The 57,671-nt window shown below is 46.5% G+C and carries 48 protein-coding genes (2 of these 48 running past the window's edge); 38 read left to right on the forward strand and 10 right to left on the reverse strand.

Features of this window, described 5'->3' with window-relative positions; translation table 11 throughout:
• The 6 genes from metA to WFI24_RS10980 all read left to right on the forward strand — a co-directional run.
• On the forward strand, positions 1-643 hold the 3' portion of the coding sequence (metA, locus tag WFI24_RS10955) for a homoserine O-acetyltransferase MetA (RefSeq protein WP_036610071.1). Its footprint begins 275 nt before the window's first position; the window shows 643 of its 918 coding nt (coding positions 276-918); the start codon falls outside the window, past its left edge; the stop codon is at positions 641-643.
• Positions 644-667: 24 nt separating this feature from the next.
• Positions 668-1,855 carry a PLP-dependent transferase gene (locus WFI24_RS10960; protein WP_336760685.1) on the forward strand — a complete coding sequence of 396 codons (1,188 nt, stop codon included), beginning with the start codon at positions 668-670 and terminating at the stop codon, positions 1,853-1,855.
• Positions 1,852-3,024, forward strand: a complete 1,173-nt coding sequence (locus tag WFI24_RS10965) for a trans-sulfuration enzyme family protein (RefSeq protein ID WP_336760687.1) — start codon at positions 1,852-1,854, stop codon at positions 3,022-3,024. The genes WFI24_RS10960 and WFI24_RS10965 overlap by 4 nt, the downstream gene beginning before the upstream one ends.
• 238 nt (positions 3,025-3,262) lie before the next feature.
• Positions 3,263-4,399: a cyclic dehypoxanthinyl futalosine synthase gene (gene mqnC / locus WFI24_RS10970; RefSeq protein WP_145319787.1), complete on the forward strand. Its 1,137-nt coding sequence runs from the start codon at positions 3,263-3,265 to the stop codon at positions 4,397-4,399.
• Positions 4,400-4,633: 234 nt separating this feature from the next.
• Complete coding sequence (locus tag WFI24_RS10975) at positions 4,634-5,614, forward strand: aldo/keto reductase (protein WP_336760689.1); 981 nt, start codon at positions 4,634-4,636, stop codon at positions 5,612-5,614.
• Positions 5,611-6,624 (forward strand): zinc-binding alcohol dehydrogenase family protein, encoded by a 1,014-nt coding sequence (locus WFI24_RS10980; RefSeq protein WP_336760691.1) that lies wholly within the window; start codon positions 5,611-5,613, stop codon positions 6,622-6,624. The genes WFI24_RS10975 and WFI24_RS10980 overlap by 4 nt, the downstream gene beginning before the upstream one ends.
• 100 nt (positions 6,625-6,724) lie before the next feature.
• Here WFI24_RS10980 and WFI24_RS10985 read toward each other — a convergent pair whose 3' ends face one another.
• From WFI24_RS10985 to WFI24_RS11000, 4 genes are all read right to left on the reverse strand, one after another.
• Positions 6,725-7,630 carry a YitT family protein gene (locus tag WFI24_RS10985; protein ID WP_336760693.1) on the reverse strand — a complete coding sequence of 302 codons (906 nt, stop codon included), beginning with the start codon at positions 7,628-7,630 and terminating at the stop codon, positions 6,725-6,727.
• Between the two features lie 112 nt (positions 7,631-7,742).
• Positions 7,743-8,981, reverse strand: a complete 1,239-nt coding sequence (locus WFI24_RS10990) for a cation:proton antiporter (RefSeq protein ID WP_145319779.1) — start codon at positions 8,979-8,981, stop codon at positions 7,743-7,745.
• Between the two features lie 4 nt (positions 8,982-8,985).
• Positions 8,986-9,480, reverse strand: a complete 495-nt coding sequence (locus WFI24_RS10995; protein WP_062833468.1) for a cation:proton antiporter regulatory subunit — start codon at positions 9,478-9,480, stop codon at positions 8,986-8,988.
• 292 nt (positions 9,481-9,772) lie between these two features.
• Positions 9,773-10,177: a hypothetical protein gene (locus tag WFI24_RS11000; protein WP_336760696.1), complete on the reverse strand. Its 405-nt coding sequence runs from the start codon at positions 10,175-10,177 to the stop codon at positions 9,773-9,775.
• A gap of 171 nt (positions 10,178-10,348) precedes the next feature.
• On the opposite strand from WFI24_RS11000, the gene WFI24_RS11005 reads away from it, so the two are divergent.
• The 17 genes from WFI24_RS11005 to WFI24_RS11085 all read left to right on the forward strand — a co-directional run bounded on the left by WFI24_RS11005 (position 10,349) and on the right by WFI24_RS11085 (position 28,533).
• Positions 10,349-10,807, forward strand: coding sequence for a hypothetical protein (locus WFI24_RS11005; RefSeq protein ID WP_336760698.1), 459 nt, complete (start codon positions 10,349-10,351; stop codon positions 10,805-10,807).
• Positions 10,779-11,300, forward strand: a complete 522-nt coding sequence (locus WFI24_RS11010) for a putative sporulation protein YtxC (protein ID WP_336760700.1) — start codon at positions 10,779-10,781, stop codon at positions 11,298-11,300. Before WFI24_RS11005 ends, WFI24_RS11010 begins: the two co-directional genes overlap by 29 nt.
• A gap of 413 nt (positions 11,301-11,713) precedes the next feature.
• On the forward strand, positions 11,714-13,651 hold the full coding sequence (thrS, locus tag WFI24_RS11015; RefSeq protein WP_336760702.1) for a threonine--tRNA ligase: 1,938 nt from the start codon (positions 11,714-11,716) through the stop codon (positions 13,649-13,651).
• A 429-nt stretch (positions 13,652-14,080) separates the two neighbouring features.
• Complete coding sequence (locus tag WFI24_RS11020) at positions 14,081-14,611, forward strand: 3D domain-containing protein (protein WP_440131264.1); 531 nt, start codon at positions 14,081-14,083, stop codon at positions 14,609-14,611.
• Positions 14,612-14,722: 111 nt separating this feature from the next.
• Entirely contained in the window at positions 14,723-14,938 is a 216-nt protein-coding gene (locus WFI24_RS11025; protein WP_145319771.1) for a hypothetical protein, read from the forward strand.
• A 185-nt stretch (positions 14,939-15,123) separates the two neighbouring features.
• Complete coding sequence (gene liaF / locus WFI24_RS11030) at positions 15,124-16,152, forward strand: cell wall-active antibiotics response protein LiaF (protein ID WP_336760704.1); 1,029 nt, start codon at positions 15,124-15,126, stop codon at positions 16,150-16,152.
• Positions 16,153-16,155: 3 nt separating this feature from the next.
• Positions 16,156-17,181, forward strand: coding sequence for a sensor histidine kinase (locus tag WFI24_RS11035; RefSeq protein ID WP_336760706.1), 1,026 nt, complete (start codon positions 16,156-16,158; stop codon positions 17,179-17,181).
• A gap of 18 nt (positions 17,182-17,199) precedes the next feature.
• The gene (locus tag WFI24_RS11040; RefSeq protein ID WP_336760708.1) at positions 17,200-17,862 is read left to right on the forward strand and encodes a response regulator transcription factor; all 663 of its coding nucleotides are present in this window, start codon (positions 17,200-17,202) and stop codon (positions 17,860-17,862) included.
• Positions 17,863-18,010: 148 nt separating this feature from the next.
• Positions 18,011-19,669 (forward strand): S1C family serine protease, encoded by a 1,659-nt coding sequence (locus WFI24_RS11045; protein WP_336760709.1) that lies wholly within the window; start codon positions 18,011-18,013, stop codon positions 19,667-19,669.
• A gap of 172 nt (positions 19,670-19,841) precedes the next feature.
• A complete protein-coding gene (locus WFI24_RS11050) occupies positions 19,842-20,531 on the forward strand; it encodes a response regulator transcription factor (protein WP_145319764.1) in 690 nt (229 codons plus the stop codon).
• 1 nt (position 20,532) lies between these two features.
• A complete protein-coding gene (locus tag WFI24_RS11055; protein WP_145319762.1) occupies positions 20,533-21,993 on the forward strand; it encodes a sensor histidine kinase in 1,461 nt (486 codons plus the stop codon).
• 67 nt (positions 21,994-22,060) lie between these two features.
• Entirely contained in the window at positions 22,061-23,014 is a 954-nt protein-coding gene (locus WFI24_RS11060) for a 4-hydroxy-3-methylbut-2-enyl diphosphate reductase (RefSeq protein ID WP_336760713.1), read from the forward strand.
• A gap of 261 nt (positions 23,015-23,275) precedes the next feature.
• Positions 23,276-24,340, forward strand: a complete 1,065-nt coding sequence (gene aroF, locus WFI24_RS11065) for a 3-deoxy-7-phosphoheptulonate synthase (RefSeq protein WP_336760715.1) — start codon at positions 23,276-23,278, stop codon at positions 24,338-24,340.
• Positions 24,341-24,752: 412 nt separating this feature from the next.
• Positions 24,753-26,177, forward strand: coding sequence for a type I glutamate--ammonia ligase (gene glnA / locus WFI24_RS11070; protein WP_062833480.1), 1,425 nt, complete (start codon positions 24,753-24,755; stop codon positions 26,175-26,177).
• Positions 26,178-26,416: 239 nt separating this feature from the next.
• A complete protein-coding gene (serC, locus tag WFI24_RS11075) occupies positions 26,417-27,505 on the forward strand; it encodes a 3-phosphoserine/phosphohydroxythreonine transaminase (RefSeq protein ID WP_145319756.1) in 1,089 nt (362 codons plus the stop codon).
• A 138-nt stretch (positions 27,506-27,643) separates the two neighbouring features.
• Positions 27,644-28,111: a tRNA (uridine(34)/cytosine(34)/5-carboxymethylaminomethyluridine(34)-2'-O)-methyltransferase TrmL gene (trmL, locus tag WFI24_RS11080; protein ID WP_145319754.1), complete on the forward strand. Its 468-nt coding sequence runs from the start codon at positions 27,644-27,646 to the stop codon at positions 28,109-28,111.
• Between the two features lie 167 nt (positions 28,112-28,278).
• Positions 28,279-28,533 carry an AbrB/MazE/SpoVT family DNA-binding domain-containing protein gene (locus tag WFI24_RS11085; protein WP_036610032.1) on the forward strand — a complete coding sequence of 85 codons (255 nt, stop codon included), beginning with the start codon at positions 28,279-28,281 and terminating at the stop codon, positions 28,531-28,533.
• Positions 28,534-28,632: 99 nt separating this feature from the next.
• Here the strand turns inward: WFI24_RS11085 and WFI24_RS11090 are convergent, their stop codons facing one another.
• Positions 28,633-29,550 (reverse strand): serine hydrolase domain-containing protein, encoded by a 918-nt coding sequence (locus WFI24_RS11090; protein ID WP_336760719.1) that lies wholly within the window; start codon positions 29,548-29,550, stop codon positions 28,633-28,635.
• A 472-nt stretch (positions 29,551-30,022) separates the two neighbouring features.
• Here WFI24_RS11090 and WFI24_RS11095 point away from each other — a divergent pair, with 472 nt between their 5' ends.
• From WFI24_RS11095 to WFI24_RS11120, 6 genes are all read left to right on the forward strand, one after another.
• A complete protein-coding gene (locus WFI24_RS11095; RefSeq protein WP_336760721.1) occupies positions 30,023-30,787 on the forward strand; it encodes an alpha/beta hydrolase in 765 nt (254 codons plus the stop codon).
• Positions 30,788-30,798: 11 nt separating this feature from the next.
• On the forward strand, positions 30,799-31,758 hold the full coding sequence (locus tag WFI24_RS11100; protein ID WP_336760723.1) for an ABC transporter permease: 960 nt from the start codon (positions 30,799-30,801) through the stop codon (positions 31,756-31,758).
• Between the two features lie 18 nt (positions 31,759-31,776).
• Positions 31,777-32,679 (forward strand): carbohydrate ABC transporter permease, encoded by a 903-nt coding sequence (locus WFI24_RS11105; RefSeq protein ID WP_145319743.1) that lies wholly within the window; start codon positions 31,777-31,779, stop codon positions 32,677-32,679.
• A 52-nt stretch (positions 32,680-32,731) separates the two neighbouring features.
• Complete coding sequence (locus tag WFI24_RS11110) at positions 32,732-34,327, forward strand: ABC transporter substrate-binding protein (RefSeq protein ID WP_336760724.1); 1,596 nt, start codon at positions 32,732-32,734, stop codon at positions 34,325-34,327.
• 97 nt (positions 34,328-34,424) lie between these two features.
• Positions 34,425-36,590 (forward strand): beta-glucosidase BglX, encoded by a 2,166-nt coding sequence (gene bglX, locus WFI24_RS11115; protein WP_336760725.1) that lies wholly within the window; start codon positions 34,425-34,427, stop codon positions 36,588-36,590.
• A gap of 77 nt (positions 36,591-36,667) precedes the next feature.
• A complete protein-coding gene (locus WFI24_RS11120) occupies positions 36,668-37,684 on the forward strand; it encodes a LacI family DNA-binding transcriptional regulator (RefSeq protein WP_336760727.1) in 1,017 nt (338 codons plus the stop codon).
• Positions 37,685-37,981: 297 nt separating this feature from the next.
• Here the strand turns inward: WFI24_RS11120 and WFI24_RS11125 are convergent, their stop codons facing one another.
• Positions 37,982-39,046: a phosphodiester glycosidase family protein gene (locus WFI24_RS11125; RefSeq protein ID WP_336760729.1), complete on the reverse strand. Its 1,065-nt coding sequence runs from the start codon at positions 39,044-39,046 to the stop codon at positions 37,982-37,984.
• Entirely contained in the window at positions 39,043-39,453 is a 411-nt protein-coding gene (locus WFI24_RS11130; RefSeq protein WP_062833490.1) for a uroporphyrinogen-III C-methyltransferase, read from the reverse strand. The genes WFI24_RS11125 and WFI24_RS11130 overlap by 4 nt, the downstream gene beginning before the upstream one ends.
• Before the next feature lie 438 nt (positions 39,454-39,891).
• Between WFI24_RS11130 and WFI24_RS11135 the strand changes: the two genes are divergently transcribed.
• The 3 genes from WFI24_RS11135 (at position 39,892) to WFI24_RS11145 (ending at position 42,722) form a co-directional block, all read left to right on the forward strand.
• Positions 39,892-40,548, forward strand: coding sequence for a response regulator transcription factor (locus WFI24_RS11135; RefSeq protein ID WP_145319729.1), 657 nt, complete (start codon positions 39,892-39,894; stop codon positions 40,546-40,548).
• A gap of 134 nt (positions 40,549-40,682) precedes the next feature.
• Positions 40,683-41,906 (forward strand): aminotransferase-like domain-containing protein, encoded by a 1,224-nt coding sequence (locus WFI24_RS11140; protein WP_145319726.1) that lies wholly within the window; start codon positions 40,683-40,685, stop codon positions 41,904-41,906.
• A gap of 189 nt (positions 41,907-42,095) precedes the next feature.
• Positions 42,096-42,722, forward strand: a complete 627-nt coding sequence (locus WFI24_RS11145; protein WP_336760734.1) for an FMN-dependent NADH-azoreductase — start codon at positions 42,096-42,098, stop codon at positions 42,720-42,722.
• Between the two features lie 113 nt (positions 42,723-42,835).
• On the opposite strand, the gene WFI24_RS11150 is transcribed toward WFI24_RS11145, so the two are convergent.
• Positions 42,836-43,681, reverse strand: a complete 846-nt coding sequence (locus tag WFI24_RS11150; protein ID WP_336760736.1) for a DUF2161 domain-containing phosphodiesterase — start codon at positions 43,679-43,681, stop codon at positions 42,836-42,838.
• Positions 43,682-44,043: 362 nt separating this feature from the next.
• Here WFI24_RS11150 and WFI24_RS11155 point away from each other — a divergent pair, with 362 nt between their 5' ends.
• The 5 genes from WFI24_RS11155 (at position 44,044) to WFI24_RS11175 (ending at position 54,171) form a co-directional block, all read left to right on the forward strand.
• Complete coding sequence (locus WFI24_RS11155) at positions 44,044-45,939, forward strand: PrkA family serine protein kinase (RefSeq protein ID WP_036610009.1); 1,896 nt, start codon at positions 44,044-44,046, stop codon at positions 45,937-45,939.
• A gap of 243 nt (positions 45,940-46,182) precedes the next feature.
• The gene (locus WFI24_RS11160) at positions 46,183-47,190 is read left to right on the forward strand and encodes a globin-coupled sensor protein (protein ID WP_336760739.1); all 1,008 of its coding nucleotides are present in this window, start codon (positions 46,183-46,185) and stop codon (positions 47,188-47,190) included.
• Positions 47,191-47,319: 129 nt separating this feature from the next.
• On the forward strand, positions 47,320-48,324 hold the full coding sequence (locus WFI24_RS11165; RefSeq protein WP_145319714.1) for a LacI family DNA-binding transcriptional regulator: 1,005 nt from the start codon (positions 47,320-47,322) through the stop codon (positions 48,322-48,324).
• A gap of 270 nt (positions 48,325-48,594) precedes the next feature.
• Positions 48,595-51,420, forward strand: a complete 2,826-nt coding sequence (locus WFI24_RS11170) for an endo-1,4-beta-xylanase (protein ID WP_336760741.1) — start codon at positions 48,595-48,597, stop codon at positions 51,418-51,420.
• 267 nt (positions 51,421-51,687) lie between these two features.
• Positions 51,688-54,171 carry an EAL domain-containing protein gene (locus tag WFI24_RS11175; RefSeq protein ID WP_336760743.1) on the forward strand — a complete coding sequence of 828 codons (2,484 nt, stop codon included), beginning with the start codon at positions 51,688-51,690 and terminating at the stop codon, positions 54,169-54,171.
• An 86-nt stretch (positions 54,172-54,257) separates the two neighbouring features.
• Here WFI24_RS11175 and WFI24_RS11180 read toward each other — a convergent pair whose 3' ends face one another.
• Positions 54,258-55,694, reverse strand: coding sequence for a SpoVR family protein (locus WFI24_RS11180; protein ID WP_336760745.1), 1,437 nt, complete (start codon positions 55,692-55,694; stop codon positions 54,258-54,260).
• Positions 55,691-56,860, reverse strand: coding sequence for a sporulation protein YhbH (gene yhbH, locus WFI24_RS11185; RefSeq protein WP_074094335.1), 1,170 nt, complete (start codon positions 56,858-56,860; stop codon positions 55,691-55,693). Before yhbH ends, WFI24_RS11180 begins: the two co-directional genes overlap by 4 nt.
• Positions 56,861-57,115: 255 nt before the next feature.
• Here yhbH and WFI24_RS11190 point away from each other — a divergent pair, with 255 nt between their 5' ends.
• On the forward strand, positions 57,116-57,671 hold the 5' portion of the coding sequence (locus WFI24_RS11190; protein WP_336760748.1) for an MFS transporter. Its footprint extends 779 nt past the window's final position; 556 of the gene's 1,335 nt are visible here — the first part of the coding sequence; it begins with the start codon at positions 57,116-57,118; its stop codon lies beyond the right edge, outside the window.

Raw genomic sequence — 57,671 nt, forward strand, 5'->3', positions numbered from 1 at the left:
TGATGAGATTGAGCACCGCCGTTTCGATGGAATGATTATCACGGGTGCTCCTGTGGAGCAGATGGATTTCGAAGACGTGAACTATTGGAATGAAATCCAGGAGATCTTCGAATGGACCAAAACAAATGTGACATCAACCCTGCACATATGTTGGGCCTCCCAGGCAGGTTTATACCATCATTTTGACGTACCCAAGGTTGCACTAGATGAAAAGTGTTTTGGGGTTTTCCCACATACCATCAATAAACCCCATGTTCCGTTGCTGCGTGGATTCGATGAAGTGTTCAACGTTCCACATTCCCGTCATACGGAAGTGAGACGCGAAGATATTGAAAAGAATGAGAATTTAGAGATTTTGGCTGAATCCGAGGAAGCGGGGATCTTCCTGGTTGCTACCAAAGACGGCAAACAGATTTTTGCCACAGGACATGCCGAGTATGACCCGTTCTCATTAAAGTGGGAGTATGACCGGGATGCAGCCAAAGGTTTGGATATCGCATTGCCTAGACATTATTATCCCAATGACGACCCTTCTCGTGTGCCACCGGCTACTTGGCGCGCTCATGCCAACTTATTATTCTCTAACTGGCTCAATTACTATGTGTATCAAGAAACACCTTACGATATTGGCCCGCAAATCTAATCGAGATTACAGGAGGATGCAGCAATGGAAGACAACAACAAGTTGAAAATCGAAAGCCGCTTAGCACAAATTGGGTCCATCAATGAACCGGTAACAGGCGCCATTAACTTTCCGATCTATCAATCCACTGCGTTTCGCCACCCGAAGCTTGGACAAAGCACGGGATTTGATTATATTCGTACAACCAATCCAACCCGCAAAGTGTTGGAAGAAGCAGCCGCAGCGCTGGAATCCGGTGATGCAGGGTTTGCCTGTAGCTCAGGCATGGCAGCTCTGCAAACCATCTTTGCCATGTTTGGTCAGGGAGATCATCTAATTGTGTCGCTGGATCTGTATGGCGGAACCTATCGTCTGCTTGAACGCATCTTGTCCCGTTTCGGTGTAACCGCAAGTTATGTGGACACGAATGATCTTGCAGCATTGGAGAATGTTCGTCAGCCGAATACCAAAGCTGTATTCATCGAGACGCCGACGAATCCGCTGATGATGATTACCGATGTAGAAGCCGTCGCTTCCTGGGCGAAAACTTACAACCTGTTGACGATTGTTGACAACACGTTGCTCACTCCATTTTTCCAACGTCCGATTGAACTGGGTGCCGATATCATTATTCATAGTGCAACCAAATATCTGGGCGGACACAATGATGTACTGGCCGGATTAATCATAACCAAGGGTGAGGCATTATCCGCGGAAATGGCTTTCCTGCATAATTCGATTGGAGCCGTATTGTCTCCAAGTGACTCTTATCAGTTGATGAAAGGCATGAAAACGCTAGCTCTTCGCATGGAGCGTCATCAGCACAATGCACTTACCATTGCCAAATACTTGCTTGAGCATCCAGCGGTGGTTGAAGTGTACCATCCAGGCCTATCCGATCATCCGGGGTATGAAATACAGAATAAACAATCCACCGGTAATACAGGTATCTTCTCTTTCAAAGTGAAGGATGCACGTTATGTTGAACCGTTGCTACGTCATATCAAACTCATTGCTTTTGCCGAAAGTCTCGGCGGAGTGGAATCACTCATGACTTACCCGGCAGTACAAACTCATGCGGATATACCGCTTGAAATTCGTGAAGCCATAGGTGTGGATGACCGCCTGCTCCGGTTCTCCGTAGGCATTGAACATGCAGATGATCTGATTGCAGATCTTGGCAATGCGCTGACAGCTGCACAACAGGAAGTTGAAGGAGGCGTGCACTCATGAGTGAGTCCAACAACAAGCCGAATTCCGAGTTGAAATTTGATACGAAATTGCTCCATTTCGGTGATGAGATTGACAAAACGACTGGGGCCTCCAGTGTACCGATCTATCAAGCATCCACATTCCATCATTTTGATATCTTCAATCCGCCTCAACATGATTACAGTCGTTCGGGTAATCCGACACGTCAGGCATTGGAAGATTACATCACATTGCTGGAGGGTGGAGCACGAGGATTCGCCTATTCATCCGGGATGGCTGCGATCTCTAGCGTGTTCATGATGTTCTCCGCAGGAGATCACATGATTGTAACGGAAGACGTATATGGAGGTACGTATCGTTTGCTTACTTCCATCTTGAGCCGCATGCAGATCGAGACGACCTTTGTAGATATGACCAATATAGATGAAGTAAAAGCGGCGCTCAAGCCGAACACCAAAGCAGTTTATATGGAAACGCCGTCTAACCCGACCCTGCGAATTACGGATATTGCTGCCGTAACGGACTGGTCGAAGGAACATGACCTGATTACGATTCTGGATAACACCTTTATGACACCGTACTATCAGCGTCCAATTGAGCTTGGCGTGGATATCGTCGTACATAGTGCTACCAAGTTTCTCGGGGGTCACAGTGATGTGTTGGCGGGGTTAGCCGTTGCTCGCACGGAATCACTTGGCGTACAGCTGAAACAGTTGCAAAATGGACTCGGAACGGTACTCGGGGCACAAGAATCCTGGCTTTTGATGCGCGGGATGAAAACCTTGGGGGCTCGCATGGCTCACAGTGAACAAAGCACAGCCAAACTGGCCGCATGGCTGAATGAGCGTAGTGATATTGCCGCTGTCTTTTATCCTGGGCTGCAGGATCATCCCGGCCGCGAGGCACATGAACGCCAGTCAACAGGTTATGGAGCTGTCGTTTCGTTTGACGTCGGTTCAGGGGATCGGGCAAAAGCAGTGCTTAACCGGGTGAAGTTACCCATTGTGGCTGTAAGCTTGGGAGCTGTGGAGAGTATTTTGTCTTACCCAGCGATGATGTCGCATGCGGCAATGCCGGCTGAGGTTCGCCATGACCGTGGCATTACAGATGGATTGCTTCGTTTCTCGGTAGGTCTGGAAGATATCGATGATCTGATTGCCGACTTGGAACAAGCACTTCAGGAATCCTAGAAAAGTGGTACCGGAATACGTCTATGCACTTGTTTAATATCAAATTAATTGGATTTTATATGTAAACATTTTTACTTATTTTTAAAGCACCTGTTCATAAGGTGCTTTTTTTCACATGTAACCTGTGTTACGATATGTGGAGTACAGAAATACGATGTTGCCACCAGAACTTGCTTCTCTTGAACAAGTTGGGACGGATCGTTATATAATTTCTCTTCATGAGGGAGGCTTTTTTACGATGAGTACGGTAGACCGTATCTTAGATAAAGCCCTTCGGGGCGAACGTTTAGACTTGGAAGACACGATTGAGCTATTTGAATCGAATGAAGTGGACAAAATCGGGGCAGCTGCTAATGTCATTATGAAACGCATGCACCCTGAACCATACAGAACATTCGTAATTGGGCGTAACGTCAACTACACGAACGTGTGTGATGTGTACTGCCGTTTTTGTGCTTTCTACCGCAGACCTGGTTCTGAGGAAGGATACGTACTTCCAGACGAGGTCATTTTCCAGAAAATTCAGGAAACAGAAGATGTGAATGGTACCGAGATTCTGATGCAAGGCGGAACGAATCCGAATTTGCCTTTCAGCTATTACACAGACCTGTTGAAAGCCATCAAGGAACGTTTCCCGAACATCACGATGCACTCTTTCTCACCTGCCGAGATTATGAAAATGGTTGAAGTATCCGATGGGCTTACATTGGAAGAGGTTGTTCGTGCTATTCATGAAGCTGGACTGGATTCCTTACCTGGCGGCGGTGCTGAAATTCTGGATGACCGCACACGTCGGAAGATCAGCCGTTTGAAAGGTTCATGGCGGGATTGGATGGACGTTATGCAAACGGCACACCGCATCGGTATGAACACCACCGCAACGATGGTTATCGGACTTGGTGAATCGATGGAAGAGCGTGCACTGCACTTACTCCGTGTACGTGAAGCACAAGATGAATGTATTGCGAACAAGTATGATTCCGAAGGTTTCTTGGCGTTCATTCCGTGGACGTTCCAACCGGATAATACAAATCTCAAGCTGGAGCGTCAGACGCCAGAAGAGTACTTGAAGACTGTAGCCATCAGCCGACTGGTGCTGGATAATATCAAGAACATTCAATCCTCTTGGGTAACGATGGGTCCCGAGATCGGTAAGAAGTCGCTTGAATTTGGCTGTAATGACTTCGGTAGCACCATGATCGAAGAGAACGTTGTATCTGCTGCAGGTGCAACGTACAAAGTTAACATTGAATCCATTCTCCGTTTGATTCGGGAGTCCGGTTATATTCCGGCACAACGTAACACCCGATATGACATCGTGCGCATGTTCGACGAAGAGAATTCCGTGCATGAAGATTTCGTAATGCAGAACTAATCCAAATTTTTTGAATACTATTTCAATAAATCCTGATCATTTGATGAGTATTTATGAAGCAAGCCCGCTGACTACTCCGTTTGGAGAGAAGGCGGGCTTTTTGTTTTTTTCCGCGGATCGAGGTCATTAAACAGTACATGTTACGCAATTGCCGATATTTTATATTGAAATTGAACTGTTACAATGAGAAGGAACTTGTGAAGTCAGACATGCGGGAAAGGGGCAAACCAACCGATGAAGAGAAGAATTCTGGGAAAGACAGAACTGGACGTGCCTGTATTGAGCTTTGGAGCATCCTCACTCGGTTCCGTGTTTCGTGATATAGATCGGGATGAAGGTATTCGTACCGTACATGCTGCCGTTGATGGGGGGATGAATTACATAGACGTTTCGCCGTACTATGGACTGACGAAGGCAGAGACGGTGTTGGGTGAGGCCATTCGCAGTTTGCCGCGCAGTTCGTATATTTTATCCACCAAAGCTGGACGGTATGGAGAAAATGAATTTGATTTTTCACGTCAGCGGATTTTGAATAGTGTGCAAGAGAGTCTGGATCGACTGCATACGAACTATATTGATATTTTATTCCTGCATGATATTGAGTTTGTACCAGCAGAGATCATTGTAGAAGAAGCCTTTCCGACGTTACTGCGTCTGAAAGAGCAGGGAGTTATTCGTCATGCGGGGATATGCGGATTGCCCTTGCCATTGTTCGAGAAGGTTCTGCCACAGATCGATGCGGACGCCATTATCTCGTACTGTCATTACGCATTGAATGATAACTCATTGTTATCGTTGCTGCCGCTATTGGAAAAGAAAGAAATTGGCCTTGTGAATGCTTCGCCTCTCTCTATGGGCTTGTTAAGTACTCGTGGCGCTCCTGCCTGGCATCCGGCAGATGAACGGGTGAAACAACTTTGTCTGGAGGCTGCTCGCTTCTGTGCAGAACAAGGCAGTGATATTGCCAAGCTGGCCGTGCAATTCTCGACCGCAAATGAACGAATTCCAACAACACTGGTCAGCAGTGCCAACCAGCGCAATATTATCAATAATGCAGCCTGGATAGAAGAACCGTTAGATCAGAGTCTGCTGGAAGAAGTGCTACGTATTCTGGCTCCATTGCATAACGAGACGTGGTCAAGCGGACGTCCTGAATATAATACGAAGCCAACAAGCAACACGGCATCAGAAGCATCCAAGGGGGAACAACGATGAGAGCCATTGTATGTGAAGAAATAGATCAATTGAAGCTCCAGGACTTGCCTCAACCGGAACGAGCAGAAGGAGAGGCGTTGGTTGCCATTCGGCGGATTGGTATCTGTGGAACGGATCTTCATGCGTACAAAGGCAACCAGCCATTCTTTACCTATCCCCGCGTTCTCGGTCATGAACTGGCGGGTATTATTGAAGAGATCGGTCCGAACGCTGCCGGGTTACAGCCTGGGGATCAGGTAAGCATTATTCCGTATCTGCACTGCGGTCACTGTGTTGCTTGTCGCGGCGGAAAAAGTAATTGCTGTGTGTCCATGCAAGTCATGGGTGTGCACGTAGACGGAGGAATGAGAGAGAGAGTCAGTGTACCTGTCTCACATCTGCTCTCAGCAGGAGGCTTGACGTTGGATGAGACGGCAATGGTAGAACCATTAAGTATTGGTGCCCATGCCGTCAGGAGAGCAGGAATCAAGCCTGGTGAGCATGTGGTTGTGATAGGAGCAGGTCCCATTGGACTTGGTGTGATGGCATTCGCCAAACAGGCAGGGGCGCGTGTTATTGCCGTTGATCGTAATCTGGACAGGCTGGAGCTCAGCCGGACTTGGGCTGGAGCGGATGACATGGTTCAGGCGAATGAACGTACTGTGCAGCAAGTGGCAGAAATCACGGGAGGTGACTATGCTACGGCTGTCTTCGATGCAACGGGTAACGTGAATTCCATGAATGAAGCCATTCAGTATGTGGCACATAGTGGTCAACTCATTTTTGTAGGACTGGTGAAGGCCGATATTACCTTTCATGATCCTGAGTTTCACAAGCGCGAGATGAGCATATTGGGCAGCCGAAACGCAACCCGTGAAGATTTTGAACAAGTACTCTCAACCTTGCGTCAAAAGAAAATTAGCATGGATGGGTACATCACACACCGAGTGGAATTTGATGAGTTACCTACTGCAATAGATCAGTGGCTATTGCCAGATTCACATGTAGTGAAAGCCATTGTTGAATTATAATATCAAGTAATTCTGATAACAGAAAAAACACTCTCTGACCTTGTTGGACAAAACTGTTCATCCATAGGGTAAGAGAGCGTTTTTTTGTTTTTTTTAATTATTATTTTTCCGGATTCGTCACAATGCCCGCATGTGGATCAATGTGACGAACAATGGATTTTAGCCAGATCATTTCCAAGACGTGTACTTCATAATAAAGTGCACCGGGGATCTGTTTAATCCATCCTTCAGCCATAGCAAGTTGTGTTGAGTCAGAAGCTGCTCCCAGTGTTCCAGGTTCACGGCGCAGCCGTTTGCGTACAGCTTTTTCAACTTGAGAGCTTTGTGTGGTCAAAATGCATATTTTGCGTTTGGAAGAGAAACCCCTGAACGCAATGTACACCATTTCATAAGCAATAAGGTAGGCGATTACGGAATACATCGCTTGGTCCCAGCCAAAGACAACACCAGCAGCTGTCAGTATCAACAAGTTAAAAAGCATGATTATTTTTTCGATAAGCATCCGTTTTCCGCTAAATACACGTTCGGGTGGGCGGGAAGACGGATCACCGATTTCCAGCGTATCCAGTGTCCCACCATACCGCACGACGAGCCCAATTCCGAGTCCAAGACACAAACCACCAAACATGGCGGCAGCCAGCGGATGCTCTACAAGTGGCGGCATGGGATGAAGCACAATGGCACCGATCGAAAAGACAACCAGACCCAGAACAGTTACGAGTACAAATTTCTTCTGCACAATCTTGTAGGACAGAAATATAAACGGAACATTGAATAAAAATAAGAACAATCCAATCCTCATTTCGGTCCAGTGGGCGAATAGTGAGGAAATGCCTGTAATGCCTCCAATAATGATCTTATTGGGGTGTAAAAACAATTCAAGTCCCACGGAGGCCAGAATTCCGCCCGCGATTACGAGCAACAGGTTCAACCAGCGGCGGGAAGACGATATTCTGGTCTTGGCGGTGTTTGGCACCGGATTAGCCGATATCAGAGGTGCTTTCATAGGTCATCCTCCTTAGTGCGGCTTTCGAGCCATTCTCCCTGGGTTAGTCACAGAAAGATCGGCGTAGAGCCGTGAAATACGATAGTATGTCTGTCTGCACAGACATAAGGAATTATCCTTCTTTCTGCAGAACCTTCGGTTCTTCTTTCTTTTTCCGATTATCTTTGAATTTGAATATCTTATCTAAAATACGGAATACATGTTTGGACTCTTTGGTCAATAAAGGACCCAGAATGGCCAAAATCAGGACATACAACGCGGCAAACGGTTGAATCATTGGTAACAGTCCCCCGGCTTTACCCATATTGGCCAAGATGATGGAGAATTCACCCCGTGACACAATGGTTAATCCAATATTGGCCGATGCTTTCGGAGATAGTCCTGCACTACGCCCTGCCAGCATGCCTGCCAAAAAGTTACCAAACAATGTAATAACAACTGCAATCAGAGCCAACCATACGGCTTCGCCACCCAGGGACAACGGATCAATGGACAATCCGAAGCTGAAGAAGAAGATGGCTCCGAAGAAGTCACGAAACGGCAGAATCAAGTGCTCAATCCGCTTCGCATGTTCTGTTTCAGCAAGTACCAGTCCAACCAGCAATGCACCGATCGCTTCGGCAACATGAATGGTTTCAGAGAAACCGGCTACCAGGAACAAGGCTCCGAATACAACGAGTGAGAATAACTCATTCGATCGAATTTTAAGGGCTTTGTTTAAGAGCGGTGTTGCTTTGCGTCCAAGGATAATCACAATAAGCATGAATCCGAGGGCGATAAGTGCGGACATGATGACGCCTCCGATGGAGGACGAATCACTAAGCACAAGTCCGGACAAGATCGAGATATATACTGCGAGGAATACATCTTCGAACATAATGATACCGAGTATCATCTCTGTCTCCGGATTGGCCGTTCGTTTCAAATCGACGAGTACCTTGGCCACGATGGCACTGGAAGAGATGGTAGTTATACCTGCGATAATAAGAGCTTCTGCAACTGGGAAGCCGGAAACAAAACCGAATATTAATCCCAGCGTAAAGTTAATTCCGATGTAGATCGAGCCGCCAACTGCAATAGAGCGGCCCGATTTAATTAAACGACCTACCGAGAATTCAAGTCCAAGGTAGAAGAGAAGGAACAAGATACCGATCCGACCCATGAATTCAATAAAAGGCTGACTTTCAATAAAGCGGAAGTCCAGATGCCAGATTTTCATGGCATGAGGCCCAACGGCCATCCCGATCAGAATATAAAACGGAACGACCGAAAATCTTAGTTTTGCCGATAAAAGGCCGGCTGCCGCAATAAGCACAAGGGCCAGACCTACTTCGAATATCAGATGATCCATCTATTTACCCCCTTCCAGTCAGGAGGAGGGATTTAAACAGTTTCTGTTGATTGCGTTCGCCAACGGCTACCACCGTGGATTCTGCACTGATAACTACCTCCGGACCTGGGCTGATATGTTTTTTGTGATTTTTCTCTACAACGGCAATTACCGTTGCCCCAGAGTTTTGACGTACGTCCAATTCGCCGATGGATTTACCGATACATCCGAAGGATGCTTCGATTTTGTACCACTCGATAATCAGGTCGTCAAACGTGACTTCAATATTTTCAAGCTGCTTCGGTTTGTAGGTTAATCCACCAACAATAGCAGCAATCTGACGTGCTTCGTAGTCGTCAAGCGTAATCATCGAGATACTTTGATCTGGATCATCATACTCGAAGTGGTACATTTCCCGGCGACCGTCATCGTGAATAATAATGACAATTTTATCACCGCTGCTTGTTTCAATCTGAAATTTTTTGCCGATTCCCGGCAAGTCTGTTTCGCGTACATCCATGGATAGTGCCTCCTTATAATTAGGGGCTGGCCACAGAAGACAGGCTTATTTCCCGAAGTTGAATAATCTGCTGATCAAAGGAACATCAAATGATGCGGGTAAACAGAGCCAGCAATTCCTGACACAGCCATATTATTTGAATTTGTCGGTGTGGGTACAACAAAAATAGGTACTGTCATATACATTGGTTAATCTAACGTGTGCTAAAAGGGTTATAAGTTATGCACAAGCACACCGTCTAAAAATGCTGAGGTGTCTCCATGCAAAGCAACCTGTAAATACGTCGTAACGTCTAGTGAAGAGCGGTCACGTATTTTGGTGCCATAGGGGTGAGGGATACATACATACTGGTAAACTTGATAGGCAGCAGAAATAGTCTGCGTTTAAACAGACAATACCACGGTTTAAAGGACAGACCCGGTGTAGGGATTCGCAGCATCAATACCAATGCGAGGACAAGAAAGACAGGCTTATTATGCGTAACCGCAATCAGCTTGGACATGACTTGTGGGTATTTGCGAATGACAGGTTTCTGCTGGGATTCGGGTATTTGCAACAAAACTTCCTTGTTGGAAGTTGCATCAACAGACACCCCAACGGCAGATTCGGACTGCATTGGAATAGGGAAGCACAAGGCTTGGAATACGCACAAAATGATAATAATGGTGTAGTGGAGTATTCTAGGTTGTTGTCTCATTTTGGCTTCCCTCCTTTTCCGTGAAACATACTGTTATTAAAATAATAACACATTTTTGTCTTAACTCCAAACCTCTTCATAATATACTGAGAAATCATGACACGCTTTCCATCAATCCGCTTCGTATATCCCCATCGGCCTTGCCATATACTTTGAACAGGAAGGAAAGGAGTGATTCTAGTGGAACTGTTCGCTGTATGGACCGATGTATCGGGGCAAGAGGAAGCAGATCAATTTTATCGTTGTGTCAAGGAAAAAACCAAAGGTTTACATATAAGTAAAAGAGGCTTCCGGCTCACCTTCAAACATAATGATGGAAGAGCGACTTGGGTGTGCAGAGGGAATGAAAATCACGAAGACTTTCAGCAATGGCTTCCCCGAATCAGTGATCTTCTCTCCCTTGGACTCGCCGACTTCATTATGGATACACAAGAACGGAACATGGTGGAGAATATGATCGCCAAAGCGTGTTCTGTCATGGATGAACATGAGGTGGAGAAGGTTAATCGGATCTGCATGCCTCTACTATTAAACGGTGATCTGGATCAGCCTGGACTTCGGGAACGCCGCCGTAATACGTTGGCAAGTGGACTACGGCAGGATGGAGGACGTTCACTTTTTTCACCTTGAAGGTATTATCAATTTTCGCATACGGCCATATAAGCAGGAGCTTCAGGAACTAGTGGATTATGCGCTCGATGAGTTCTGGATGGATCGGCAGTATGAAGAGTTTATGGGACTGTTAAAATATTTTGTATTCTTTCAGGAAGCCAAAGTACCTCTGGTCCATCTTGTACACAAGGGCATGCATGAATTTCAGGTGCTTGATGCTGGACTTAATCTGTTACCCGTGCAAAAGGATGAGCAGGTTGTCGTGGAGATGCCGGGTCTGGAACTGGAAATGGATATCGAAGATATGATTGTGAGTACACTCATCTCGATCTCTCCTGAGAAAGTTATGTTGCATACGCGTACCCCCGATCTGCCGATTATCTCGACCATATGCCAGATCTTTGAAGACAAGGTCCAAATATGTCATCAATGTCCGGAATGCGAAGTGCTGCGCTCAGGATTGTTGACAGGTCTTGACGCAAGTGATCTCGGCAATTATAATAACTGTTGATCCATGAATTTTTCATGTGTACCATTGAACCAAAAGCGTTGACAAAGACAACAACCACACGCAAGATCGGTGCAGAGAGAGGAACCCAGGCTGAAATTTCCTCCGGATATCACGTATGGTTTACCCCTTTGTAGCTGCAATTTTGAAAGTGGAGTCTGATATCGCCTTTATTTGGGATTATCCGCGAGTAAGGATCTGCCGGGTCATGCCCGTTATCGCCATGCCAATGAGGGCTGTATTCCGAATAGGAATGAATCAGCTGAATTAGGGTGGAACCACGAGTATATATCACTCGTCCCTTTGCCGGGACGGGTGTTTTTTGCGTTCCTTTGCATAATGACTGGAACAGCAATAGATAATCAGTCCATGAACATCTGGACACGAAGGTTACATTTACAGGAGGAATGAGACAAATGGCAGTGAACATTAAATTACCGGATGGTTCGGTACGGGAGTACGCTGATGGTAGCAGCATTGAGGATGTAGCAGCTTCGATTAGCAGCGGATTACGCAAAAATGCCGTAGCGGGCAAGCTCGATGGCATCGTGGTGGACTTGTCCACAACACTTCATGAAGGAGCATTGGTGGAGATCGTAACTTTGGATTCACCAGAAGGACTTGAAGTGATGCGTCATAGTACAGCTCACTTGATGGCTCAAGCAGTGAAACGTTTATATGGTAATAAAGAGGTACGCCTCGGCATTGGCCCTGTCATCGAAGATGGTTTCTACTATGATATGGACCTCGAACACCCGCTCAATCCTGAAGATCTGCAAAAGATTGAGAAGGAAATGGAACGTATTGTGAACGAGAACTTGCCAATTGTACGTAAGGAAGTTAGCCGCGAGGACGCGATTAAAACGTTTGAAGAAGTAGGCGATCCTTACAAACTTGAGTTGATTCGTGACTTGCCGGAAGACAGCGTAATTACCATCTATGAGCAAGGGGAATTCTTCGACTTGTGTCGTGGTCCTCACGTACCATCGACTAGCAAAATCAAAGTATTCAAACTGATGAATGTGGCTGGTGCATACTGGCGTGGAGATAGCAAAAACAAGATGCTTCAACGTATCTATGGTACGGCTTTTGTGAAAAAAGCACAGTTGGACGAGCATCTGCACTTCCTTGAAGAAGCTCGCAAACGTGATCACCGTAAGCTCGGTAAAGAGTTGGAAATATTCACATTCTCCCAACTGGTCGGTCAAGGCCTGCCAATCTGGTTGCCTAACGGTGCAAAACTGCGCCGGACTTTGGAGCGTTATATTGTGGATCTGGAAGAAAGCCTTGGATACCAGCATGTATACACACCGGTTCTGGGTAACGTGGAATTGTATAAAACATCCGGACACTGGGAGCACTACCAGGAAGATATGTTCCCTAAAATGGTGATGGATAACGAGGAACTCGTTCTCCGTCCAATGAACTGTCCTCACCATATGATGGTGTACAAGTCCAGCATGCACAGCTACCGTGATCTGCCGATCCGGATTGCCGAGCTTGGCATGATGCACCGTTACGAAATGTCTGGGGCGTTAACAGGTCTGCACCGTGTGCGTGCAATGACTCTGAACGACTCACATATTTTTGCACGCCCGGATCAGATCAAAGAAGAGTTCGCTCGTGTTATCGAGTTGATTCAAACGGTATACAAAGATTTCGGTATCAACGAATACCGTTTCCGTCTGTCCTATCGCGATCCGAAAGATACCGAGAAATACTTCCAGAACGACGAGATGTGGGAGATGTCCCAACGCATGCTGCGTGAAGTTGTGGAAGAACTTGACCTTCCATTCTATGAAGCTGAAGGTGAAGCGGCGTTCTATGGCCCGAAACTGGATGTGCAGATCAAAACAGCACTGGGCAAAGAAGAGACATTGTCTACGGTTCAACTGGACTTCCTGTTGCCTGAGCGCTTTGAACTTGAATATGTGGGAGATGACGGACAAAAACACCGTCCAGTCGTTATTCACCGCGGGGTAATTAGTACAATGGAACGTTTCACAGCATTCTTGCTGGAGAACTTTGCAGGAGCTTTCCCACTATGGTTGTCTCCGGTACAGGCCAAGGTTATTCCGGTATCCGGAAACTTCGACGATTATGCGCGTGAAGTAGAAGCGAAGCTGAAACGTGCGGGAATCTCTGCTGAAGCCGATCTGCGAAACGAGAAGCTTGGATATAAAATTCGTGAGGCGCAGCTTGAGAAAATGCCTTATATGTTTGTCGTAGGTGAGAATGAGCGTAATGCAGAAGCGGTATCCGTGCGTAAGCGCGGAGAAGGCGATCTAGGCATGAAACCGGTTGATGAGATTATCGCTCAACTGAAAGAGGAAATTTCAACACGTTTGGTGTAATTGAACAAATGTATTATCGAATAACCAGTGCATAAGTTGCACTGATCAATCAGAAACGCCTGGATAACATGGGATTAACCTATGTTATTCAGGCGTTTTTTCGTAGTGTTTGGTGTGAAAAGTATAGATTAATTGCTTTTTGGAAAACCTTTGCAGTGAGGGGGAGGTTATACAATGAAAAAGCAATTCTCAATTCAAAAGAAAAATATACGGTGTTTACTGGTTGGCTGCGTGATGTTCGCCGGAATGATGATCAGCCTGAATCGGGCGGATGCTTATACATTTGAAGAGGAAAGTGCGGTACTGCATGTCGAGAGTCGAAACAGTGAAGCTTCGATTATTGAGACTTCAGGCAAGTCTGATCAGAAATTTTCGGAACATGTAAGCGATCAATACAGCGATGAGGCACAGCTGACGACCATGGTGTATATGGCTTTACTATGGTCACCGCAACCAATGGTCATTCCAAGGCCTGAGCTTCCCGAGAAACAATTGACTGATCCAGCTATGCCGGTGCTTGCTCCGCGTTCTGAACAAGTACTGGGTACACAAAAGGTGACAGCAACGGGATATACGGCAGGGGTCGAGTCTACAGGAAAAGGACCTAAACACCCACAATACGGAATTACGTATTCCGGTGTAAAAGTACGTCGTGATAAAGAAACGGTTTCCACGATAGCAGCTGATCCAAAATTATTCCCAATGGGCTCCATTCTGTATATTCCGGGCTACGGATACGGAATTGTTGCAGATACCGGTTCAGCGATCAAAGGCAATAAAATCGATCTGTATTTTCCGACAACGAAGCAAGTGTACAAGGAATGGGGCAAAAAGGACGTTGAGGTACAGGTAATCAGGCAAGGCGCTGGGAAATGCACAGAAAAGATGCTGAACGAGTTGGCAGATGCGATCGACGTGTACAAATCCGTACCGGACTCGTGGCTGGACAAGGCCATATAATTTCACCTGGTCACATGAATAACTGAGGTGCTCTCTTCACATAATATTGACTGGGGACGAACCCCGCGGTGCAGAAATGCAACGTAAATATGAAGAGAGAGGTGATTCGTTGTGGCTAAGAAAACTCAAGGACAAGGGTACCAAACGCCGAACGAGAAGTACAATGCAGAGTTTGGAGAAGAGAATGCAGCAGCTAAAGTGAAACAATCCGCTCAAAACAAAGTACAAGATAATTTCCAAACACCTGATGAAAAATTCAATGCCGAGTTCGGTGTAGAAAACACGGGTCAAACAAACCAAGGCCGTGCAGGGAAATTTCAGAAATAATTGAAGATAAAGATTCAGCACCCTGGAGCAAAAGCTCCGGGGTGTTTTACATATGCGGATTTTTTTACATAAATATCCTCCCATCTCAGTCTCGAGACCGAGATAACTTCCACCTGCCGCCGCTGTTCTCATTGTCTTGTCTGAGTTACACTGGATACATAATACAGACGAAGGAGACATGAGCGATGAAACGATCTACGCGTGACCGCTGGTGGGTTGGCATACCTCTTATTGCTATTGGTGCGATGATCTTGTTCAGACAATTGGGATATGACATTGATGTTGGATATATTTTCAGAACATATTGGCCGTTATTTCTGATCTGGTGGGGGGTCAAAGGTATATCCGAGATTCGTCGTAATGGGGGGTACGCCTTCATTGGACCAGTAATAGTCCTGGCTATCGGTGGTTACTTCCTAGCCCGTAACCTGGGATGGATTGATTACTCCATGGGGGAGTTCATCCGTTATTTGATTCCGATTATGCTGATTGGCGGAGGCTTGTTCGTGCTGATTGGGCCACGACGTCGTGATCGGAAACATCATGACAAGATGCAGCCGCCTCCAGCACCAGAGCAACCATATAAACCGTTGTCTCCGGAGGATCTGGAGATGCCATCGTCGTTTGACGAACAGTTCGAGAAAACATTTGGCAAACCGAAACAGGAACAGAAGAACGATGCACATGGCCCTCAGTTCACAGGATCAACAGATTCATCATCACAAGGGCAGCAGTTTAAGAAGAAATATCAATCGTATAACTCTAACGATACCGAGTATGGAAAACATTATGATGATGGCTACGGAAATGGTTATGGGGATTATGGCAGTGGCAATACAATTAACAAATCGGCGTTCATCGGTGATCTGTACATGGGGCAGGAAGTATTCTCGTTGAAACCCATGAACATCTCGGCTTTTATCGGCGATACCGTAATTGATTTGACCAAAGCACAGATTCCTTATGGTGAGACGAAGATTGTCATTTCTTCATTTATTGGGGATGTGAAAGTATTTGTACCGGAAGATATGGATCTGGGCGTGACAGTGACGACGAATTCCTTCATTGGAGACATGTCATTGTTGAACCAGAAACGCGGTGGTTTCCTGAGTAGTGCCCAGGCTGAAACTGCCCACTATCGTGAAGCAAGCAAAAAGGTACGGATTATTGTGAGTGTGTTTATCGGGGACGTCAAAGTCAATAAGGTGGGTTAACGCATGATTCGAACAATTCTCAAGGCTAACAAATGGGAACTGATGATGTATTTTGCGCTTACTGGTCTGATTACGCTGGGCGGATTCTATCTATTATATGGAGAGGTGCTGATGGGGGCTGGGCGTCAGCGGGCATGGACCTATGTTGCCGTTGTGGTGCTGGCCACCGTTATCACCGGGTACATCGCTGCTTTGCGGCTTCAGCGCAAGATCGATCTGCTGGATCTCAATATGTTGAAAGTGTCCAAGGGCAATCTGTCAGTTCGCATGCCTGAAGCGGATGATGCTTCGTTTGGTCGTGTCTATCAGGAGTTCAATGTCATGATGGATTCGATTGAAAAAAAGATGAGACTGCTTCAGCGCCTCGGTGAGCAGGAAGTCATTGAGAAGGAGCAAGCCTCGGAACGGGCGGTGCTGGAAGAACGCAAACGTATGGCAAGGGACCTCCATGACACGGTTAGCCAGCAGCTGTTCGCGATGCATATGTCTGCTTCGTCCTTGCCGCGTCTGCTGGAGATGAACCCGGAACATGGCGGTAAAGTACTGGATCAGTTGATTCAGATGTCACATATTGCACAGCGTCAGATGCGTGGTCTTATTGCCCAGCTTCGACCAGTGGAGCTGGAGGGGCGAGATCTCTCCGCGGCACTGGATAGCTGGTTTCCTGATTATTGCAGGCAGAATGGCCTTAAAGGTGTGAAAGAGCTGGAACTGGATGGCGGAATTTCGGATGCCATTGAGCACCAGCTGTTTCTTGTTATCCAGGAGGCCGTTGCCAATGTAGTGAAGCATGCAGAGGCGGGGTTGGTCAGTCTGTCCATACGGGAAAGTGAACATCAGATCAGCATGAGCATCAGCGATGATGGCCAGGGATTTTTGCAGCAAGCCGAGCGTCCAGGGTCATACGGATTATCCACGATGCGTGAACGGGCGGAGAAGCTTGGGGGGCAAGTTCAAATTATATCGAAGCCGGGAGCGGGAACGACGGTACGGGTATTCATCCCGAAATTCCCGAACGTTCCTGAGTGAACCAGAGGGGGAGACGGAATGAGTGGTAAAGTAAACGTGATGATTGTGGATGACCATGATATGGTACGCATGGGATTGAAAACGTATCTGATGCTGGAACCTACTTTTCATGTGATGGGGGAAGCGAGCCATGGGCAGGATGCTCTTGATCAGTTGCGTAAGTTAAATGATAGTGAAATGCCGGACTTGATCCTGATGGATCTGATGATGCCAATAATGAATGGTGCTGAAGCAACAAAAGCCATCATGACTGAATTTCCGAAGATGAAGATTGTGATGCTCACCAGTTTCCTGGAAGATGATCTTGTTGTTCAAGCAATTGAAGCGGGTGCGGTGAGTTATGTACTGAAGACAGTGTCGGCCGAAGAACTGATCTATGCTCTTCAAGGGGCTTACAGAGGCATGCCTGTGATGACAGGTGATGTGTCGCAGGCATTAACCCGGGGAATCAGACAACGTACAGCGAGAGAGAGTGAATCGGGTCTGACTGAACGGGAGAAGGAAGTGCTGCTGCTTATTGCAGAGGGAAAGACCAACAAAGACATTGGAGAAGAATTACATATCAGTATCAAAACCGTCAAAACACATGTGAGTAACCTGCTGATGAAATGCGAGATGGATGATCGTACACAATTGGCTATCTATGCGCATCGTCAGGGCTGGGTGAAAACGAAAGGGTAAAATGCTGTCATGACGGGGAAAATAATCTATTCTTACGTGCTTTTATCTCCTTTTTAATTGTTTTTAAGGTACGGTTAAGGTTTAAAGTACAAAATAAGGACAGTTAAAGAATATCTCTTGCGAATAAGAGATTGGGAGGTAGAGAGGCATGGACGAACGTAATTATAGATCGAACCGTCAAGACGATGAAAACGAAATCAAACAAACGGAGAATCGCAATTCTTCCGGAACGGACGAATCCTCCTATTATTATTCTTATGGACCTTTTCAGTCCGTAAATCAGGAAGATACAGCAAATCACATGGGAAGTAATAATCAGCGTGAAGAAGGCAATGTAGAGATTACAAAACCTGAACCGGTGAGACCCGTACCTACTTACTATAACAACGAATCATCCGAGCAAGCGAGAAGATCGTCCGGAGTCGGCGGAAACGGCTCAGGTAATGGTGGAGATCAAGGGAATGGCGGCAAAGGCAATTGGAATTATAATAACCGCAAGCCGCGCTCTTCCGTAAGATCACTTCTGTTTTCCTTTATTGCAGGGATGTTGGTCATTACCGTTCTCATGTACACAGCTGACAGAACGAACATGTTCACACCGGAGACAGCACTTACGAACGCGGACAGTCAAAGCTCGGGACAGGAAGCATCCACGAACACAGGCGGAGGCAACAATGTAACCGCGTCGTTACTGCCAACAGGCAAAGAAGATGTTTCTTCCGTAGTAACAAGTACAAGTCCGGCTGTCGTCAAAATCGAAACACTCGCGAAGCAGTCCTCACGTACAGGTGCTGGTCAGGGTGGATCGAATACAAGCGATCCGCTGTACCAATACTTCTTCGGTAATGGTGGCGGAACGGAAGGCAATCAAGGCCAAAGCCAGCAGCCACAAAGCAGTAATCAGCTTGTGCCTATGGGCATTGGTTCCGGGTTTATTTTTGACAAAGAAGGATATATTCTGACGAACCAGCACGTGGTTCAGGGTGCAGATGTAATTCAGGTTACGCTGGAAAACAACAGCAAGCCTTATGAAGCCAAATTACTGGGAAGCAGCTATGATCTGGATCTCGCCGTGTTGAAAATCGAGAAAAATAGTGGTGACGATGCGTTCCCTGTAGCTCCACTGGGTGATTCCAACAGTACTCAAGTCGGTGAATGGCTTGTAGCTATTGGTAATCCGGAAGGATTTGAACACACCGTTACAGCAGGTGTACTGAGTGCCAAAGAACGTACGATCAGCATTCCGGATGAAGAAACGGGCAAAACACGTGAATACAGCCACTTGCTGCAAACGGATGCCTCGATTAACCCAGGTAACTCCGGTGGTCCGTTGCTTAACCTGAACGGAGAAGTTATCGGTATGAATGTTGCGGTTAGTGCAGATGCACAAGGGATTGGTTTTGCGATCCCATCAAGTGTCATCTCTGAAGCGGTTAAATATCTCAAAGAGAACAAAGAAGTTCCCAAAGAGCCAGTACCCTTTATCGGTGCATCTCTGATGGCTCTCACACCTGAAGTTGCTAAACAAATGGGAACAGATGTGACCGAAGGTTCAGTTGTAGCCAGCACGATCTTCCAATCGCCGGCTTACCAAGCGGATCTTCGTGCATATGACATCATTACAGGTGCGAATGGTACGCCTTACGCTACAAGTCAGGATCTGATTGATTTTATCAAGAAACAGGAAATCGGCAGTGAAGTGACATTGAATGTTGTGCGTGATGGTAAGAAGTTGGATCTGAAAATCAAAATTGGAAACAAAAATGATTTTGATACTTCACAAACAACAGATACACAACAACCATAATATTGGGTTAGGATTGGCAGAACGGAAGGGTTTGAAGGCCCTTCCGTTTTTTTTGCCCAGATATAACGGGATAACAATGGAGCAAGCTTGAATCGAGACTCGTGCTTGAAGATGCAGATTGTGCTTCTGCCTGTTACAATGGGATAAAACGTTAGGATAAAGGAGAAAGACCATGCGCTCAACTATTTTGATTGTCGATGATGACGAAAAAATTGTGTCCATGCTCCGTCGGGGGCTGGCTTTTGAAGGATATGAGGTACAGACCGCTTCCAATGGAGCCGAAGGCCTCAGCAAACTGATGGATAAAGAGCCGGACATCGTTGTACTTGATGTGATGATGCCGCAGATTGACGGATTTGAGGTATGTCGCAGACTGAGAGAAGCAGGCAGCAAAGTGCCTGTGCTAATGCTGACGGCTAAGGATGAGGTGCAGAGCCGGGTGACCGGATTGGACACAGGGGCTGACGACTATCTCGTGAAGCCTTTTGCGTTGGAAGAATTATTGGCACGTGTTCGTGCATTGTTGCGGCGCAAGTCAGACATCGCGGGGACGCCGGACAATCGCCTGATGTATGAGGATATTATTCTGGACAATGACTCACGTGAAGTCTTGCGGGATGGGCAACGTCTGGAACTGACTGCCAAGGAATTCGAACTGTTGAATCTGTTTATGCAAAATCCAAGACGGGTCCTATCCCGTGATCTGATTATGGATAAAATCTGGGGTTATGATTACAGCGGTGAGTCTAACGTGCTTGAAGTGTACATTGCCATGCTCAGACAGAAGACCGAAGAATACGGCGGCAAACGTCTAATCCAGACCATCCGGGGAGCCGGCTATATTCTGAGAGGTGACTCCTGACATGTCCATCCGGTTAAGATTAACCGCATGGTATTCTGGTATCCTGGCCGCCGTGCTTATTTTTTGGGGCGTTGTCATCTATGCCTTTGTGTATTTTAACTCCTATCAGGAAGTCGAACAGCAATTGAAGGTGAAGAGTGCCCGGATAACGGAGCAGATCGGTGTAAATCCTCTTTCACAGTCGTTGGATCTGGACCCATTTACAGAGAGTCAGCTTCAGGAGGCGCAAATTTATATTCAACTCTGGGATTATCAGAGTCGTTCAGGCAGAATTTCCGGTAATATGGAGAAACTGAGGATTCAGTTTCCAGTATTGAAATCCAATGAAATTATTGAAAAGCGGGGCATATCCAAGATCTATGTGGATGGTACACCGTTTCTGGTGAATCAGCTCCCCCTTTCGCTTCAGGGAACCAATGAAGTCAGAGGAATTCTTCAGGTTGGTGCGAATGTAAGTTCACAGGAGCGCTTGCTGGAAGCGTTGCTTAATATTTTGGTTTTTGGCTGGCTGGTAGCGATGGCCCTCGCTATTACCTCAGGTCTCGTTCTGGCCCGCAAGTCGATGCGTCCGCTCGTGAATGTCATTGATGCTGCGAATCAGATTCAATCGGGAGATGACTTAAGTGTACGTATTCAATATGCGGGGCCTAAGGATGAGATCGGGCGTCTGATTGAAACGGTGAATAACATGCTTGAACGTACAGAATTGTCATTCCGCGGTTTGGAGGAGACGAATGCTGCCCAGCGCCGCTTTGTATCCGATGCATCGCATGAACTTCGTACGCCGCTGACCACCATTCGCGGGAACGTGGACTTCCTGAAGAAGTTATGGGATCAGGAGGGAACCGACCGACCGAATCTGGATGAGGAGACCGTCAAACAAATGTCGCTGGAAGCCATTGAAGATATGGCTGACGAGGGAAAACGTATGAGCAGGCTGATCAGCGACATGTTATCGCTGGCGAGAGCGGATACGGGTCAGAAAATTGAACTGAATCCGATCCCGCTGCAGATTCTCGTACAGGAAGTGGCACGCAGAGCACAATTTCTGGATCGTCAGGCAGACTGGCTTCCAGGAGATTTTTCCATCCTTAACGGCATTTATGTGAACGGTAGCAAGGACTATCTGCAACAGATGCTGTTTATTTTCATCGAAAATGCGTTTAAATACACACCTGAAGGCTCTGTGACGCTGGATGCCGTATTATACAAGGGTCAGGTGGGACTACGCATAAGCGACACCGGTATTGGGATGGATCGGGACGAAGTGCCGTTCATATTTGATCGTTTCTATCGTGCAGATGAATCCCGCGGGGCTACACCGGGCATAGGTCTGGGACTTTCGATTGCGAAGTGGATTATTGAGGAACACCATGGGTCAGTCGAGGTTGTGACTAGACGCGGAGAAGGAACGACCTTTATTATCTGGTTGCCGGTTGTCTTTGCTCCGCCTATCGAATAAAGGTATAATAGACAGGACTGCAATTACATCGGCAACGTTGCCGAGAAAGAAAGCGGGTGGCAACCAAGTGGAAGTACTGCGAATTTCGCCGCGTGGATATTGTTACGGCGTTGTGGATGCGATGGTGCTCGCGCGTCAAGCGGCACGTAATCTGGATTTACCACGGCCTATTTATATATTGGGGATGATTGTGCATAACCAACATGTGACGGATTCCTTTGAAGATGAAGGCATTATTACATTGGACGGTCCGAACCGGATGGATATTTTGAGCCAAGTGGAGAGTGGCACGATTATTTTCACAGCTCACGGTGTGTCTCCTGAAGTGCGCAAGCTGGCACGGGACAAAGGATTGACAACAGTGGATGCAACATGCCCTGATGTGACCAAGACACATGATCTCATTCGCGAAAAGACAGCAGAAGGTTATCAGATTATCTATATTGGTAAAAGGAACCATCCTGAACCAGAAGGTGCTGTTGGGGTTGCGCCAGACCTCGTTCACCTGATCGAGAAGGAAGAAGAGATCGATGGACTGAACGTTCCTTCAGGCAAAATCCTGATTACGAATCAAACAACGATGAGCCAATGGGATATCAAGCACATTATGAGTCGTCTGCTGGAGAAATTCCCGGGTGCAGAAATTCATAATGAAATATGCCTGGCTACCCAAGTTCGTCAGGAAGCTGTCGCTGAACAGGCAGGGCAGGCGGATCTGGTTATCGTTGTGGGTGATCCTCGCAGTAATAACTCCAATCGTCTGGCACAAGTGTCGGAGGAGATCGCGGGTGTTACGGCCTACCGGGTATCGGATGTGGCTGAGATTCAACAGGAGTGGTTGAAAGGTGTAAATAAGGTGGCGGTTACTTCGGGTGCTTCAACACCAACACCGATCACGAAGGAAGTTATTCTTTATCTGGAACAGTATGAACATGACAAGCCGGAGACGTGGGAAATCAAGCGTACCGTGAACATGAGCAAATTGCTGCCGCCAGTTAGAGAAAAAACACGTACTCCGTAGGGCAAAGGAAATATAAGTGTAAGTGGAAATAAGAAGAACCTTGTTACGCAGAACCGGATTCGGAGCCTGTGGAACAGGGTTCTTTTTGTACATGGATAGGGATTGTGTACCTTGACGCAACAGGGGAACTATGATATATTTACTTTAACGGATAAAAGCTTAAAAGCGAACAAGCGTTTAAGCGCGACAGAGTTTTTATATTTAATCAGACGCACGTTAAGAAAGTATTGTGCTCTCATACAAGGAAGGATGGGAATTAATATGATCGTTATTGCAGGCAAGGCTACACCGGAGGAACAGATTCAGGATATCGTGGCAGTCATCGAAAAAGAAGGGCTTCAGGTGCATATCTCTCGCGGAGAGGATCGTACTATCATTGGTTTGATTGGTAAAGTTGAACCTAAAATGCAAGAGCATCTTCGCCAAATGAAGGGCGTTGAGAATGTCGTTAAGATATCAAAATCCTACAAATTGGCAAGTCGTGACTTCCATCCGGAAGATACGGTGATCTCCATCAAAGGTGTAGATATCGGTGGAAAAGAACTTGTTGTCATGGGCGGACCTTGTGCGGTTGAATCCGCTGCACAGATTGCTGAGATTGCCGGGCTAGTGAAAGCTGCTGGTGGGCAAGTGCTGCGTGGGGGCGCATTTAAGCCACGTACGGGTCCATACAGCTTCCAGGGAACGGGTGTAGAAGGATTGATCATGATGGCGGAAGCAGGAAAGAAACATGACCTGCTGACGATTACAGAAGTCATGACGCCAGAGTATGTGGATATTTGCGCCGAGTACGCAGATATTCTGCAAGTAGGTACACGTAACATGCAGAACTTTGACCTGCTCCGCAAATTGGGTGAGTGTGGCAAACCGGTATTGTTGAAACGTGGCTTCAGTGCGACGTACGATGAATTATTGAATGCAGCTGAGTACATTCTTGCGGGTGGTAACCCGAATGTCATGTTGTGTGAGCGTGGTATTCGTACGTTTGAATCCTACACACGGAATACGCTTGATCTTTCAGCGATCCCTGTTCTGCAGTCTCTGAGCCATCTGCCAGTTATTTCGGACCCGAGCCATGGTACTGGACGTCGTGAACTGGTGGAACCAATGACGAAGGCTTCCGTTGCTGCGGGTGCCAATGGTCTGATTATTGAAATGCATACCGATCCGGATAACTCCATGACAGGAGATGGTGTGCAGTCCTTGTTCCCTGATCAATTCGCCAACCTGCTGCAGGATCTGGAGAAATTGGCACCAATCGTGGGTAAATCATTCAGCACAGCCAAACAACCGGCAGAATTTTTTCCGGCTCGTGTAGGCGTATAGTTTAAGAAATCATAGTCAAGAGTCTGGATCAATTCCGGGCATCTCCTGTGGTCGTGTTCATTGCGACGGAAGCAGGTGATGTCCGGTTTTTTGTACATTTTGCAGTTTTGAACGTATTTATTAATCAATGGTGATAAGAAATATTTATGATGTGAAGTTTTTTCCATGATTTAGGATGTAAAAGGGGCACTTTACCGCATTAAATCGGTTAAATGTATAGTAATAATGTTGTTATATGAATTTATCATATTTATAAAATGTGAGTATATCTAACATCCTCGCAAAAAATACCTTACATAAGTATTGACGATGTCATGTTTCAGATTTTATAATGACGACAGAAAAAAATTCGAATTTAGACATTTTCTTAGTGGGGTTGTTTAATGTTCGGAATATTTGGGAGGACGAATACATGTCGGTTGAAAACGTATTGAAATCAATTCAAGAGAACAACATCGAGTGGGTAGATTTTCGTTTTGTAGATTTAGCTGGTCGTGCACATCACATCTCGTTGCCAGCTTCGGCTGTTGATGCAGACACGTTCGTAAATGGAGTAGCTTTTGACGGTTCTTCTATCCAAGGTTTCCGCGGAATTGAAGAGTCCGATATGGTTATGATGCCAGATCCTGAAGCGACTTATGTCGATCCGTTCACTGCACACCCTACATTGAATGTTATGTGTGATATCTTCACTCCGGATGGCGAGCGTTATGAGCGTGACCCACGCAGCATCGCTGTTAAAGCAGAAGCTTACTTGCAAGAGAGCGGTGTAGGTACAGCGGCATTCTTCGCACCTGAATCCGAGTTCTTCATCTTCGATGATGTACGTTATGAGAGCGGAACGAACAGTTCTTCCTACTTCGTAGATTCCGAAGAAGCTTCATGGAACACGAACCGCAAAGAAGAAGGCGGTAACCTGGGCTTCAAAGTTCGCACTAAGGGCGGATATGTTCCAGTAGCGCCAGTCGATACACAACAAGATATTCGTAGCGAAATGTGTCGCCTTTTGGAAGAAGCTGGCCTGTCCATCGAGCGTCATCACCATGAAGTGGCAACAGCGGGTCAAGCCGAAATCAACTTCCGTTTTGATACACTGAAGAAAACAGCAGATAACCTGCTTGCATACAAATACATCGTGCACAACACTGCACGTCAATATGGTAAAGTAGCAACATTCATGCCAAAACCATTGTTCGGTGATAATGGTAGCGGAATGCACGTTCACCAATCCATCTTCGATGGTGATTCCCCATTGTTCTATGACAAAGCGGGATATGCTAACCTGAGTGAAATGGCTCTGCACTACATCGGAGGTATCCTGTACCATGCTCCGGCACTGATCGCTTTGACTAACCCTAGTACGAACTCGTTCAAACGTCTCGTACCTGGTTACGAAGCACCGGTAAACCTGGTTTACTCCAAAGGTAACCGTTCTGCAGCAGTACGTATTCCGGTTGCAGCTGTGACACCAAAAGGTTGTCGTATCGAGTTCCGTACACCTGACTCCACAGCTAACCCGTACCTGGCATTCTCCGCAATGCTGATGGCTGGTCTGGATGGAATCAAACGCAAAATCAACCCAACTGAGCTTGGATATGGTCCGCTCGACAAAAACATCTATGACCTGTCTGATGCAGATAAAGAAAACATCCGCAGTGTGCCAGCTTCCCTCGAAGAAGCACTTGATGCATTGGCAGCTGATAACGAGTTCTTGACTGAAGGCGGCGTATTCACAAAAGAATTCATTGAAAACTACATCAACCTCAAACGTGATGAAGCGAAAGCAGTAGCGATCCGCATTCATCCGCACGAGTACAGCCTTTACTTCGACTGCTAATCAGTCGGGGGCGGAACAGCTCTTGTTCCAACTTAAAGCCTCCGGGACACGCTCTCGGAGGCTTTTCCTTGAATTAAACAGTGTAGTGCTTTAACTTTGCAGGGTGATAAAGGAATTTGATGGCCTGAAATCAACACTTCAGTGCATATTGCCCTTGAAGCAGATAGAGAATACTGCTATCATAGCGATAATATTCACTTTGTATGTCAGAGTTACGGATGGAAAGGGCGGGGGATTTTGTGACAAAGAGAGCGTATAATTTTAATGCAGGACCTGCGGCGTTGCCACTTGAGGTACTGGAGCGTGCACAGGCGGAATTTGTAGATTTTCGTAACACAGGCATGTCGATTATGGAGATGTCTCACCGTGGAGCGGTGTACGAGTCTGTACATAATGAAGCTCAGGAGCGCTTATTGTCGCTTCTAGGCAATCCAAAAGGATATAAGGTTCTCTTTCTGCAGGGTGGTGCAAGCACACAGTTCGCGATGCTGCCAATGAACCTGCTTGGGGCAGGACAGACTGCGAGTTATGTGATGACTGGCAGCTGGGCCAAGAAGGCTCTGTCTGAGGCGAAGCTGATTGGGGAGACGCATGTAGCAGCATCTTCGGAAGCAGAGAAGTTCATGAAATTGCCGGATGTTTCGAATCTGAGTCTGCCAGAACGTACGGCTTATGTGCATTTGACTTCTAACGAAACGATTGAAGGTACGCAATTCAAGTCATTCCCGGATACTGGTTCTGTACCTCTGATTGCTGACATGTCGAGTGACATCTTCTGTAAACCATTTGATCTCAATCAATTTGGTATGATCTACGCAGGTGCGCAGAAGAACTTGGGTCCATCCGGGATTACGGTTGTCATTGCTCGTGAGGAACTGGTTAGTGAATCGCCCAAAACGATTCCAACCATGCTTCGTTACAGCACGCATGTAGATAATAACTCCCTATATAACACGCCACCTTCCTTCTCCGTATATATGGTGAATGAAGTGTTGAAATGGATTGAAGAACAGGGCGGATTAGCTGGTATTGAGCAAAAAAATACGAAAAAAGCGGAATTGCTCTATAACACGATTGATTCTTCCGGTGATTTCTACCGTGGTTGTGTCGAAGCAGAAGATCGTTCCCTGATGAATGTAACCTTCCGTCTTGCTTCTGAGGAACTGGAGAAGAAGTTCATCAAGGCATCGGAGGAAGAAGGATTCGTAGGTCTGAAAGGACATCGTAGTGTGGGTGGTCTCCGTGCCTCCATATACAATGCTGCTCCTTATGAGAGTGTTAAGGCGCTCACAGACTTCATGAACCACTTTCAAAAGACAAATGGATAAATAGTATAGGTACTGTGTCATAGACCTTAGTGTCTAATCCTGTGCCTTACCAGAGCCTTCCACATTGACGTGTGGAGGGCTTTTCTTTAAGATTAGAGAGTTGTCGTCAACATGAAATGAAAAGGAGATTGAACACATATGGCTTTACACATTGTTCTGGTTGAACCAGAAATTCCGGCAAACACAGGAAATATTTCTCGTACTTGTGCGGCAACCGGCACGCATCTGCATCTCGTGCGTCCACTTGGATTTCGAACAGATGATGCTACATTGAAACGGGCAGGGCTGGACTACTGGCATGCCGTTCATATTGAATACCACGACTCGTTCGCCGAGGTTCAGGAAAAATATTCGGAAGGTCGTTTCTTCTACGCAACTACGAAGGCGAAGAACCGATACAGTGATTTTAAATTTCAGGATGGGGATTTCCTCGTCTTTGGTAAAGAGACTAAAGGCCTGCCGCCTGAATTAATTGCTGCCAATCCCGATACATGTATGAAAATGCCAATGACTGGTGATGTCAGATCATTAAATCTGTCGAATTCGGCAGCCATTATTGTGTATGAAGCATTACGCCAGCTTAATTTTCCGGGGTTAGAGGGATAAATTAAGGTTATTCATATCAACTAGAATTCGGTAAAAAAACATTTTTCAAAAAAAAGGACAAAAAATGTTTATTTCCAGCAGGATTCGACAAAATCTTGGCGAATCTATAAACATAGTACAAATGTACCTAGAAATTTAGAGTAAGATAGGAGAGGTGTGCCGTAGCTATGAAGCCAGCTGGAGTAGTTCGCAAAGTTGACCAATTAGGTAGGATCGTATTGCCTAAATCTTTGCGTAAAAGGTATCAAATGAATGAGGGAGATCCTGTAGAGATTTTAGTACAAGGGGACCATATTATCTTGGAGAGATATCGTCCAAAATGTATTTTCTGCGGATCCATCGAGGAAGTCAACGAGTTCAAAGAGCGTTACATATGCGCACAATGTTTAGATGAAATGACTCAGCTTCCACAGCACGGGTAAGAAGTAACGCCATGGGGTTTTATGACCCCGTGGCGTTTTTTGTTTTAATATCTAGCGAATCGCATAATATCAAATTAAAAAAAAGATAAGATACGTAGACTAATGCTGGGTGTAAAGGGGTAGAACCTCATTCCATACGGCATTCAGGATGCCTTGCATATTCTCTTCCTCGCTGTTGATACATATGACTGCTTCCTTAGAGGGAATGATGATACACAATTGACCATAAGCTCCATCGGCTCGGTATGCGCCATGAGAACACATCCAGAACTGATATCCGTATCCTTCTCCCCAATCACCGCCTCCAGTCGTTTCGATCTGCCGCGACGTAGCCTGTCTGATCCAATCCGCAGGTACAAGCTGTGTGCCGTTCCAGAGGCCCTCCTGCAGCATGAACTGTCCAAATCGACTTAGTTCCTCATTGCTTATCCATAGACCAGCACAGCCGAGCGTTACACCGAGTGGAGAGGATTCCCACTCTACATCATGGATACCAAGCGGCTCAAATAACCGTGGAGTCAGGTAATCTTTCACGGTTTGGCCGGTAGCAGCCTGCAGCATGGCCGAGATCATAAAGGTATCACCACTGCTATATGTAAATTGTTCTCCAGGTACCCGGTCCAGAGGCAGAGACATGTAATATTTTGCCCAGTCCTTCTCGGTCAATGAAGCTCGTTCATCAGCCCAAAGAGGGGGAGAGTCATGGCCCGAAGACATTCGGAGAAGATCACGTAGTTTCAATTCCCGCGGCGAGGGGAGATTGTGCTGTGCAATGAGTGCGTGATTATAGGCGAAATAATCACCGAGTGTGGCATCCAGATGTAATAGACCTTCTTCAATCGCAAGACCAACGGCCATGCTGGTGAAGGATTTGCTGATGGAATGTTGCACACGACGCTGATCCCTGTCCCTGTCCCAATGGGCAAGCAGGTGCCCTTTTTGTAATATACGAATGGAGAAAACATTCAATTGTTGTTCTGTAATCGTTTGAACGAAGCCTTTGAGTTGCTCAGACATATTAACCTCCCTGATATCAGGTAAAACCTGAGTAAAATCGGTTGGTGAAACGTTTCCGTAATTTGAATGCAAAATCAGAACCCATGTTAGTATAAACCTGGTTGGGTGTCAATTAAAGTTGTAATAGTACTGACTAAAATTTCATTTTTTCGCAATAATAGTGTCTTTGGGCGCAAATTTAGACTTAAAAAAGCATTTTATCGAGAAAATAACGCGAAATTTGTAAAAAGGTTATTGACAGGATTTACTCATCGGGCTTATGATTTATTCGAAACGATTCGAAGAAATCGCTTCCACATTAAAAGTGTTGTAATGAAGTCCATGTGGATCAACGTTGGCTATGTTTTGAAACGATTCGAGAAAATCGTTTCGATAACCCATCGTAATACAAGGGAATCTACAACAGCCTGCAATCCAACGCCAGAGAAGCGAATGAGTAAAGACAGCAGGCGATGATGAGAGGGGTTACATTATGGCGCATATAACGATCGAAACTGGATCGCCAACATTATGCATGAATACGAGCATACATGTTGTGTCCAGTGACTCCGGAGAGACTTCAGGCGGTACACTATATTTGTTGCACGGGGCAGGCGATAATGCGAGTACTTGGCAGCGGTTAACCACAATTGAGATGTATGCAGCGCAATATGGCTGTACCATCATTATGCCAGAAGCGAATCGAAGCTATTACACCGATATGGAATACGGCCTGAATTACTTCCACTACATCACTCAGGAGTTACCTGAAGTATGCAAACGTCTACTCAATCTAAATCCTGATCCGGAGAAAACGTACGTTGCCGGTTTATCCATGGGTGGATATGGTGCACTGAAATGTGGGCTAACTTATCCAGAGCGTTATCGCAAAGTCGTGTCTTTATCTGGCGTTACGGATATTCAAACACGACTTCATGACCCCCATATGCCAGCGACTATGATCAAGGAAATGAAAGCGGTTTTTGGAGAACGGTTACAGGTAAAAGCCGATCAGGATATTTACGCACTGTCTGCCAAGTTGCTGGAACAGGGTATTCCTTTACCGGATATCCTCAGTTGCTGCGGCGATAGTGATCCCTTCGTGGAGATGAATCGCGATTACGCGAAATACATGCAGGGTACTGCCTTTGATTTTCGGTATGTGGAGACGCCGGGTGCTCATGAATGGAGATTTTGGGAGCACCACCTGAGAACGATGTTTGATTTTCTGTACAACGACAAGACCAAAGTAGAGTGAGGAGATGCAATGTGAAACCTGCAGCCGAAGGACCTAGCAAAAAGCTGAAGGGAAACGTGAAGGGCAATTCGCTCTGGACTGAAATCTGGAAGCACCGAATGACATACACCCTGCTTATTCCGGGGCTTGTCTGGCTAATCCTGTTTGCCTACATGCCAATGGGCGGCCTGTCTCTGGCGTTCAAAGATTACAAGGCTAATCTGGGCATCTGGGGAAGTCCATGGAGCGGATTCGAGAACTTCAAATATGTTTTCCGTGATCCAACCTTTATCGATGCGGTATGGCGTACGCTGTACATCAATATTCTAAAGCTGATTATTCAGTTCCCGTTCCCGATTATTCTGGCGTTGTTGCTGAATGAACTGCGGATGCGCAGAGGGAAAAAGTGGTTCCAAACCGTACTTACGTTCCCGCACTTCCTGTCTTGGATCATCGTATCCGGGGTTGTCATCAATGTCCTGGCATATGACGGATTGGTCAATAGCGCGCTCGGATTACTCGGATTGCCAACGATTAACTTCCTGGGTTCCGAATCCAACTTTGTACCGATGTTGCTGTTGACTGATATATGGAAATCAAGTGGATGGGGCGCGATTATCTTCTTGGCTGCCATCTCAGGTATCGATCAGGATCAGTATGAGTCGGCACAGATTGACGGGGCTTCTCGTATGCAACAGATGTTCCGTATTACCTTGCCAAACATTCTACCAACCATCACGGTAATGTTCATCTTGTCGGTAGGTGGACTGATGTCTTCCGGTTTCGACCAGATCTTCAACTTGGCAAATGCAGCAACCAAAAACGTATCGGAAGTACTCGATGTATATATCTATCGGATTACGTTCCAGTCATCAACCGATTTCTCATTCTCGACAGCGGTCAGCTTGTTCCGTTCCCTGGTGAATATGGCCTTGCTGCTTCTCGCTGACAGATTTGCCAAGTGGCTTGGCGGAGACGGTTTGTTCCGATAAGAGAGGAGGAGAAATGAGATGAGCAAGAAAGCTAACAAAAAGCCGAGAATTGGCACAGAAAGAATGACACTTCTCGATTACTTCATATTTGCCATATTACTTGTACTTGCATTAATGATTTTGATTCCATTCTGGAATGTCATCATGATCTCGTTTGCAACACAAAAAGAATATGCTGACAATCCATTTTTGATGTTCCCTAAAGAATGGACATTGGATTCCTACAAGGCATTGTTCGCTGACGGAACGATTCTGTCGGGGTACAAAAATACAATTATATTGCTAGTCATCGGCTTGCCACTCAGCTTGTTCCTGACAACAAGCATGGCATATGGCCTTAGTCGCAACAAATTTCCGTTTAAGAAATTTCTCTTTTTCCTGGTACTGTTCACCATGATCTTTAATGGTGGTATCGTACCGCTGTACCTGATCATGAAATCACTTCATCTTACAGGTACGCTGTGGTCCGTCATTCTGGCGGGAAGCTTCAGTGCGTTTAACATGATTCTGATGATGAACTACTTCTACACCTTGCCTGAATCACTCATGGAATCGGCGAGACTGGATGGAGCCGGAGAGTGGAGAATTTTGTTCTCTGTTGTTCTTCCGCTGGCTACACCAATTATGGCTACAATCACGTTGTTCTACGGTGTGGCTTACTGGAACAGTTGGTATGATGCGATGATATTCCTTCGAAAAGCGGATCAGTTACCGCTCCAGAATGTACTCCGAAATATTATCGTGACATCTACGACGAATGCATCCAATGCATCCAGTGTGGATGCTGCCCAGGCAAGCAACTTCTCAATGGGTATGAAGATGGCAGCCGTATTTGTCACCATGGTACCGATTATGTGTTTCTTCCCAATGCTGCAAAAACACTTTGCCAAAGGGGTATTAACAGGGGCAATCAAGACCTGATATACGTATAGGATTTTGCAATAAAATTCTACTAAAAACATGGGGGTAAAACATGAAAACGAACAAAAAGTTGTCAGTACGAGCTCTCTTTGCCATCACGCTTAGTGTAGTTATGCTGATGGTGACCGCTTGTTCCAGCCAAGGAGCTTCAGGTGGTAACGAAAAAGATGCAGAGGGAAATTACAAAGACAACCTGACCATCTCTGTAGCTAACCTGACAGAAATCAAAAACGGGAACCTGGATAATGACTTCCACAAGTTCTGGACAGACAAATTTAATGTAACTTGGGACTACAACTATATCGATTGGGATTCATGGGGCGAGAAGCTTCGTCTGTGGATCAACTCTGGCGACTTGCCGGATGTAGCGGTATGGAACTACGTACATGGCGATGCCATTAACAGCATTGAACAAGGTTTGTTCTACAAATTCCCGGATGACTGGAAAGAACGCTGGCCTAACGTGGCAGCAGCTTACAATTTGACGGGTCTTGGAGACAAGTTGGAAGAATTGACGGGTGGAACATATGTCCTGCCTAGACCAATCTACTTCGAGAACAAACCAGCTGACCCACTGACGAACCAAATTGGTGTCATTGCGCTTCGTAAAGACTGGGCTGAAGCGGTTGGTTTTGAACTGAAAGATGCTTATACAACAACCGAATTGAATGAATATGCTGCGCTAGTGAAAGAAAAAGATCCAGGCAAAGTGGGTAATAAACTCGTACCTCTGTCCTACAATGCGGCAGATGCCATGACAAACATGATTATGCCAAACAGTGTGCATGCCATGACTGATTCTCCGTTCTACAAAGGTGAAGATGGCCAATTCCATTGGGGACCAGCAGATCCTGAAACGCTGACAGGACTTAAATTGATGCAAAAAGCCTATAAAGACGGACTGCTCAATCCTGAGTTCTACACATGGAAAAACAATGAAGGTCAAAACAACTTCAAAGTAACAGGTACAGCTGCTGTAACAAGTCTGGGCGGACTGGCTTCGTACAGACAAGGTCTGGATTCTGATATGAGAAAAAATCTGGGTGTAGATAGTGATGAACTGGTACACACAGCAATCGTAGTAGGCGATGACGGGAAATACCGTAACATGGAGCAAGCCAACTTCTGGTCTGCATTGATCTTCAATCCGGACATCAGTGACGAGAAATTCGAACGGATCATGGATCTGATCGATTACTCCGCAACAAAAGAAGGCCAGTTGCTCATCAACATGGGCTTCGAAGGAACAGATTGGAAATACGATGAGAACCAAGAACTGGTTAGCTTATTGCCAGAAGGAACAGTATTGGAAGACAAATATCCAGCACGTTTCGAAGGTCTCTATTTGTTGGGTGACGACTTCAGTGTTGTAAACCCTGCAATCAAAAAAGATTACCGTGATAGAGCCGTGAAATTGTTCGAAGAAAAAGCAAAACTCGGTACAGAAGGCAAATCACTTGCAGCATATGATTGGGATATCAACCTGTACGATTCCAAAGCTAAGAGTCAAGCTTCATTCGATTACCAGAACGAATATGCCAACCTGATCCTGAAAAGCGGAGATCTGGAGGCTAACTGGAAAGAATGGGTGAACAGTAAAATGTCCCTGGTTCAACCTTATCTGGATGAGCTAAACGAGAAATTCTAGTAATCGTTCAGTAATTAATTTTGAACCCGGTGCGCGGTCTCTCCCCGAACGCAGCCGGGTTCTTTATTTCAACAACTTGTAGTGGAGGATACTATTGATGAATAACGAGCAGTTGCTAGACCTGGTGAAACAGATGACGTTGGAGGAAAAAACAGCACAGCTTCTTCAGTTGACCGCCAATTTCTATGAAGGAACGAATGTGGAAGGTCAGATCACCGGACCGATGGAAGAAATGGGAATCACGGAGCAGTCCGTGGATGCCAGTGGCTCCATTTTGGGGTTGTCCGGTGCACAGGCCATCATTGATGTACAGCAAGCTTATATGAAGAAAAGTCGTCTGGGCATTCCACTCTTGTTCATGGCTGATGTTGTACATGGATTTAAAACCATTTTCCCGATTCCGCTGGCCATCGGTTGCTCATGGGACACAGAACTCGCTGAGAAAAGTGCTGAAATTGCAGCACGTGAATCGGCTGTATCCGGTTTGCATGTTACCTTTGCACCGATGGTGGATCTGGTTCGTGACCCGCGCTGGGGTCGTGTGATGGAGACGACAGGAGAAGATCCTTATCTGAACAGCTTGTTCGCGGCTGCATTCGTACGTGGATATCAAGGAGACAGCTTGAAGGATGAGCCGGAGCGTCTTGCAGCTTGTGTTAAACACTTTGCGGCATATGGAGCGGCAGAGGGTGGTCGGGATTATAATACGGTGGACATGTCCGAGCGTAACCTGCGTGAGTACTATTTGCCAGCGTACAAAGCAGCATTGGATGCGGGTGTGGAAATGGTCATGACTTCGTTCAATACAGTCGACGGTATTCCGGCGAGCGGCAACGAAAAGCTGATGCGCGGTATATTGCGTGACGAGTGGGGCTTTGATGGTGTACTGATCTCGGATTGGGCTTCCATTCGTGAGATGATTGCCCATGGCGCTGCGGAAGATGACCGTGAAGCGGCATATCGTGCCATTCGCGCAGGGGTGGATATGGAGATGATGACACCTTGTTATGTGCATCATCTGCCTGAGCTGATTGAGAGCGGTGAAGTAGAAGAGGAACTCATTGATGAAGCCGTTCTGCGAATTTTGCAACTGAAAGAAAAGCTGGGATTGTTCGACAATCCACTACGTGCAGCTGATCCGGAACGTGAGCGCGAGATTGTGTTCTCCAAAGAGCACCGTCAGGTATCGTATGAACTGGCAACGAAATCAGCTGTGCTGTTGAAAAATGATGGCAACGTTCTTCCGCTTCAGGCGGAAGCTAATGTAGCCCTAATTGGTCCTTTTGCACAGAGTCCAGACATTCTGGGTTGGTGGTCCTGTGAAGGGGTTAAGGAAGATGCAGTCAAGCTGGGAACAGCTCTGCAAGAGCGTCTGACGGGTGGGAAAGTTCAATTTGCCCAAGGCAGTGATGTTCATACCATTACAGCTGAGCAGATTGCCGAAGCTCTGGAAGTGGCAAGCAAAGCAGATCTGATCGTCCTAGCTCTAGGTGAAGACTCCGAGATGAGCGGAGAAGGTGGCTCACGTACGGATATTCGTCTGCCAGCGGCCCAATTGGAATTGGTCAAACAGCTCAAAGCAGCAAGGAAACCTATTGCCACCGTTATTTTCAATGGCCGTCCATTGGATCTGCATGGTGTAATCGATGAATCGGATGCTGTTCTTGAAGCCTGGTTCCCGGGCAGTGAAGGCGGAGCTGCGATTGCAGATGTTCTGACAGGTGTAGTGAATCCATCTGCACGTCTGACGATGTCCTTCCCGCAATCCGTAGGTCAGATTCCGGTGTATTACAACCATTTCAATACAGGCCGTCCGCTTAACCCGGAAAAGACGGAAGAACGTTATGTATCCAAATACATTGACAGCCCGAATGAACCTTTGCTTCCATTTGGCTACGGTCTCTCTTACACTTCCTTCGTTTATGGTGATCTTGAAGTGTCAAGTAACGAGTTGACTGCTGATGAGTCTTTGAGCATCCAGGTTCGTGTAACGAACACAGGTGAGCACGCAGGAGTGGAGACAGTTCAATTGTATGTTCGTGATGTAACGGGTGAAGTGGTTCGTCCGATGCGTGAGTTGAAAGGATATGTGAGACTTGCACTTGCACCAGGCGAGAGTGGTACAGCCACGTTTACATTAAATGAAGAACAGCTTCGCTATCACCATTCTGACTTAAGTCATCGCAGTGATCGAGGCGAATTCCATATTTTGGTTGGTCCGAACAGTCGGGATACCCAAAAGAAATCATTCCGACTCGTGTAATCCGATGGATGGAAAGAGTAATGTGTCAGGCCTTTCACTATGGGAGGCCTGATCAACATAACAGGGGAGCGAAGAATGTGGTCAGTATCAAGGATATCGCCAAACAGGCGGGAGTTTCTATATCCACCGTGTCATATGCGCTGAATGGCAGTAACAAAGTGACCGATGAGACGAGTTCCAAAATTTTGGCCATAGCCAAAGAGCTGAACTATGTTCCAAATGCCGCTGCAAGAACACTGAAGAAGAGAGAATCCAAAATTCTGGGTGTTTTCTTGACCGATTTTAGCGGAGATGTATATGGAGACTTACTTAGTGGCATGAAAGCCGTATGTAATGCTCAAGGTTATGACCTGATCGTGTGCAGCGGTAAACAGTCCCATCGCATGCTTCCGGAACGGATGATTGATGGTGCAATCATTCTGGATCATACGTTTGCAAGTGAAGAACTGATGCAATATGCCGATCGAGGGCACAAAATCGTTGTACTGGACCGGGAGATGGATCATCCCAACATTAATCAGGTTCTGCTGGATAACAAAGCCGGGGCGACACTTGCCATGGAGCATCTGATTGAACAGGGACATAAGAAAATCTATGTGGTGACGGGACCGGAAGGTTCGTTTGACTCTGTGCAGCGTTTGAAGGCTGTAAGACAGGTTGCGGAACGTGAAGCCGATGTAGAATGGATTGAGATCACGGGGGATTTTGAGAAGAGTGGTGGAGAACGAGCCGCAGATCAGATTGTACAGGCGTATGATGGACCTGCAGCTGTATTCTGCCTCAATGATGAGATGGCTATTGGCCTGTGTGATCGTCTCGCAGACAGTGTACTTGGCGTGGGTCAGGAGATTGATGTCATCGGATTCGACAATATTGAACTGAGCAAATACGTGCAGCCGAGATTGGCAAGCATTGATTATTCCAAACGCAAGTGGGGATCACTCGCTGCTGAACAATTAATCAAGATTATTGCTGGAGAACCCGTTGACCATGAACGGATATACGTGACACTGGTTGAGGGTGGGTCGGTGAGTGGACCTACTCTGTCTGATTCTATGATATCTATGCGGAATGACCGGGCGGTTAGCTATTGATCCCGTTTAGCAAGAGACAAGGCTTAGAAGAATTGAAGCATTCTTTTAAGCCTTGTCTCTTGCTATTTCGAGAATAAAGCATTAAAAAAAAGCCTCTCTGGAGAGAGGCTTGGCCTTTACAGGCCTTTTGTCTTGTCATTGTTGTAGGATGAAGTGAGAATGCCTGCAATGAAGAGAGTCAATACAACTGCAATAATCCAGAATGTCAGTGAAAACGACATACCCTTCGCACCTCCTGCACAAGCTCATTTTCTTCTATTATAACCATTATAAGTAGAAAAGAAATGCTTCACCCCATCATTTATAAAATAAAAAGTGTGTGGGCACCGGTCTGAGGCTGCCATCCGAAGGGTTATTCACAACCCGATTATTCAGAATAAGCGAGGAAGATCCACCGCCATCCAGATTATAGGCATCGATGACCCCAAGCTTGTACAACCGTCCTTGCAACTCTTCAAGGGTAGCACCAGAACTTCCGCCTTCATTATATCCATCGACCACGATGATCAACAACTGATCGTCTTTGTAATTGCCGATGACTGTACGAGGTGCTCGTTTGGGTGATACCTTCCACTTATCGGGAATTGCTGTTTTGCGCCCGTTCTGTAGCAGCACTGGCACAAATGTAGCCCCGAATTGCGGTTTCAGGCGATCCAGCGAGTTTTTATCGAAGAACTTGCCTCCGACCAGCTTGCCGGCATCATTAAGTCCTACAAAGAACAGATCTTTGAAACTGGACTGAAAACCATTCACGTATTTCCCATCCATGACGGTTGTGCTGAGAGGATAACGTTTGCCGCCACTGTCAGCGAACCCTCCCGCGTTGATCCCGGCAATTGCGCCGTTACGCTTCACAGCCTGCATGGTCGTCTCAGAACGTCCAGGTTCGCTATCCAGAGCCATCTGCATGGCTGTGGGATCTTTTAGCTTAATCTTCATGGCATAGCCCTTATAACTGCCAGGATTCACTCTGTACATTTCAATCGTCAGCCGGTCACTGTCTACCCGTTCAAATGGAACGCCCAGCTTGGATGAGATTCGTTTGTTATAAATGCTTTCTGGGCGATCTGCCTGAGTAGTAGCCTTCTGTACAAGTGTAGACATCGTACTCGTTGTCTTATTATAGAGCTGTGTCGTTCTTTTAATAGAAGAAGAAGTCTGGACAGCAGCGTCTTTTGCCCCGGCAAGCTCTTGGCTAATTGCTTGGGTCCGGGGAGTAATGCTGTCCTCTGACAGCTCGGTGGGAATCAAACCTCCGGGTTCAAGCGGAGGACGAAGCAGCAGCAGACATAATATCAATCCAACAAAAGGAGCGAGTGCAAGCATAAAAAAACGATTAACCTGTTTGACGGGTGTAATCATTTGAGCAGGTCCATCTTTTTCTGGAGTGTCTCCAGTTGTTTTTTGACTTCGCTCAGCTGGGTATACAGTTTGTTGCTGTTATCCGTTTTGTCACTTGCATTATCCTTGGTAAAAGTCAGCAATTCATTGAAGGATTGAACCTGTCCTTGCAGGTCAGCTACTTCCTTCGATATCGTTGTTAGCTGCTTTTCATAGTCGGTTTTTAGCGCTGCAATCTGCTGCTGATTATGGGCCTGAAGCTGGTTAATCATCTGTTGCTGGAGATGGTTACTATAATAGTAGGTTCCAACGACTCCTAGTGCAATCAGAACAATCCACATTACCAGAAACAGCTTGATTGAAGATCCGGCCTTGCCTTTGGCACTCCGGGTGTGATGGATGTCAGAGGGCGGGGCAGATGGTTTCATATCATCACTCCTGGTCATTTATAGGTACAAAAATTTTTCCAGTCCTCATTCTATCATGCCCCTATTGATTACGCAAAAATGAAATTCTTTACTTAATAGAGCAAAAAGAGATTGCATCGGAAGGAAGTCCTAGGATACAATTTCTTATAGATGCAATAAGTAGGAACTTTGGGCAGGTTTTTCGACTTTTTTAGATAGAAATGCAGGAAATTTATACTATATTTTGACCTTTCCGGGCATGGAGAGATGAACGTTATGGTGTTTTTAGAACAAAATACAGTGAAGATAGAGCTGTTTTAACAGCCTCATCCTGTATTTTTATGTTTTTCGACATAATCCGACCTGTGCTTCTTCTATACTCGGACTGTCGCAAGACGATGGAATCATCATGACAGAAGGTAGAAGTTATTTGTCCAATACATAACAGGGGGAACAACAATGAAAAAAGTATGGCAGGTGGTCATCGTAGATATCCACCCCACCAGCATGCTCGGTACAAAATTGATTTTGGAAGAGCAGCAAGATCTGACGGTACGTGGCATGACTTCGACCGGAACAGAAGGGCTCGAACTGGTGAACATTCACCAGCCTGATCTGGTTCTCATGGATTATCGTCTTCCGGAGGGCCAGGCAGATCAATATATTGCCCAGATGAAGAATCTGTCAGCACATAGTCACATCATCATTTTAACGGATGAAGACAATGTGAAGCTGTTTCGTCATCTGATGAGTCTTGGTGCAAGCGGCATGCTATCCAAACAGGCTTCCCCTAGCCAGCTGATTCATCTGATCTCGGGGTTACGTGAGGGCCATGTATCCATTCCATTATCGTGGTTGAACAGTGCGGAGTGGGCGCAACCCGTTGAGTCTCCAACAGAAGAACGTGTCATTGAATTAACCGAAACCGAAACTTTTATCATGGAAAGAATTGTTCAAGGGGTAACCTATGATAAAATAGCGAGTGAGATCAACGTTAGCAGGCGCTCGATTGATAATTATCTGCGTAAAATATACGTGAAGCTGGAAGTAAGCAGCAGAGCACAGGCCATTGAACGTTATGCCTTGCATGCAAGGCAATCGAAGACGGTATCCTGACGAACCAGGTATGTTCTTCTAGCATCACAACAGGTCAGGTGTGCATCCGGTCATATTCGATGGCGAGCAGGAATAGGTTGTAGGGCTGCGGACTGCGAGTTCAGTTTCGATAGGGATGAAAGGGGATCGGATCGATGAAATATTTCTTTGCTTCCCGTACCAACAGGCTATTGTCATCACCGCTGAGGGATATACGTGAGATGTCTGGCAGGGATTATTTCATTTCTCTGGCAGAGGAATTGCCTGCGGAGGAGTTGTTTCCTTTCAAATTGCTGGAAGAAGCAGCGGTGTCTGTTTTTAGTTCAGGCCCCTCTGCATTGCAATATGGTGAGCCTGCAGGCTACACACCCTTAAGAGAGTGGCTGAACAAAGACTGGAATGCACGCAAAGGCATACGAACGGTACCCGAGCAGATTCTGTTGACCACTGGTACCCAGCAGGCCATCGATCTGGTGATGCGTCTATTGCTTGAACCAGGAGACTCCGTGCTGGTTGAGCATCCTACATCTCCAGGTTGTCTTGAGGTTCTGGAGATGCAAGGAGCCAAAATTGTGCCCGTGATGGGTGATCGGGACGGGATACTGCCTGACCTTTTGGAGCATCACATGCAGCAAGTGAGACCGAAGCTGCTTTTTGCTGCACCCAGTTTCTCGAATCCGACCGGTGCTTTGTGGAGTATGGAGCGGCGGGAGGCTGTGCTTGATCTGTGTTCACGCTATGGTGTACTGCTTGTGGAAGATGATTCTTACGGAGAACTTCATTTCGATGGCCTTGAGCCGGCGGAATTCTATCGTAAATATCCTTCACTCTTTGCACTGGATACTGCCGACCAGGGTGGACATGTTCTCTACATCGGTTCGTTTAGCAAAACGGTAGCGCCCGCTCTTCGAACCGGATGGGCTGCTGGGCACCCTGCACTGATTCAGGCCATGGCTTCAGTTAAACGAATTGCAGATGGTCAGTCCAGTCCGATGAATCAGCGGCTGTTGTATCAGCTGTTGGCCCATTCTCCTTTTCGATGGAGTGATCATCTATCCATGCTGAATCGGGAGTATAAGACCAGGCTTAAGCTGATGCTTGAACTGTTGAAAAGACCGGGCTGGAAAGGGTGCCAATACACCATCCCTGAGGGTGGAATGTATCTGTGGGTACAATTGCCCGAAGGATTGGATAGTGGTGCTCTGCTTAAGGCGGCTCTGCCCAAAGGTGTATCTTTTCTTCCAGGATCGTTATGCTCCACAGGTGTACAGGATCAACGCTACATTCGATTGAACTTTAGCCATCCGGGACGCGATGAATTGCTGCTTGGCATGAACCTGATCAGTGAAACCATATCTGAATTTACGGCTCGCAGTTGAGCCGGATCGAAAAATAGATTGTAGCAAAATCCAAATTGGTTCATAAACATCGTGATTACGTTATTGCATCCACTAACATTTTTATATATAATATGAATTAATGAGTTGTTGGTTTCTTTATATAAGCTGCAATTGTGGTGAGTTCAGAAAAAGCACTCATATATTTTATTTAACGGGGGAAAATTCAACATGTCTAATATTTTATTCGTAAAAGCAAATGACCGTCCTGCAGATCAAGCAGTCAGCGTTAAATTGTACGATGCATTCTTGAGCGCATACAAAGAGTCCCACCCAGGTGACACAGTTACTGAGTTGGATCTCTACAATACAGAATTCCCATTCTATGGTAACACAGCTATCACAGGTACTTACAAAGCAGCTAACGGTTTTGAACTGACAGCTGACGAGCAAAAAGCAGCTTCACTTGCAGCACACTTGCAAGATCAATTCCTGGCAGCTGACAAAGTTGTATTTGCATTCCCACTGTGGAACTTCACTGTTCCAGCTCCATTGGTAAACTACATTGCTTACCTGAGCCAAGCTGGTAAAACATTCAAATACACTGCTGAAGGTCCTGTAGGACTTGCTGGCGACAAAAAAGTAGCTTTGCTTAACGCACGTGGTGGCGTTTATTCCGAAGGCCCAATGGCAGCTGCTGAAATGTCCCTGAACTTCCTGAAAACAGTTATCGGCTTGTGGGGCATTCAAAACCCTGAAGTGGTTATCGTTGAAGGACATAACGCTTCTGCAGATCGTGCTGAAGAAATCGTTACTGCAGGTCTGAAATTGGCTTCCGAAGTAGCAGTAAAATTCTAATAGCAATCATTTATATAGAACACATCAAAACACCTGTAGTCTCCAGTGGAGATTACAGGTGTTTTTTTTGCATTCTCATTTTTTTCACATCCGTTACTTCGGATGATTCCGAATCAGATCTTGCCTGTATTTTTCAAGTATAACTCTGCTGCTTCAGCAATGTGTGCAAGGTCATCCCTATTTTCACCAGATACGGAATACGTTACATCAAGTTCATTAATGGTTCGTTCAATCATATCATTATCCTCAAGCATGTGTGCATGCTCGGTTAACGCCTGCACTCCCTTAATCGTCAGAATATACTTTCCACGGGAGAGGCGTTCAAACCAGCCATAATAATTTTTTTGCAGAATCGCCGCTGCAGAACCTACGCCTGTCTGTCTGGCAAGGTTGGCCGGAGAGGCTTCTCCGTTCGTCCGTAGAGCGGATGCGACACGTAAAGCCTTCTCACGATATGCTGTGACCAGCTGTCTTCGTGTGCTGCCTCCCGTATTGTAGTCTCCGCTGCGTTCGTCGAATTCCTTGAGCAATCGTTTCCGCCGAACACCGCTTTTGCGAGCAACTTGATTGGCGCTAGTAAGGGGTGTCTGGGCGGAAGGTTCGCACAGTACATCAATCAGGGGGGCTTTGGTTTTGTAAAATGTGACAGTCAGCAGCCCCAGACCAAGTTGACTGCATAGTGAAGTCAATTCGCTCCAGCGTTGGTTCACGGCTCCGCGTTTACTGCGATTGCGCTCGACGGCCAGATACACGAACGGGCTAAGCTTCAAACGCTGCATGCCCTGCAATAACAGGGAGAGGTTGAATGTTTTTTTCATCTCCACGATCAGTGGTTCGTCCTGGTCCGATCTGACTCCAACGAGGTCACAATGCCTGACTTCCGCCTTGACGTCGAAGCCACGCTGCTCGAAGAAAGCCTTCACAGGCGAATATAATTCGGTTTCGTATTTTACTGCCATCGTCCGTGCTCCTTTCCTGAAGTGGCCTTGTCTCTGACCATACGTTGTCCGGTTTCCTGAATTTAGAACCCTCATTATATCATATTCGTTCTTTTTTTTCTGAAGGCACAAGATGTCTGATAGAACAGGGAATAGCCAAAATTCGAAACCTTGGATTGAAAAAAAGAGGTCAACTTATCCGATTTGCCGCATAGGTATGTAATACACTTTTCACAACAAAACAAGATGTTTGGACAGAGGGTGGCGGGACTACACAGGACCGCAAGATTGGTATTCAAGCAGGAGCCGCAATTCTATTGATTTCTTCATACCATTCGGAATGGTTGACAATCACACTAAAGGAGCCATGGGAGGTACCAAGCATGAATATTTTTGAACGCGTTGCGGAACATCGGGCAGAGAGTGACCGTTTGACATGGAACGGAACATTTGAAGATTATATTGCACTGCTGAGAGAGGACCCGACTCCGGCAATGACGGCTCACGCCAGAGTGTATGAGATGATTGAATCGTTTGGGGTGGAAGAAGTAGGTGGGCATAAGCGGTACAAGTTTTTTGAGCAGGAGATCTTTGGGCTGGACCGTTCGATTGAAAAGCTGGTGGAAGAATACTTTCACTCGGCAGCACGCCGTCTGGATGTACGGAAGCGGATCTTGCTCCTGATGGGTCCCGTAAGTGGAGGGAAATCGACGCTGGTGACGCTGCTAAAGCGAGGTCTTGAACAGTTCTCACGGACAGAGAAAGGTGCCATATACGCCATTGATGGATGCCCAATGCATGAGGAGCCGCTGCATCTGATTCCATTGGAGCTTCGTCCTGAAGTGGAAAAGGAGATTGGAGTCCGAATTGAGGGTAACCTTTGCCCATCCTGCCAGATGAGACTCCGTACCGAATATGGTGGTGATATCAGCAAGGTGCCGGTGGAACGGGTCATTGTTTCCGAAGATAATCGTGTGGGAATAGGAACGTTCAGTCCATCCGATCCGAAATCGCAGGATATTGCCGATCTGACGGGTAGTATCGACTTCTCCACCATTACGGAGTTTGGTTCCGAATCCGATCCACGTGCCTATCGTTTTGATGGAGAGTTGAACAAGGCGAACCGTGGGTTGATGGAGTTCCAGGAGATGTTGAAATGTGATGAGAAATTCCTGTGGAATCTCCTGTCACTCACGCAGGAAGGGAACTTCAAAGCAGGACGCTTCGCCTTAATCAGTGCGGATGAAATGATTGTGGCGCATACGAATGAATCGGAGTATAAGTCGTTTATCTCCAACAAGAAGAATGAGGCGCTGCAATCCCGGATGATTGTCATGCCGATTCCGTACAATCTGAAGGTGTCCGAGGAAGAGAAAATCTATGCCAAGCTCATTCAACAAAGTGACATGAAGCATGTTCATATTGCACCGCATGCACTGCGGACTGCGGCCATTTTTTCGATACTTACCCGCTTGAAGGAAACGAAGAAACAAGGCATGGATCTCGTTAAAAAGATGCGCATGTATGATGGTGAAGAAGTGGAAGGATACAAAGAAGCCGATCTGCGCGAGATGCAAAATGAGTATTTGGATGAAGGGATGTCTGGCATAGATCCACGGTATGTCATTAACCGGATCTCCAGTGCTTTGATCAAGCAAAATCTTCAGTGCATTAACGCGCTGGACATTCTGCGGGCGATCAAGGATGGTCTGGACCAGCATGCCTCGATCACGAAGGAAGAGCGGGAGCGTTACCTGAATTTTATCGCTCTTGCACGCAAGGAGTATGATGAACTAGCCAAGAAGGAAGTGCAGAAAGCATTTGTGTACTCATTCGAGGAGTCCGCAAGAACGTTGTTCGAGAATTATCTCGATAACATTGAAGCGTTCTGCAACTGGTCCAAAATTCGTGATCCGCTCACGGATGAAGAGATGGACCCGGATGAGCGTCTGATGCGTTCCATTGAGGAACAGATCGGAATCTCCGAGAATGCGAAGAAAGCGTTCCGGGAAGAGATTCTGATCCGAATCTCGGCGTACTCCCGCAAGGAGCGCAAGTTCGAATACAGCAGCCATGACCGTTTGCGTGAAGCGATTGAGAAGAAGTTGTTCACCGATCTGAAAGACATCGTCAAGATCACAACCTCAACCAAAACACCGGATGCAACACAATTGAAACGTATGAATGAAGTCATTAAACGCTTAATTGAGGAACATGGATACACTGCAGCCAGCGCGAATGAACTGCTACGTTATGTGGGCAGTCTGCTTAATCGCTAATCGGCAACGAACCATTCCGGATCAGGCTCCTGATGCCTGCTGTGAGGCTCCTTCACAGCAGGATCAGGGCCTTTTTAATTCTAAGAAGGTCATATTAATCTAAAAAGCTGACAAATAAGGTTAATTTTAAAGAGAATTAGTTCTAATGGTATATGTATAATTAGGTATTTTAGTCTATAATTGATACATATATTTACAATTTAAAGTAATTTAGTGTTTATTAAGGAGCTGACTGAACCCGATATGAGCAGTATTTCCACAACAAGACAGAAGCAACTTGATTACATGGGATTAAACGCAGGGGATCTTAAACTGCTTGCCGATCATCGGCCTGTTTTTAAAAAAGTCGTTAATGAAGTGGTAGATCATTTCTACAATCATGTGGGAAATTATCCTGTATTGGTAGAGTTGATCGCTCGATTCTCTACCATTGATCGTCTAAAAGAAACACAGAAAATGTACTGGTTATCCATGACGGACGGAGTCGTTGACGACGCATATATTGAGCAACGGATTGCGATTGGACTTGTGCATTCACGCATTGGTCTGTCTGAAGATTATTATCTGGGTACCTATATGGTCTACCTGGATATTGCAACGAGCATATTCCAACAGGTTATCCCTGATTCCTGGCATCTTGTCATTCAAGCGCTCAGCAAAATGTTCAATCTGGATTCACAGCTTGTCCTTGAAGCCTATGAGAAGAAAGAAAAAGAAAAGTTACATCAGCTTGCCGATGACCAACAACATACATTGCAGGCGATTACGCAGATTACCCAAGAGCTTACAGTCATGATTAGTGAATTAAATGAAAATGCAATGGCTATATCGAGTGTAGCCAAAGAAACTGCGGCTTCTCAGGACCAGGCTCAGGTTCTGCTCACCGAATTAACAGGGGAGATCCATCAGATTGGAAAAATGGGTGAACTCATTCGCGAGATATCGGATCAGAGTCATCTTGTCGGCCTGAATGCAGCAATTGAAGCTGCTCATGCAGGCGAGTTCGGCAGGGGCTTCGAAGTGGTCGCCAGTGAGGTGCGCAAACTTGCTGCCAGCTCCCGGGATGCCCAAGGTAAAATCCAGTCTAATCTGGAGCAAATCATGAAGAAACTGAGCAGTGTGCAGCAGGAGTCGGATCATACGTCCAGAGGGGCACGTAGCCAAGCGTCACGCTCGGCTGAACTCGCTGTATTTGCAACAACAATGGAGAAACTGTCTCTGGATTTGAAGAAACTGGAACAGCAGGAATAGACGTTTAATCCATTAGGAAGCTTCCATACCGTTTCAGGCTGTTTTAAGCTATAATGGGTAGACAAACCTGCCGATGTTATAGAATAAGCAGCCGGAGACAGGGGATTTGAAAGAGGTTGAGGTGATCAGATGGCTTCTATCCATGATGTGGCCAAGGAAGCGGGAGTATCTGTTGCAACCGTTTCCAAAGTGATAAACGATTATCCCGATGTAAGTGAAAAAACGCGCAAAAAAGTCAATATAGCCATCGAATTATTGAAATATCAACCCAATGTGGTCGCACGTGGACTTGTAAAACGCCGTTCATGGACGGTAGGCGTACTGTTAACGGTTCCGTTTACGAACCCTTTTGTATCAGAATTGCTGGAGGGGATCAAGACTGCGCTGGAGAACAGTGGATATGATCTTGTCCGCTTGTCGACTCGATTCGATGATCCGGCTTACTCGTTCATCAAACATTGCCGTAGTCGGAATGTAGATGGCGTTGTGGTATTTGGGGAAGGCAGAGAAAATGCGAGTATTCAGGAACTGGTGGATGCAGAGATTCCAACGATGTTTGTTGATACGGACATGTTGGGCAAGCGTGCCGGCTACATTACTACGGATAACGCAAACGGAATCTCGATGAGTGTCAAACATCTGCATGAGCTTGGGCATCGCAAGATTGCCTATATTTCAGGGACACTAGGACCTGCCGTAGCCAATCTGCGATTGGAAGGATATCGGGAAGGGCTGCGAGAATGCGGCATTCCGTATTCTACGGTATATCTGGAAGTCTGCGATTATTCATTCGATGGGGGAAGCAAGGCTGCCCGGCGATTGCTGGCCCTTCAGGATCAACCCACAGGAATTGTCTGTGCTTCAGACATGTCTGCCTTTGGTGCAATTCATGAAATTGAAAAGCATGGACTGAGTGTGCCAGAAGATATCTCGGTTGTCGGATTCGACAACACGTATTATGCTGAGGTGTTCAAACCGGGGTTGACCACGGTGAATCAGAATATCTATTCCATTGGCATCAAGTCCATCGAATATCTGATTGCCATGATCGAGAATCCGGCTTATTCTCCTCCCGTTGTTACGGAACCTTCCAATCTGGTGATCCGTCAGACGACAGCACCTTTAAAAGTGTAAATATGTAATGACTAATGACGTTGACAGGGAGCACAGCTAACCAGCTGTGCTTTTTGTCGTTCTATACTTCCTTGAATAGGACTAAACATATTTAGAATAAGTCCTATAGTTTAACGGGTAAACAAAGTTCGCTGGCAATCGTATAATGAAAGTGCTTACAATTTCTATTGAATAACGTCTATCCAATCCTGCACAACGATCTTGTAAAGGGCTGGCGCATGACAGAACAAAGGTTACTCTTCACAAACAACCAACCAAGGAGGAGATTGGATGCATTTGAGAAAATGGTGGAGCTTGTGCTTGTCGGCTGTATTGATCTTCAGTTTGTTCCCAAGTGTGGGAACAGGAGGGGCACATGCTCAAGCGGCCGCGGACGTTAAGACTGGCGATGATGAAGTACTGTTTGAGGCTAATTTTGAAGATGGTGTGTTGGGACAATGGCGTCCACGTGCGAGTGAAAAGCTTGATATCGCGACGGAAGTAGGCCACGAGAGTACGCACAGCCTGAGAACCTCATCCCGTACCGAAACGTTCCATGGGCCCTTAATTGAGGTCATAAACCATGTACAAAAGGGCAGTACGGTTCATATTTCGTTTTGGGCCATGTACGATGAAGGACCCGACAGTCAGGTCATTAACGGTTCACTGGAGAAAGAGTACAATAACGACGCTTCGAGTCGAGAATATGCTACGTTTGCCTCTGCAACCCTGAACAAAGGACAGTGGAAAAAAATCGAGGCGGATGTGGTGATCCCTGGAGATAATAGCGGCATCACGGGATTCCGCATGTATGCAGAGACACCTTGGAAGACGTCAGCGGAAGTGACGCCGGCTGATACGATTACTTTTTACGTGGATGATGTGCTGATTACGGAAGCCGAAAAAGTTGAAATAGAGCCGAACATTCCGAATCTAGTGGATGTTGTGGGACAACACTATGCAATGGGAGCGGCAATCGACCAGTCTGCACTGGATGCGGAAGATCCGCATTCCCAGCTGTTGACGAAACATTTTAATAGTATTACAGCTGGAAACTTTATGAAAATGGATGCGATGCAGCCTCAGGAAGGACAGTTTGTCTGGTCAGAGACAGATCGTCTGGTGAAGTTTGCTGAAGCAAATGACATGGAAATCAGAGGTCATACGCTGTTATGGCATAGTCAGGTGCCGAATTGGTTCTTTACTGATCCGGATGATGCATCGAAACCTGCCACGCGGGAACAGTTGCTTGCACGGATGAAAACCCATATTCAAACCATCGTGACCCGGTACAAAGGAAAGGTTCATACATGGGATGTCGTCAATGAAGTCATCTCAGACGGAGGCGGCTTGCGGAATGAGGCTAGTAATTCCAAATGGAGAGATATTATTGGGGATGTGGATGGCGACGGAGATGACAGTGATTACATTGAGCTGGCTTTCCGATATGCACGTGAGGCTGACCCCGATGCTGTACTGGTGATTAATGACTATGGAATGGAGGGCAATGGAAACAAGCTGAATGATATGGTGAAGCTTGTAGAGAAGCTGCTTGCTAAAGGAACACCGATTGATGCGGTTGGATTCCAGATGCATGTGTCGATGTACGGACCGGATGTAAAGCTCATTCGTGAGGCTTTTGAGAAAGTGATCGCTCTTGGTGTGAATGTACAGGTTACAGAGCTGGACGTTTCGATCTATTCAAGTAATTCTGAACTGGAGATGCCTGTCACAGAGGAATTAATGCTGCAACAAGCCTATCGTTATCGTGAACTGTTCGACCTGTTCGAAGATTTGGGAAAACGCGGTGTGATGGACAGTGTCACCGTATGGGGACTTGCCGATGATGGGACATGGCTTGACAATCATCCGGTCAAAGGACGCAAAGATGCCCCGTTGCTATTCGATCGTAAATTGAAAGCGAAACCGGCCTATTGGGCATTGGTGGATCCTACCACTCTTCCGATATATCGAAATGAATGGACAGCGCCTAAGGCTAGCCCTTCTCTCCCAGATCGCAAAGGACAGGAAGATATGCTGTGGGGAGCTGTAAGAGGACTGAATATTAATGATCTGGCAGATGGTACATCCGGGGTTACGGGTGAGGCGAGAGTTCTCTGGGATGCCAAAAAGGTGAATATGCGAGTGGAAGTTAAGGATACGACACGTCGCAAAGGAGATCAGGTTCAGGTCTTCCTTGCAGAAGAAACGCAGGGCACAGCCGCTGCACCTACTGGAGGGATTTTATCAGCCAAGAAAAAAAATCCGCCTTCCACAAATGGTCAGTATACGTTCAAGCGGGAGGGAAGCAAAGGCAAGGATAAGATTGCATACAGCGTACAGGAGACCAAAACGGGATATATCGTATATGCCTCCCTGCCTTTGTCAGCCGCTTTATTAACAGAGGGGCAGGTACTGTCTCTGGATTTTCGAATTATGGACGAATACGCTGCTGGAAAGACAGCCACGATCGTATGGAACGATATTTCCAATCAGCAGCCCGATAAACCTGCCAATCGGGGTAAACTGAAGCTTGGTTCTGCCCTGAAGCATGCGAAGGTCACTTATGGCACGCCGGTTGTAGACGGTCAGAAGGATCGAGTCTGGAAAAAGGCAACATCGATCTCCACAGATGTCTGGGTGCTTGGAAATTCCGGTGCAACGGCGAAAGCACAGCTCCTATGGGATGAACAGTATGTATATGTGCTGGCAGACGTCAAAGATCCTTTGCGAAGCAAGTCAAGTTCCAATGCACATGAGCAGGATTCAATCGAGATTTTTATCGACCCAAGTAAAGACCAGACAACATACTACCAGGAGGATGACGCTCAGTACCGGGTTAACTTTGATAATGAAACTTCTTTTGGAGGAAATGCACAGAAAGAAAGCTTCAAATCAGCCACCCGCTTAACAAGTGAAGGATATACAGTTGAAGTGGCAATACCACTGGAGAGTGTTCTGGCTGAAGGGAAAAGATGGATTGGATTTGATCTCCAGGTTAATGATGATGGAGCCGGGGACGGCAAGCGAAGCAGTGTCTCCATCTGGAGTGATTCATCAGGTAATTCTTATCAGGACACTTCCGGTTTTGGCAGTCTGTTACTGACTCGCAAATAGATTGTTCAGATCTGTATTTGGATGTGCCAATGTCAGCTATTAAACATCCGTGTTTCTGGAAAAAAGTGTTGATTTTCAAGGCTAGGACGTTTAGACTATACACATTGATATTAAACGGGTTCCGATGTAGGACACTGGCTTGAACTAAGTCGGTGTTCACAAGTCAAATGATGCGGAGGGAGTGCCTGTCATCCAGACAGCGCACTCGCTTCTTTTTTACATTTTTGCATACATATGAGGCATTTCCCGGTTGAAAGGACAGAGTGAGTGGAGCACCTACATGGTACGTACAACTTAGAACTTGTTATTTTATCCTATATTATTGCATCATTAGCTTCTTATGCAGCGCTTGACCTTGCAGGCCGTGTAAGTCAGGCTAGCGGGGTAGCGCGGAATGTATGGCTTACCTGCGGTGCAGTCTCCATGGGTCTGGGAATCTGGTCCATGCATTTCGTGGGTATGCTGGCTTTTGTTCTGCCTACGCAAGTCTCCTATTCCACGGGTGAGGTTGTTTTATCTGTTCTACTCGCTATTGTCGCATCCGGGGTGGCCTTGAACATTGCGGGCAGACAATCCGGCAAGATAAGCAAGCTCTTAATTGCTGGAGTACTCATGACTGCAGGGATCAGCTCGATGCATTATGTGGGCATGGCAGCGATGTCAACTCCTGTTACGTATGAACCAGGCAGAGTGGTATTGTCCATTCTGATTGCAGCAGTTGCTTCATTCGCAGCATTATGGCTTATGTTTTTCTTCCGTTATCGTCAATCCAGACATACCTGGGTTTACAAGATGGGCAGCGGTCTCATTATGGGCATCGGAATCTCAGGAATGCACTATACCGGGATGTCAGCCGCACAGTTCCATCATTCACACGGCTCGATGGCAAGTTTAGGCATGCAGATTGAGCCAGGCATTCTCGCCTATTTGATTGCATCAGGTACATTTATTGCATTGGGCTTGACGTTGTTTGGCATATTTATCAATCAACGAATGTCTCAAAAGGATCAACGGATTCATGAGAATGAGCAGTGGTATCAGGCCCTGTATCATAACCACTCCGATGCCATAATTTCAGTGGACAAGGAAGGCATCGTCAAAGGCATTAATGCTGCTGTAACGACGATCACCGGATACCCTGAAAAAGAGGTCATGGATCGTTCCATTGATGATATTGCTCAGCAGATCGATATCAAGTGGATAAGTGAATTTGATTCCATCGATTGGGATGATCATGGGCTTGAGCCGGCGCATTATATGGCCAAGATGAGGGACGTACAGGGTGAACTTTTGGACCTTAGTATCGTCGTGGTTCCTGTTGTCATTGATGGTAACCATGTGGGAAGCCACATTTTGATCAAAGATATAACGGAAGAGAAGAGGGTTCAGGAGAGCATTCGTCACCAAGCCCTACATGATCCGCTGACGGGGCTGCCCAATCGGCGCAAGTTGGATGATGTGCTGGCTTACACGATCCAAGCTTCGGAGGAAACAGGGAATTCTTTTGCCGTTATGGTGATGGATATAGACCGTTTCAAAATGATTAATGATTCACTGGGACATTCCATTGGGGATGTATTTCTAAAAGAAGTCAGCAACCGGATCATGAAAGCCATAGAAGCTTCTGACCCCTTGGCTATGGAGAATGTCATGCTGGCCCGGATGGGCGGCGACGAGTTCACACTAGTTGTGACCCAGGATCAAGCGACAGAAGTACGAGTGGCAGAACTTGCAAAACAGATTGTTGAAGCCATTCAGTTACCTTATCGACTGAAGGAGAATGACTTTTACGTAACCGCCAGCATTGGAATTGCGATGTACCCGGATCATGGAGCAGGAGCAGATTCTTTGCTGAAACATGCGGACTCCGCCATGTATGAAGTGAAGAAGAACGGCAAGAATGGTTTCCAATTCTACACCGCCCAACTGGACTCGGAGCTCTATGAACGCATTGAACTGGAAGGTTACCTGCGTAAAGCGTTGGAACGCGATGAGATGGTCCTGTACTATCAACCGCAGATTCGTACCGAGGATAGCCGCATGATTGGTGTGGAGGCACTTATTCGTTGGAATCATCCACTCAAAGGTCTGCTCGCACCCAATGTGTTCATCCCGCTTGCAGAAGAGACGGGAATGATCTATGAGATTGGTAACTGGACACTACGGGAAGCGTGCAGGCAGATGAAGCACTGGCATGCCAGTGGCGGACCACTCATTCCGGTATCGGTTAACTTGTCCAGCCAGCAGTTCCATCAATCCAACTTGGTGGAACAGGTGAAGAATGCCCTCCATGAGACAGGGCTAGAGGCCCGTTATCTGGAGCTGGAGATTACAGAGAGTATGATGATGGATGCAACAGTGTCCACGGCAATCCTGAAAGAACTCACGGCACTGGGGGTCAAAATCAGCTTGGATGATTTCGGCACGGGATACAGTTCACTGAGTTATCTGAAGCATTTCCCGATTCACAAGCTCAAGATTGATCGTTCATTCGTGACGGGCATTACAGAGAGCCATAGCGATCAGGCAATTGTAGCGACCATTATATCGATGGCTCAAAATCTCAACATGGAAGTCATTGCCGAAGGTATTGAGACGAAAGGTCAACTGGATATTCTGATGCAGAATGACTGCCGTGAGATTCAGGGATATTATTTTAGTCGTCCGCTGCCGGCAAGTGAGGTCGAACATGACTTTTTTGTACCGCTGCGCTTGCAGGGCAATGGTACACCAACGGTACAATCAAAGTAAAGTAAATGCCAAGCGGCAAGTCCCCGTGTTTGTCGGGAACTTGCCGCTTTTTTGTGTCTTATCTTTCGATAATCTTATTCACAACCTCACATAAACTTGCGGTGGTGCTTCTTGCCGTCATACGTAAACCAGATCGGTTTATCCTCAACACGTGTCTCCACATGTACCGTACGCCCCCAGAGGCGATACAGATAAGGCATGGTGCGCTCCATATATTTCAGATCCAACTCAATGCCTTCATATTGATGTTTCAGCACGAGTTCCCCGGTCCGCATATAGTCGGCATCTTGCACAACCAGATAAGGGGAACCTCCGTTGACACGTGAAAATACGAGCTGATCCCGTATGTTTTCCCAGGACTTGTCGGTAATTTTCCAGTCCGGGCCTTTTTTCTCAAAGACGTAAAGGTCGAGGTCCTCAGTTAATTGTTTAGTCATGTAATTCCGAATAAAGGAGGTATCGGAATCGAATTCACGCACCTCGAACATTTTCGCACGACCTTGGCCGGGTTTACGGCCCCAACGATCCTGTTCTTCCCGGGTCGGGTTATCCCAGCGCCGTTCAATATCCTCGAAAATCTTCAGTCCCAGATAATACGGATTCAGACTTTGTTTGGATGGCTGCACCACGGAGGAGTTGAGCTTCGCGAATTCGATCGTATCCTCACTGTTGAGATCGAGTTCACGGATAATGCGTTGATGCCAGTAGGAAGCCCAGCCTTCGTTCATGATTTTCGTTTCCATCTGTGGCCAGAAATAAAGCATCTCTTCACGCATCATACTCATGATATCCCGCTGCCAGTCCGTCAACACTTCCGAAAATTCCTGAATAAACCACATGACATCCTTCTCTGGTTCAGGCGGAAAGTGATGGACCTGAATGCCTTCGGCTGGTGTTTCTTCGGTCTTCACATCATCAAGCGACCATAAATCATCATAGCGGCCTTCCGGTTTGGGTGCTTTCTCACCACGCTGCTCCCGCATTTTCATCTCCATATAGCGTTGTTTGTCCAAATGGCGGGGTTTAATCAACTGTGGGTCCACATGTTCCTGAATCGCGATCACGGCATCGATAAAGGCTTCAACCGCTTCGGTACCATACTCCATCTCATAATTGCTGATCCGGTCCGCCGTAGCGGCCATACTTTCGACCATATTCCGGTTGGATTTGGAGAAGCGGGCATTATTTTTGAAGAAATCGCAGTGTGCCAGCACGTGGGCTACGATCAATTTGTTCTGAATCAGGGAATTGCCATCCAGCAGGAAGGCGTAACAAGGGTTGGAGTTGATGACAAGCTCATAAATTTTGCTGAGTCCAAAATCGTATTGCATTTTCATCTTATGAAATGTTTTGCCAAAGCTCCAGTGACTGAATCTGGTCGGCATACCGTAAGCTCCAAAGGTATAAATAATATCCGATGGGCAGATTTCGTACCGCATGGGGTAATAGTCCAGACCAAAACCATTGGCAATCTCCATAATCTCGGCAATAGCGTATTCTAGGTCGCGGATCTCATCTGTCATCTAACGCTGCCTCCTTCCCGTTTCTGGAAAAAGCTGCGCAAAGCTTTGTACACTTCGCCTTTTTCTTTGATCACATAATACATAAACTGGTCCATCTTGATATGGCGATAAGCCGACATCAGTGTGCTGCTGCGGTTGTACTGATTCACCTCGCCGTATCCGAACATGTTGCTGCGTTTCATTAACTCACCGATCAGCTTCACACACCGTTCGTTATCCGAGGTCAGGTTATCCCCGTCAGAGAAGTGGAATGGATAGATATTGTAGCTGGAAGGTGGATAACGGCTGTCAATAATATCCAGCGCCTTCATATATACAGAGGAGCAGATGGTGCCTCCGCTCTCGCCACGGGTAAAGAACTCTTCTTCAGTCACTTCCTTGGCTTCCGTATGATGGGCGAGGAAAACAATCTCGACTTTCTCATACTGACGGCGTAGAAAACGGGTCATCCAGAAGAAGAAGCTGCGCGCGCAGTATTTCTCAAAGGAACCCATGGACCCGGATGTATCCATCATGGCAATAATAACGGCGTTGGATTGCGGAATAATTTTGTCTTCCCATGTCTTGTAGCGCAGGTCATCCGGACTGATGTGATGGATGCCTGGCGTACCGGTCGTAGCATTGCGGCGCAGATTCTCCAGAATGGTACGTTTCTTGTCAATATTGGACTGCATGCCTTTTTTACGAATATCGTTGAATACTACCGTATGTGTCTCAATCAGGTCTTTGTCCTTCTGCTTCAGATCGGGTAATTCCAACTCAGCGAAGAGCATATCTTCCAGTTCCTCAATACTCACTTCGGCTTCCACAATATCATGACCAGGCTGATCACCAGCTTTTTCGCCTTTGCCGGGTTTCTGCGAAGCAGCGGGATCACGACCGATGACGTCTCCGACCTGACTGTCACCGTCTCCTTGACCGACATGCTTTTGCTTCTGGTAGTTATACACAAAACGGTACTCATCCAGACTGCGGATTGGTACCTTGATGATTTGTTTTCCATCAGACATGATGATGTTTTCTTCCGTGATCAGATCAGGCAGATTCTGCTTGATGACATCTTTCACCTTTTGCTGATGGCGCTGCTGGTCCTGGTACCCTTTGCGGTGAAGCGACCAATCTTCCTTCGACACGACGAACGAGTAAGGCTGGTGTGAATTTGACATGTAGGCACCCCCCATTGATTACGCGGCACAGTTTGGCCTGTCGGTAATTAAGTATATTCACGGGCGAGGACGATATGTGATGAGAGCGGATATAAAATGATACAATTACGCAAGTTCACCTTGGAGGTAAGGTGAGTCTTCCGAACAGAAGATGCTCCATTTTTTACAGAAACAGTGAACAAGTGTGATATCCTTCCTTTACAATAGGAGAAAGACATCAATCATTTAATAGATGCATGAAAAGGAAGGATTTCTGTGAACAAAAAGGCGATCAAGGCTTGGATTATGTATGATTGGGCCAATTCGGCTTATGCGACAACGGTGTTGGCAGCGGTACTGCCTGTATTCTATGCTTCGGTGGCAGCAGCAACGCTGGATACGGATACAGCCGCCTCCTATCTGGCCTATACACATTCCATTGGCATGTTGTGCGTAGCTCTGCTAACACCGCTGCTTGGTACACTGGCTGATTTGTCAGGGCGTAAAGGCGACTTCCTGCGTGTATTTGCAATTATAGGCGTCCTTGCGACGTTGGGATTCAGCGCGATTGGAGAAGGGGACTGGTTCCTTGCTTCGGCGTTGCTGGTCATTTCCACCATTGGTTTTGCGGGTGGCAACACCTTTTACGATGCAATGCTGCCGGACCTGGTACCTGTGGAACGAAGGGATATGATATCCTCCAAAGGTTATGCTTATGGTTACATTGGAGGAGGCTTGCTGCTTGCTGTGAACATGCTGATGATACAGCAACCAGGCTGGTTTGGGATGAGCAGTACACTGGCAGGTACAAGGCTTGCGTTCATCTCCGTAT

Source organism: Paenibacillus sp. USHLN196 (genome assembly GCF_037144955.1).
Classification (GTDB): domain Bacteria; phylum Bacillota; class Bacilli; order Paenibacillales; family Paenibacillaceae; genus Paenibacillus; species Paenibacillus xylanexedens_C.

Excerpts from the sequence above, each read along its gene's own strand:
- WFI24_RS10960 (WP_336760685.1), top strand. The coding sequence starts at position 668 with ATGGAAGACAACAACAAGTTGAAAATCGAAAGCCGCTTAGCACAAATT.
- WFI24_RS10965 (WP_336760687.1), top strand. The coding sequence starts at position 1,852 with ATGAGTGAGTCCAACAACAAGCCGAATTCCGAGTTGAAATTTGATACG.
- mqnC (WP_145319787.1), top strand. The coding sequence starts at position 3,263 with ATGAGTACGGTAGACCGTATCTTAGATAAAGCCCTTCGGGGCGAACGT.
- WFI24_RS10975 (WP_336760689.1), top strand. The coding sequence starts at position 4,634 with ATGAAGAGAAGAATTCTGGGAAAGACAGAACTGGACGTGCCTGTATTG.
- WFI24_RS10980 (WP_336760691.1), top strand. The coding sequence starts at position 5,611 with ATGAGAGCCATTGTATGTGAAGAAATAGATCAATTGAAGCTCCAGGAC.
- WFI24_RS10985 (WP_336760693.1), bottom strand. The coding sequence starts at position 7,630 with ATGAAAGCACCTCTGATATCGGCTAATCCGGTGCCAAACACCGCCAAG.
- WFI24_RS10990 (WP_145319779.1), bottom strand. The coding sequence starts at position 8,981 with ATGGATCATCTGATATTCGAAGTAGGTCTGGCCCTTGTGCTTATTGCG.
- WFI24_RS10995 (WP_062833468.1), bottom strand. The coding sequence starts at position 9,480 with ATGGATGTACGCGAAACAGACTTGCCGGGAATCGGCAAAAAATTTCAG.
- WFI24_RS11000 (WP_336760696.1), bottom strand. The coding sequence starts at position 10,177 with ATGAGACAACAACCTAGAATACTCCACTACACCATTATTATCATTTTG.
- WFI24_RS11010 (WP_336760700.1), top strand. The coding sequence starts at position 10,779 with ATGGAGGACGTTCACTTTTTTCACCTTGAAGGTATTATCAATTTTCGC.
- thrS (WP_336760702.1), top strand. The coding sequence starts at position 11,714 with ATGGCAGTGAACATTAAATTACCGGATGGTTCGGTACGGGAGTACGCT.
- WFI24_RS11020 (WP_440131264.1), top strand. The coding sequence starts at position 14,081 with ATGGCTTTACTATGGTCACCGCAACCAATGGTCATTCCAAGGCCTGAG.
- liaF (WP_336760704.1), top strand. The coding sequence starts at position 15,124 with ATGAAACGATCTACGCGTGACCGCTGGTGGGTTGGCATACCTCTTATT.
- WFI24_RS11035 (WP_336760706.1), top strand. The coding sequence starts at position 16,156 with ATGATTCGAACAATTCTCAAGGCTAACAAATGGGAACTGATGATGTAT.
- WFI24_RS11040 (WP_336760708.1), top strand. The coding sequence starts at position 17,200 with ATGAGTGGTAAAGTAAACGTGATGATTGTGGATGACCATGATATGGTA.
- WFI24_RS11045 (WP_336760709.1), top strand. The coding sequence starts at position 18,011 with ATGGACGAACGTAATTATAGATCGAACCGTCAAGACGATGAAAACGAA.
- WFI24_RS11050 (WP_145319764.1), top strand. The coding sequence starts at position 19,842 with ATGCGCTCAACTATTTTGATTGTCGATGATGACGAAAAAATTGTGTCC.
- WFI24_RS11055 (WP_145319762.1), top strand. The coding sequence starts at position 20,533 with ATGTCCATCCGGTTAAGATTAACCGCATGGTATTCTGGTATCCTGGCC.
- aroF (WP_336760715.1), top strand. The coding sequence starts at position 23,276 with ATGATCGTTATTGCAGGCAAGGCTACACCGGAGGAACAGATTCAGGAT.
- glnA (WP_062833480.1), top strand. The coding sequence starts at position 24,753 with ATGTCGGTTGAAAACGTATTGAAATCAATTCAAGAGAACAACATCGAG.
- trmL (WP_145319754.1), top strand. The coding sequence starts at position 27,644 with ATGGCTTTACACATTGTTCTGGTTGAACCAGAAATTCCGGCAAACACA.
- WFI24_RS11085 (WP_036610032.1), top strand. The coding sequence starts at position 28,279 with ATGAAGCCAGCTGGAGTAGTTCGCAAAGTTGACCAATTAGGTAGGATC.
- WFI24_RS11090 (WP_336760719.1), bottom strand. The coding sequence starts at position 29,550 with ATGTCTGAGCAACTCAAAGGCTTCGTTCAAACGATTACAGAACAACAA.
- WFI24_RS11095 (WP_336760721.1), top strand. The coding sequence starts at position 30,023 with ATGGCGCATATAACGATCGAAACTGGATCGCCAACATTATGCATGAAT.
- WFI24_RS11105 (WP_145319743.1), top strand. The coding sequence starts at position 31,777 with ATGAGCAAGAAAGCTAACAAAAAGCCGAGAATTGGCACAGAAAGAATG.
- WFI24_RS11110 (WP_336760724.1), top strand. The coding sequence starts at position 32,732 with ATGAAAACGAACAAAAAGTTGTCAGTACGAGCTCTCTTTGCCATCACG.
- bglX (WP_336760725.1), top strand. The coding sequence starts at position 34,425 with ATGAATAACGAGCAGTTGCTAGACCTGGTGAAACAGATGACGTTGGAG.
- WFI24_RS11125 (WP_336760729.1), bottom strand. The coding sequence starts at position 39,046 with ATGATTACACCCGTCAAACAGGTTAATCGTTTTTTTATGCTTGCACTC.
- WFI24_RS11130 (WP_062833490.1), bottom strand. The coding sequence starts at position 39,453 with ATGAAACCATCTGCCCCGCCCTCTGACATCCATCACACCCGGAGTGCC.
- WFI24_RS11135 (WP_145319729.1), top strand. The coding sequence starts at position 39,892 with ATGAAAAAAGTATGGCAGGTGGTCATCGTAGATATCCACCCCACCAGC.
- WFI24_RS11140 (WP_145319726.1), top strand. The coding sequence starts at position 40,683 with ATGAAATATTTCTTTGCTTCCCGTACCAACAGGCTATTGTCATCACCG.
- WFI24_RS11145 (WP_336760734.1), top strand. The coding sequence starts at position 42,096 with ATGTCTAATATTTTATTCGTAAAAGCAAATGACCGTCCTGCAGATCAA.
- WFI24_RS11150 (WP_336760736.1), bottom strand. The coding sequence starts at position 43,681 with ATGGCAGTAAAATACGAAACCGAATTATATTCGCCTGTGAAGGCTTTC.
- WFI24_RS11155 (WP_036610009.1), top strand. The coding sequence starts at position 44,044 with ATGAATATTTTTGAACGCGTTGCGGAACATCGGGCAGAGAGTGACCGT.
- WFI24_RS11160 (WP_336760739.1), top strand. The coding sequence starts at position 46,183 with ATGAGCAGTATTTCCACAACAAGACAGAAGCAACTTGATTACATGGGA.
- WFI24_RS11165 (WP_145319714.1), top strand. The coding sequence starts at position 47,320 with ATGGCTTCTATCCATGATGTGGCCAAGGAAGCGGGAGTATCTGTTGCA.
- WFI24_RS11170 (WP_336760741.1), top strand. The coding sequence starts at position 48,595 with ATGCATTTGAGAAAATGGTGGAGCTTGTGCTTGTCGGCTGTATTGATC.
- WFI24_RS11180 (WP_336760745.1), bottom strand. The coding sequence starts at position 55,694 with ATGACAGATGAGATCCGCGACCTAGAATACGCTATTGCCGAGATTATG.
- yhbH (WP_074094335.1), bottom strand. The coding sequence starts at position 56,860 with ATGTCAAATTCACACCAGCCTTACTCGTTCGTCGTGTCGAAGGAAGAT.